The sequence below is a fragment of the Syntrophales bacterium genome (assembly GCA_035363115.1).
Classification (GTDB): Bacteria; Desulfobacterota; Syntrophia; order Syntrophales; family PHBD01; genus PHBD01.
Window position 1 is genome coordinate 1204846 of sequence record DAOSEM010000001.1, and the last position, 57671, is coordinate 1262516.

40 protein-coding genes and 1 tRNA gene (2 of these 41 only partly in view) are annotated in these 57671 nt (G+C 61.3%); 21 read left to right on the forward strand and 20 right to left on the reverse strand.

All coding sequences use genetic code 11. From position 1 onward, the window contains the following. The 9 genes from clpB to PLO63_05185 all read left to right on the forward strand — a co-directional run. On the forward strand, nucleotides 1-2297 hold the 3' portion of the coding sequence (clpB, locus tag PLO63_05145; GenBank protein HOI73517.1) for an ATP-dependent chaperone ClpB. 316 nt of this gene lie to the left of the window's left edge; the window shows 2297 of its 2613 coding nt (coding positions 317-2613); the start codon falls outside the window, past its left edge; its stop codon occupies nucleotides 2295-2297. After that, nucleotides 2294-3142: a zinc metalloprotease HtpX gene (htpX, locus tag PLO63_05150; GenBank protein HOI73518.1), complete on the forward strand. Its 849-nt coding sequence runs from the start codon at nucleotides 2294-2296 to the stop codon at nucleotides 3140-3142. Before clpB ends, htpX begins: the two co-directional genes overlap by 4 nt. Before the next feature lie 79 nt (nucleotides 3143-3221). Further along, complete coding sequence (locus PLO63_05155; GenBank protein HOI73519.1) at nucleotides 3222-3683, forward strand: DUF1844 domain-containing protein; 462 nt, start codon at nucleotides 3222-3224, stop codon at nucleotides 3681-3683. After that, on the forward strand, nucleotides 3680-4519 hold the full coding sequence (gene ispE, locus PLO63_05160; protein ID HOI73520.1) for a 4-(cytidine 5'-diphospho)-2-C-methyl-D-erythritol kinase: 840 nt from the start codon (nucleotides 3680-3682) through the stop codon (nucleotides 4517-4519). The genes PLO63_05155 and ispE overlap by 4 nt, the downstream gene beginning before the upstream one ends. A gap of 75 nt (nucleotides 4520-4594) precedes the next feature. Then, nucleotides 4595-4669, forward strand: a tRNA-Gln gene (locus tag PLO63_05165). A 55-nt stretch (nucleotides 4670-4724) separates the two neighbouring features. Then, entirely contained in the window at nucleotides 4725-5666 is a 942-nt protein-coding gene (locus PLO63_05170; protein HOI73521.1) for a ribose-phosphate pyrophosphokinase, read from the forward strand. A gap of 12 nt (nucleotides 5667-5678) precedes the next feature. After that, nucleotides 5679-6323, forward strand: coding sequence for a 50S ribosomal protein L25 (locus PLO63_05175; GenBank protein ID HOI73522.1), 645 nt, complete (start codon nucleotides 5679-5681; stop codon nucleotides 6321-6323). A gap of 15 nt (nucleotides 6324-6338) precedes the next feature. Continuing rightward, entirely contained in the window at nucleotides 6339-6932 is a 594-nt protein-coding gene (pth, locus tag PLO63_05180; GenBank protein ID HOI73523.1) for an aminoacyl-tRNA hydrolase, read from the forward strand. Between the two features lie 2 nt (nucleotides 6933-6934). Beyond that, nucleotides 6935-9382: a sodium-translocating pyrophosphatase gene (locus PLO63_05185; protein HOI73524.1), complete on the forward strand. Its 2448-nt coding sequence runs from the start codon at nucleotides 6935-6937 to the stop codon at nucleotides 9380-9382. Nucleotides 9383-9688: 306 nt separating this feature from the next. Here PLO63_05185 and PLO63_05190 read toward each other — a convergent pair whose 3' ends face one another. After that, the gene (locus PLO63_05190; protein HOI73525.1) at nucleotides 9689-12556 is read right to left on the reverse strand and encodes a PAS domain S-box protein; all 2868 of its coding nucleotides are present in this window, start codon (nucleotides 12554-12556) and stop codon (nucleotides 9689-9691) included. Between the two features lie 348 nt (nucleotides 12557-12904). On the opposite strand from PLO63_05190, the gene PLO63_05195 reads away from it, so the two are divergent. Then, nucleotides 12905-14791, forward strand: coding sequence for a class I adenylate cyclase (locus PLO63_05195; protein HOI73526.1), 1887 nt, complete (start codon nucleotides 12905-12907; stop codon nucleotides 14789-14791). Nucleotides 14792-14831: 40 nt separating this feature from the next. Here PLO63_05195 and hemW read toward each other — a convergent pair whose 3' ends face one another. The 5 genes from hemW to PLO63_05220 form a co-directional block, all read right to left on the reverse strand. After that, nucleotides 14832-15953: a radical SAM family heme chaperone HemW gene (gene hemW, locus PLO63_05200; protein ID HOI73527.1), complete on the reverse strand. Its 1122-nt coding sequence runs from the start codon at nucleotides 15951-15953 to the stop codon at nucleotides 14832-14834. A gap of 8 nt (nucleotides 15954-15961) precedes the next feature. Continuing rightward, nucleotides 15962-17758: a translation elongation factor 4 gene (gene lepA / locus PLO63_05205; protein HOI73528.1), complete on the reverse strand. Its 1797-nt coding sequence runs from the start codon at nucleotides 17756-17758 to the stop codon at nucleotides 15962-15964. Nucleotides 17759-18083: 325 nt separating this feature from the next. Continuing rightward, the gene (locus PLO63_05210; protein HOI73529.1) at nucleotides 18084-18998 is read right to left on the reverse strand and encodes a hypothetical protein; all 915 of its coding nucleotides are present in this window, start codon (nucleotides 18996-18998) and stop codon (nucleotides 18084-18086) included. A gap of 139 nt (nucleotides 18999-19137) precedes the next feature. Further along, complete coding sequence (locus tag PLO63_05215) at nucleotides 19138-19812, reverse strand: adenylate kinase (protein HOI73530.1); 675 nt, start codon at nucleotides 19810-19812, stop codon at nucleotides 19138-19140. Between the two features lie 177 nt (nucleotides 19813-19989). After that, a complete protein-coding gene (locus tag PLO63_05220; protein HOI73531.1) occupies nucleotides 19990-20181 on the reverse strand; it encodes a zinc ribbon domain-containing protein in 192 nt (63 codons plus the stop codon). Between the two features lie 273 nt (nucleotides 20182-20454). Here PLO63_05220 and PLO63_05225 point away from each other — a divergent pair, with 273 nt between their 5' ends. The 4 genes from PLO63_05225 to PLO63_05240 all read left to right on the forward strand — a co-directional run bounded on the left by PLO63_05225 (nucleotide 20455) and on the right by PLO63_05240 (nucleotide 26428). Beyond that, entirely contained in the window at nucleotides 20455-21636 is a 1182-nt protein-coding gene (locus PLO63_05225; protein ID HOI73532.1) for a pyridoxal phosphate-dependent aminotransferase, read from the forward strand. A gap of 234 nt (nucleotides 21637-21870) precedes the next feature. Continuing rightward, nucleotides 21871-23961, forward strand: a complete 2091-nt coding sequence (locus PLO63_05230; protein ID HOI73533.1) for a ribonucleoside triphosphate reductase — start codon at nucleotides 21871-21873, stop codon at nucleotides 23959-23961. A 31-nt stretch (nucleotides 23962-23992) separates the two neighbouring features. Then, nucleotides 23993-24679, forward strand: a complete 687-nt coding sequence (locus PLO63_05235; GenBank protein ID HOI73534.1) for an anaerobic ribonucleoside-triphosphate reductase activating protein — start codon at nucleotides 23993-23995, stop codon at nucleotides 24677-24679. A gap of 60 nt (nucleotides 24680-24739) precedes the next feature. Continuing rightward, nucleotides 24740-26428 (forward strand): HD domain-containing phosphohydrolase, encoded by a 1689-nt coding sequence (locus PLO63_05240; GenBank protein ID HOI73535.1) that lies wholly within the window; start codon nucleotides 24740-24742, stop codon nucleotides 26426-26428. Here PLO63_05240 and PLO63_05245 read toward each other — a convergent pair. From PLO63_05245 to PLO63_05275, 7 genes are all read right to left on the reverse strand, one after another. Then, complete coding sequence (locus PLO63_05245; protein ID HOI73536.1) at nucleotides 26362-28038, reverse strand: M48 family metalloprotease; 1677 nt, start codon at nucleotides 28036-28038, stop codon at nucleotides 26362-26364. The two genes, PLO63_05240 and PLO63_05245, sit on opposite strands and share 67 nt — an antisense overlap. A gap of 185 nt (nucleotides 28039-28223) precedes the next feature. Beyond that, nucleotides 28224-29279 (reverse strand): [FeFe] hydrogenase H-cluster radical SAM maturase HydE, encoded by a 1056-nt coding sequence (gene hydE, locus PLO63_05250; GenBank protein HOI73537.1) that lies wholly within the window; start codon nucleotides 29277-29279, stop codon nucleotides 28224-28226. Continuing rightward, on the reverse strand, nucleotides 29272-30669 hold the full coding sequence (hydG, locus tag PLO63_05255; GenBank protein ID HOI73538.1) for a [FeFe] hydrogenase H-cluster radical SAM maturase HydG: 1398 nt from the start codon (nucleotides 30667-30669) through the stop codon (nucleotides 29272-29274). Before hydG ends, hydE begins: the two co-directional genes overlap by 8 nt. Nucleotides 30670-30682: 13 nt before the next feature. After that, complete coding sequence (locus PLO63_05260) at nucleotides 30683-30931, reverse strand: iron-only hydrogenase system regulator (protein ID HOI73539.1); 249 nt, start codon at nucleotides 30929-30931, stop codon at nucleotides 30683-30685. 309 nt (nucleotides 30932-31240) lie between these two features. Continuing rightward, nucleotides 31241-33049, reverse strand: coding sequence for a PAS domain S-box protein (locus PLO63_05265; GenBank protein HOI73540.1), 1809 nt, complete (start codon nucleotides 33047-33049; stop codon nucleotides 31241-31243). A 178-nt stretch (nucleotides 33050-33227) separates the two neighbouring features. Further along, nucleotides 33228-34475 (reverse strand): [FeFe] hydrogenase H-cluster maturation GTPase HydF, encoded by a 1248-nt coding sequence (gene hydF / locus PLO63_05270; protein HOI73541.1) that lies wholly within the window; start codon nucleotides 34473-34475, stop codon nucleotides 33228-33230. A gap of 2 nt (nucleotides 34476-34477) precedes the next feature. Beyond that, the gene (locus PLO63_05275; protein HOI73542.1) at nucleotides 34478-35878 is read right to left on the reverse strand and encodes an aspartate ammonia-lyase; all 1401 of its coding nucleotides are present in this window, start codon (nucleotides 35876-35878) and stop codon (nucleotides 34478-34480) included. A 313-nt stretch (nucleotides 35879-36191) separates the two neighbouring features. On the opposite strand from PLO63_05275, the gene PLO63_05280 reads away from it, so the two are divergent. From PLO63_05280 to PLO63_05305, 6 genes are all read left to right on the forward strand, one after another. Then, on the forward strand, nucleotides 36192-37775 hold the full coding sequence (locus PLO63_05280) for a class I SAM-dependent DNA methyltransferase (GenBank protein ID HOI73543.1): 1584 nt from the start codon (nucleotides 36192-36194) through the stop codon (nucleotides 37773-37775). 403 nt (nucleotides 37776-38178) lie between these two features. After that, nucleotides 38179-39411 (forward strand): restriction endonuclease subunit S, encoded by a 1233-nt coding sequence (locus tag PLO63_05285; GenBank protein HOI73544.1) that lies wholly within the window; start codon nucleotides 38179-38181, stop codon nucleotides 39409-39411. An 11-nt stretch (nucleotides 39412-39422) separates the two neighbouring features. Next, nucleotides 39423-40403 carry a DUF4268 domain-containing protein gene (locus PLO63_05290; GenBank protein ID HOI73545.1) on the forward strand — a complete coding sequence of 327 codons (981 nt, stop codon included), beginning with the start codon at nucleotides 39423-39425 and terminating at the stop codon, nucleotides 40401-40403. Nucleotides 40404-40677: 274 nt separating this feature from the next. Beyond that, nucleotides 40678-42753 carry a RecQ family ATP-dependent DNA helicase gene (locus PLO63_05295; GenBank protein HOI73546.1) on the forward strand — a complete coding sequence of 692 codons (2076 nt, stop codon included), beginning with the start codon at nucleotides 40678-40680 and terminating at the stop codon, nucleotides 42751-42753. After that, nucleotides 42750-44060 carry a DNA-processing protein DprA gene (locus PLO63_05300; GenBank protein HOI73547.1) on the forward strand — a complete coding sequence of 437 codons (1311 nt, stop codon included), beginning with the start codon at nucleotides 42750-42752 and terminating at the stop codon, nucleotides 44058-44060. Before PLO63_05295 ends, PLO63_05300 begins: the two co-directional genes overlap by 4 nt. Further along, entirely contained in the window at nucleotides 44057-47200 is a 3144-nt protein-coding gene (locus tag PLO63_05305) for a type I restriction endonuclease subunit R (GenBank protein HOI73548.1), read from the forward strand. The genes PLO63_05300 and PLO63_05305 overlap by 4 nt, the downstream gene beginning before the upstream one ends. A 21-nt stretch (nucleotides 47201-47221) precedes the next feature. On the opposite strand, the gene PLO63_05310 is transcribed toward PLO63_05305, so the two are convergent. The 7 genes from PLO63_05310 to PLO63_05340 all read right to left on the reverse strand — a co-directional run bounded on the left by PLO63_05310 (nucleotide 47222) and on the right by PLO63_05340 (nucleotide 56306). Next, nucleotides 47222-49252 (reverse strand): DUF4387 family protein, encoded by a 2031-nt coding sequence (locus tag PLO63_05310; GenBank protein HOI73549.1) that lies wholly within the window; start codon nucleotides 49250-49252, stop codon nucleotides 47222-47224. 220 nt (nucleotides 49253-49472) lie between these two features. After that, nucleotides 49473-50456, reverse strand: a complete 984-nt coding sequence (galE, locus tag PLO63_05315; protein ID HOI73550.1) for a UDP-glucose 4-epimerase GalE — start codon at nucleotides 50454-50456, stop codon at nucleotides 49473-49475. Continuing rightward, nucleotides 50396-51514, reverse strand: a complete 1119-nt coding sequence (locus PLO63_05320; GenBank protein ID HOI73551.1) for a UDP-glucose--hexose-1-phosphate uridylyltransferase — start codon at nucleotides 51512-51514, stop codon at nucleotides 50396-50398. Before PLO63_05320 ends, galE begins: the two co-directional genes overlap by 61 nt. Next, on the reverse strand, nucleotides 51514-52719 hold the full coding sequence (gene galK / locus PLO63_05325; protein ID HOI73552.1) for a galactokinase: 1206 nt from the start codon (nucleotides 52717-52719) through the stop codon (nucleotides 51514-51516). Before galK ends, PLO63_05320 begins: the two co-directional genes overlap by 1 nt. Beyond that, entirely contained in the window at nucleotides 52716-53735 is a 1020-nt protein-coding gene (araH, locus tag PLO63_05330) for an L-arabinose ABC transporter permease AraH (protein ID HOI73553.1), read from the reverse strand. Before araH ends, galK begins: the two co-directional genes overlap by 4 nt. Nucleotides 53736-53752: 17 nt before the next feature. Continuing rightward, nucleotides 53753-55243, reverse strand: coding sequence for an L-arabinose ABC transporter ATP-binding protein AraG (gene araG, locus PLO63_05335; GenBank protein ID HOI73554.1), 1491 nt, complete (start codon nucleotides 55241-55243; stop codon nucleotides 53753-53755). Between the two features lie 88 nt (nucleotides 55244-55331). Then, nucleotides 55332-56306 carry an arabinose ABC transporter substrate-binding protein gene (locus PLO63_05340; protein ID HOI73555.1) on the reverse strand — a complete coding sequence of 325 codons (975 nt, stop codon included), beginning with the start codon at nucleotides 56304-56306 and terminating at the stop codon, nucleotides 55332-55334. Nucleotides 56307-56919: 613 nt separating this feature from the next. Here PLO63_05340 and coaBC point away from each other — a divergent pair. Continuing rightward, nucleotides 56920-57671 carry the 5' portion of a bifunctional phosphopantothenoylcysteine decarboxylase/phosphopantothenate--cysteine ligase CoaBC gene (gene coaBC / locus PLO63_05345; protein HOI73556.1) on the forward strand. 463 nt of this gene lie beyond the right edge of the window, so only the first 752 of its 1215 coding nucleotides appear in the window; its start codon is at nucleotides 56920-56922; its stop codon lies beyond the right edge, outside the window.

Below are 57671 nucleotides of genomic sequence, written 5' to 3' on the forward strand. Positions count from 1 at the left end.
ACGTGAGCGCGGAGCACATCCTGGTCGCCATGACGGAGGAGAAGGAAGGGCCGGCCCCGGGTATATTGAAGGGGATGGGAATCACGCGCGACAACATTTTGCGCGTCCTGGTCGACATCCGGGGAAACCAGCGCATCACCGACCCCAATCCGGAAGAGAAATACCAGGCCCTGAAGCGCTACGCCAGGGATTTCAATGAGCTGGCGAGAAAGGGATCCTTCGACCCGGTGATCGGACGGGATGACGAGATCCGCCGCATCATGCAGGTCCTGTCGCGCCGGACGAAAAACAACCCGGTCCTGATCGGCGAGCCCGGCGTCGGCAAGACGGCCATCGTCGAGGGCCTGGCACAGCGGATCGTCAACGGCGACGTCCCGGAAAACCTGAAGGACAAACGCGTCATCGGCCTCGATATCGGAGCCCTCGTCGCCGGCGCGAAGTATCGCGGGGAGTTCGAGGAGCGTCTCAAGGCCGTGCTGAAGGAGGTCATCGCGGCGGAAGGAGAGATCATCCTCTTTATCGACGAGATTCACACGGTGGTCGGGGCGGGGGCGGCGGAGGGGTCCGTGGATGCCTCCAACATGCTCAAGCCCGCCCTGGCGCGGGGCGAGCTCCGCTGCGTCGGAGCCACGACCCTCAACGAATACAGGAAGCACATCGAGAAAGATCCGGCCCTGGAGCGCCGCTTCCAGCCCATTCTGGTGAAGGAGCCCACGGTGGAGGACACCATTGCCATCCTCAGGGGTCTGAAAGAGCGATACGAAGTGCATCACGGGGTCCGGATCAAGGACGATGCCCTGATCGCCGCGGCCACCCTTTCGAACCGATACATCAGCGACCGGTTCCTTCCGGACAAGGCGGTGGACTTGGTCGACGAGGCGGCCTCCCGCCTGCGGATCGAGCTGGACAGCATGCCCGCCGAGATCGACGCCATCGACCGCCGGGTGATCCAGCTCGAGATCGAGCGGCAATCGCTGAAGAAAGAGACCGATTCGACGGCGGTGGAACGGCGGGAGAAAATCGACCGGGAACTGGCGGACCTGAAGGAGTCTATGGATCGGATGAAGCTCCACTGGAGCGCCGAGAAGGAGGCGATCAAACAGATCCAGGCGATCAAGAGCCGGATCGAACAGTTCAAGCTGGAAGAAGCGGATGCGCAGCGGTCGGGAGACCTGGCAAAGGCGGCTGAAATCCGCTACGGCCGTCTCGTCGAGCTCAACGCCGAGATGCAGAAGGAGCAGGCACGCCTGGAGGAGGCCCAGAAGGGCGAGCGGATGCTCAAGGAGGAGGTGGATGCGGAGGACGTGGCCGAAGTCGTGGCCAAGTGGACCGGGGTCCCTGTCTCCAAGATGCTTGAAACGGACGTCCATAAGCTGATCCACATGGAGGAGCGGCTTCGGCAGCGGGTCGTGGGGCAGGATGAAGGCATCGCCGCGGTTTCCAGCGCCCTGCGGCGCGCCCGTTCGGGGCTTCAGGACCCGAACCGGCCCATCGGGTCCTTCATCTTTCTGGGGCCCACCGGTGTGGGAAAGACGGAGTTGGCCAGGGCGCTGGCGGAGTTCATGTTCGACAGCGAGCAGGCCATGATCCGGATCGACATGTCGGAATATATGGAAAAGCATTCGGTAGCCCGTCTGATCGGTTCACCCCCGGGATACGTCGGTTATGACGAGGGAGGGCAGCTGACCGAGGCGGTCCGGCGCCGCCCCTATGCGGTTCTGCTGTTCGACGAGATCGAGAAGGCACACCCGGATGTGTTCAACGTGCTGCTCCAGATCCTCGACGACGGGCGCCTGACCGACGGCCACGGCCGGACGGTGGACTTCAAGAACACGGTGGTGATCCTCACGTCCAACGTAGGGAGCCAGTGGATTCAGGATCCGGACATGAGTGCGGAGGATAAGAGGGCACGGGCCATGGAGGCCCTGCGGGCCACGTTCCGTCCGGAGTTCCTCAACCGGGTGGACGACATCATCATGTTCCGGGCCCTGGCGATCGAGGACATCCGCCGGATCATCCTGATCCAGATCGGGCTGATCGTGAAGCGGCTGGAGGAGCGCAAGCTGACCCTCGAATTGACAGACCGGGTGAAAGATACTATAGCCGAGGCCGGATACAGCCCCGTATACGGCGCGAGACCGTTGAAACGAGCGCTTCAGAAACAGCTGCTGGATCCGCTGGCCATGAAGATCCTGGAGGGGACATTCCGGGAGGGCGACACCATCCGCGTGGATGCATCCGAGACCGGCGAGATCACCATGCAGAAACAGGAATCAGAGAAAGGGAGGTCCACATGAACTCGTTCCGAACAGCACTCCTCCTGGGAGCACTGACAGGACTCCTGATGCTCATCGGGGGATATTTCGGAGGGCGGGGCGGGGTCGTCCTGGCCTTCATCTTTGCGATGGTCATGAACTTCGGAAGCTACTGGTTCTCCGACAAGATCGTCCTGAGGATGTACCGCGCTCAGGAGGTCACGGAGGCCGAGGCTCCGGAGCTCTATCACATGGTGAAAACCCTGGCCCTGAAGGCTTCCCTTCCCATGCCGCGGGTCTATATCGTCCCTGGAGATACTCCCAATGCGTTTGCCACGGGCCGCAACGAGCAGCATGCCGTCGTGGCCGTGACGGAAGGGATCCTCCGGATCCTGAACCGCGATGAGCTGGAAGGGGTCATCGCCCACGAGTTGACCCACATCAAAAACAGGGACATCCTTATCGGCTCCATCGCCGCGACCCTGGCCGGAGCCATTGTCATGCTGGCCAACATGGCCCAGTGGGCGGCCATCTTCGGCGGCGCGAGGGGAGACGACGACGAAGGGGGAGGGGGGATTCTCGGCCTGATCGCGATGGCCATCCTGGCCCCCATCGCCGCGACAGTCATCCAGATGGCAGTTTCACGCTCCCGGGAATATATGGCCGACGACGGCGGTGCAAAGATATCAGGCAAGCCCTACGGGCTGGCGGGAGCACTCGAGAAGCTTTCCCGGGCATCCCAGGCCGTCCCGATGGATGCCAATCCGTCGACGGCCCACATGTTCATCGTCAACCCGCTGACGGGACGTTCCCTGATGAGCCTGTTCAGCACTCATCCGCCGATCGAGGAGCGGATTGCCAGGCTGCGCAGCATGAGAATTTCCTGAGAAACCCATCGGACTTCCGGTAATCCGGGCCTGTTTCCGCCTGTTGCCGGAAGTCTCTTTTTTACAGGAGGTATGCGTCATGGCGGAAGAAAAGGAAGGAAAGGGATTTGTTGTCCGGGATCGGCGTCTATTCGACGAGTCGGGGGATCCGAAAGAAGAGCCGGATCCCGCCAAGGCCGCTTCCACCCCCTCGGAGGAGCCGGCCGCCGCTGCCGAAGAGCCCCCTCCCCGGCAGGAGCCGCCCCGTGAAGAGCCCGCTGCGGCCGGTTCTCCGGAAGAAGAAGCCGCGTATCCGGAGGTATCCTTTGCCAGCTTTGTCGTGTCCCTGAGTACCTCGGTTCTCTATCATTTCGGAGACATCCCCGACCCTGTGACCAACCGGACGGAGCGCAACCTCCCGGCGGCCAAGCAGACCATCGATATCCTGGGCATGCTGCAGCGGAAAACGGAGGGCAATCTGGAAGAGGGAGAAAAAGCCCTTCTGGACAGTGCGCTGTTCGAATTGCGGATGAGGTATGTGAAAGAGAGCACCAGGCAATGATTCGGAGGCTTTCACCGGCTAAGGTGAACCTTATCCTCCGGGTCCTGGGGAAACGTGAGGACGGTTATCACGAAATCGCCTCCCTGATGCAGGCGATCAGCCTGTATGACGAACTGATCTTTTATCCAAAAAAAGCGGAGGGGATCACGCTCCGCTGCCCCGAAAGCGGGTTGCCGGAAGACGAGCGGAATCTGGTCTATCGGGCTGCCCAGGCTTTTTTTTCGAGATCCGGCGTCGCCGGGGGAGTCGAGATCGAACTCAGCAAACGGATCCCCATGGCCGCCGGACTGGGCGGCGGGAGTTCCAACGCCGCGGTCACCCTGTCCACCCTTAATGAAATCCACGGCTCCCCGCTTCCGGGGGACGTCCTATCCAGCCTGGCCGCGTCGCTGGGGGCTGATATCCCCTTCTTCCTGTTTGGAAATCGGGCTTGGGCCTTCGGGATCGGCGAGCGGCTCGAACCGGCGGATCCCCTCCCTTCCTTCGACCTGGTCCTTCTTCACCCCCCCCTCGAAGTGCCCACCGGACCTGTCTATCAGGGGCTCAATTTGGGATTGACAAACGGTCCCATAAATTATAGCATCCCGCGATTTTATACGATCTGTGATGTGGCGCAGGGTCTTTGGAACGATCTGGAGAGCGTGACCCTGAAGCGCCATCCGGAGCTTCAGGAACTGAAGAATCTCCTGCTTCGAAAAGGCGCTTTGGGAACCCTGATGTCCGGTAGCGGTCCCACCGTCTTCGGCATTTTCGAAAGGGGAGAAGATGCCCGGAGAGCAGCGGCGGCCCTGACGGGATCGGGGAAATGGGGTGTGTATACGGCCCGTTCATTGTGACTCCCGGTTGCCTTGCTGTCATACGCCGGTTGACGGACCCGGGTTCGGACATGCAGAGTGGTCTGGATGGCATACTGGGGCGTCGTCAAGCGGTAAGACACAAGAATTTGGATCTTGCATACGGAGGTTCGAATCCTCCCGCCCCAGCCACGCCATGAATCGCTAACCAACCGGGACATGGATTCCCGCCCAGAGAGAGTTTATCATGCTGGAAAGAATAAGGATCTTTTCCGGGAATGCCAATCCTGAGCTTTCCCAGAAAATATGCAACCATCTCGGTGTAACACTCGGAAAAGCCCATGTCTCGACGTTCAGCGACGGAGAGACGCGAGTGGAAATCGATGAAAATGTTCGCGGAATGGACGTTTTCATCATCCAGTCGACCTGCCCGCCAGTCAACCTGACCTGCATGGAACTGCTGATTATGATCGATGCCATGAAGCGGGCCTCCGCGGACCGCATCACGGCGGTCATCCCGTATTATGGGTATGCCAGGCAGGACCGGAAGGTAGCTCCCCGGGCACCCATATCGGCAAAGCTCCTGGCCGATCTCATTACCACGGCCGGCGCTAACCGGGTTCTTTCGATGGACCTTCACGCCGGCCAGATTCAGGGCTTCTTCAACATCCCCGTCGACAACCTCTTCGCCACCCCCATCCTCCTCGAGTACTTCAAAGAGCGCTATACGGAAAACACTGTGATCGTGTCGCCCGACACGGGCGGCGTCGAACGGGCGAGGGCCTTTGCGAAGCGCCTCGGGGCAAGCCTGGCGATCATCGACAAACGGCGGGACGGTCCCAATGAAGCGCAGGTAATGAACATCATTGGTAACGTTGAAGGGAAACGGGTCATCATCCTGGATGATATGATCGACACGGCGGGAACGGTCGTCCAGGGCTGCAACGCCCTGAAAGAGGCGGGAGCCCTTGAAGTAGCCGTCTGCTGCACCCACCCGGTCCTTTCCGGGCCGGCTATCGAGCGGATCGAGAGCTCGTCGCTCAAGGAGGTCGTTGTTACCGACACCATCCCGCTTCACGAGGGGGCAAGGGCCTGTAATCGCCTCCAGGTCCTCTCCGTGGCGCGCCTGTTGAGCGAGGCGGTGCGTCGGATTTACTACAACGATTCCATCAGTTCACTATTCATATAGCAGGAGGAAGTCATGGAAGTCATGGAGTTGAGGGCTGAGGCCCGGACAGGATCGGGAAAGGGGCCGGCCCGGCGCCTGCGCAGTCAGGGGAAGATTCCGGCCGTGTTTTACGGCGGCGGGGCCGACTCCGTGCCCATATCTGTCAGTTCCGCCGATCTGCTCATGCTTTTAAAGAGTTCGGAAGAAAATATCTTTGTGAAACTGGTCATCGATGAATCGGGGCAGAAAGCGGAAAAGCTGTCCGTGATCAAGGAACTGCAGATCGATCCGGCCAGCCGGAAACTGTTTCATGCCGACTTCTGCGAAATCAGCATGGACCACAAGATGACGTTTGACGTTTCCCTTCACTTTACGGGGACGCCTGAGGGCGTCAAGGACGGCGGAGAGATGCTCCACCTCAAAAGGGAAGTCCGCCTGAGTTGTCTGCCGGGTCAACTCCCCCAGTTCATCGAGGTGGATGTGACCGGCCTGGGGATCGGAGACTCTCTGAGAGTTGCGGATCTCAAGGTGGCCGAGGGGATCCTTCTGGTCGACGGTGAGGATACGGCCATTGTGACGGTCATGGCCCCGAGGGTTCCTACGGCGGCCGAGCTGGAAGAGGCCGGGGAAGCGACGAAGGAACCGGAGGTTATCAAGCAGAAGGCCCGAGAGGAGTAAGGATCGGGGAATCCGATGAAGCTCATCGTGGGGCTGGGCAATCCGGGGGAACGATACCGGTTCAGCCGGCACAACCTGGGATTTCTGGTGATCGATGAGCTGGCGGAAAGAGAAAACATACCCCTTTCCCAGAAACGGTTCGAGGCCGTTTTCGGCAAGGGGGCCGTCAGCACGACCCCCGCTCTGCTCACCAAGCCTCAAACGTACATGAACCTTAGCGGTCTGGCTGTCCGCAGGCTCTTTGACTTTTTTAAAATCGACCTGGAAGACCTGATCGTGGTCCATGACGATCTCGACCTGCCCTTCGGAGCCCTCCGCCTGAAAAAGGGGGGAGGATCCGGCGGGCACAAGGGTTTAATCTCCGTCATGGAATCTCTCGGGGGGGACAATTTTATCCGCGTTCGCATGGGGATCGGGAAACCGCCCCACAAGGGAATGGTGGAAGATTATGTTCTCCAGATCCTGCCCCGGGAACAGGCGGAGAGGCTTTCCGAGGTCGTTTCCGAAGCGGCGGAAGCCATTGGCTTTCTCATGACATCCGGACTTCCGGCGGCCATGAACCGGTACAATGGCAGAGCCAAGAAAAATTTTGAGGAAGAGGAGGTTTAATGATGCGTAAAGGTAAAAGAAGTATTTTTTCCCTTACCTTGGCCATCGCGCTCTTGCTGTTGTGCATGGCGCCCATGGCCTTTGCCGGTGAGGCGGACATCAAGCTGCCTGACCTGAGCCAGGTTAGCTTCATGGCCGGCTCCCTGAGCGGCATGCTGATCCTGAACCTGGGTCTCATCGTTTGTGTGGTCGGTTTGATCTTCGGCTGGATGCAGTACACCCAGACGAAGAATCTGCCGGCCCACCAGGCCATGCTGGATGTTTCCCAGACGATCTGGGAAACCTGCAAGACGTATGTTCTCCAGCAGGGTAAATTCCTGGCGGCGCTGTGGGTTCTGATCGGTGCCTGTATGATTTACTATTTCGGTGTTCTGTCGCACATGGGCGCAATGGAAGTGGTCATCATCCTTGCGGCCTCCATCCTGGGGATCCTCGGTTCCTACGGCGTCGCCTGGTTCGGAATCCGGATCAACACGGTGGCCAACTCCCGGGCGGCCTTCGCTTCCCTGAGCGGAAACCCCCTGAGCATCGTCAACATCTGCCTCCGGTCCGGCATGAGCGTGGGTCTTCTTCTGGTCAGTATCGAGCTCTTTTTCATGATCATCATCCTGGCCTACATCCCGGGTGAACTGGCCGGTCCCTGCTTCATCGGCTTCGCCATCGGCGAGTCCCTGGGCGCCTCCGCCCTCCGCATCTGCGGCGGTATCTTCACGAAGATCGCCGACATCGGCTCCGACCTCATGAAGATCATCTTCCACCTTCCGGAAGACGACCCGAAGAACCCCGGCGTCATCGCCGACTGCACCGGCGACAACGCGGGCGATAGCGTCGGCCCCACGGCGGACGGTTTCGAGACCTACGGCGTGACGGGCGTGGCCCTCATCGCCTTTCTGGCCTTGGCCCTGGCGGACAATCCTATCATGGGCGGCAAGCTGGTCGTCTGGATCTTCGCCATGCGTATCCTCATGATCCTGACCTCCCTGATCTCCTACTTCGTGAACGATGTTGTCAGCAAGTCCGCCTTCAGCGGCAAGAAAGACTTCAATTTCGAGCACCCCCTGACCAACCTGGTCTGGATCACCTCGATCGTTTCGATTGCCGTCACGTTCGCCGCGAGTTACCTGCTGCTGTCGGAGCTCCCCCCCGTGGGCGACTCCATGGCCCTCTGGCTGGCCCTCTCCATCATCATCAGTTGCGGAACCATCGCCGGTGCGTTGATTCCCGAATTCACCAAGGTCTTTACCAGCACGAGCTCCCGACACTGCGAGGAGTGCGTCAACGCCTCCCGCCAGGGCGGCGCTTCGCTGAACATCCTCTCCGGTCTGGTCGCCGGCAATTTCTCCGCCTTCTGGGAAGGCCTGACGATTCTGCTCCTCATGCTCATCGCCTACCTCGTGTCCCAGACACCCGCGGTGATGATGATCCTGCCGGATGCCTTCAAGTTTGCAGCGCCGGTCTTTGCGTTCGGTCTGGTGGCCTTCGGCTTCCTGGGCATGGGTCCGGTGACGATCGCCGTGGACAGTTTCGGTCCCGTCTCCGATAACGCCCAGTCGATCTACGAGCTGTCGATGATCGAATCCCGTGCCGACGCCAAGGACGTCGTGAAGAAGCATTTCGGCGTCACCCCCGACTTTGAGCAGTCGAAGCACTTCCTCGAATCCGGCGACGGTGCGGGCAACACCTTCAAGGCGACCGCCAAGCCGGTGCTCATCGGAACGGCTGTCGTCGGTGCCACCACCATGGTCTTCGGGATCATCATCCTCCTGGAGAAGATGTTCGGGAACGTCATCGCCAAGCTCAGCCTCGTTCAGCCTGAGATCATCCTCGGCCTTCTCATGGGCGGCTGCGTGATTTACTGGTTCACCGGCTCCTCGATCCAGGCCGTCGTGACGGGCTCCTACCGTGCCGTCGTGTACATCAAGGAAAACATCGACCTCAACAAAGCCGAGGCCTCCATCGAGGACAGCAAGGAAGTTGTCCGGATCTGTACGGTCTACGCCCAGAAGGGGATGATCAATATCTTCATCGTGGTCTTCTTCATGGCCCTGGGCCTGGCCTTCTTCGATCCCTACTTCTTCATCGGCTACCTCATCGGGATCGCTTTCTTCGGCCTGTTCCAGGCTATCTTCATGGCCAATGCCGGCGGTTGCTGGGACAACGCCAAGAAGATCGTCGAAGTCGATCTCAAGATGAAGAACACTCCCCTCCACGAAGCAACCGTGGTCGGCGACACCGTCGGCGATCCCTACAAGGACACTTCGTCGGTATCCATGAACCCGATCATCAAGTTCACGACCCTGTTCGGCCTCCTGGCGACGGAAATCGCCGTCACGATGACCAGCAAGGGAATGAAGCTTGGTCTGGCCACCCTGTTCGTCGTCATCGCCCTGATTTTCGTGTACCGGTCCTTCTACGGAATGCGGATCTCGGCGGAGAAGCTCGGCGAGTAACGTCCTGATCGGTTCTTTGCAAACCTCATCATCGAGGCGCCCCGGATCAAACCGGGGCGCTTTTTTTGTCCTGGTTTCCCATGCCGGCGGCTTCTTCAATGGAGATTCATCGGTATGTCGTGCCGAACGTCCGGGACGGGAGGGGCCGTTTTCCCGGCTTCATGGAGAAAATGGAAATGGGGGGGCGGGCCGGCTCCTGTGCGTCTTCAGAATCGGCCCCGGGAGAGGGAGAGAAGCGGTCATGATGGATTGGGTGAACGGTGCCTGCCTGATTTCTTCTGCAACAGGACGGGATGACCGGCCGCTTCAGGACGGAGCGACCTCACTCGGATGGAGAATGCGCTCGATTTCCAGGTTCAGCCTGTCGAAACTATACGGTTTTTCAATGTATCCGGAGGCCCCGCTCTCAATGCTTGCCGTCAGCGCCGCATCGGGAAGACAGCCGCTGGATATCACGATCTTCGTATCCGGGTTGAGATTCAGGAGCTCCTTCATGCATTTTTCCCCTCCCATTCCGGGCATGATCAGGTCGAGGACAACCAGGCCGATGCAGTCCTGTTGATCCCGGAATATTTCGAGAGCCCTTTCCCCGCTGTCGGCTGTAATCACTTCATATCCGTAGTATTGGAGCATATCCTGGCCGATTTCCCGGAGGTTGTGATCGTCGTCAACGAACAGGATCGTCGTTCTGGAGGACTCCGGTTCGATGGCGGCTCCCCGGTCCTCCTCCAGCATTCTCCCTTCCGTCGCCTCTTCACAGTAGGGGAGGTAGATCTGGAACTCCGTTCCTTTCCCGGGTTCGCTGCTGCACAGGATCGACCCCCCGTGATGCTTCACGATGCCGTACACGACGGAGAGGCCGAGTCCTGTTCCCTTGCCGGCCTCCTTGGTGGTGAAGAACGGCTCGAAGATGTGCTCCTGTGTCGTCCGGTCCATGCCCATGCCGGTATCCTGAATGCTCATCCATGCGTATTTCCCGGGTGCCAGGAATTTCATCTGCGCTTCGTGTGGATCGTCCAGGTGGACCAGGTCCGTCCGGATGTTGATGGTTCCGCCATCCGGCATGGCATCCCGGGCATTGACGATGAGGTTCATGATGACCTGTGAGATCTGGACGGGATCCGCATGAACGGTACAGGGGCTCCCGGAGGGCCTGAAATCGACGGCGATCATCTTCGGGATGGTCCGGTAAAGCAGTTCACAAAGGGATTGAATCTCCTTGTTCAGGTCCATCCGTTCCGGCTTGCTTTCCACGCGGCGGCTGAAGAACAGGAGCTGCCGGATCAGGTCCGCCGCCCGTTCCGTAAGTTCATGTATGCTTTCAAGATGTTTCCAGCCTCCGGCGGTTCCGTGATCCCGCATGAGGATCTGGTTGTAACCGCTCAGGGCGTGGATGATGTTATTGAAGTCGTGGGCGATTCCGCCGGTCAGCGTGCCGATGGCCTCCATCTTCGAGGCGTGGTTCAGCTGCTCTTCCAGACGGCGCTGTTCCGTGATGTCCTTCAGCGATCCGACGATCCCCTTCACGTTGCCGTCGGAGTTGATGTCTGGGGCGACGTTCGCGATGAAGAGGCGTGCCTTCCCGGAGTGATCCAGGATCGTTCCGGTTGCGTCCCGCATGATGAACCGGTCGTCCCGGATTCTTTTGAACTGATCAATGTAGAGCTTGTGATCCTCATGGCTGACAAACTCCAGGAAATACCTCCCCAGAACCTCTTCCGGCCGATGGCCGAGGATCTTTTCCCAGGCGGGATTGACATAGTTGAGCCGCCCGTCCGACTCGAGGGTGAAGATGATGTCCGGTGAGTTCTCACTCAGGTTGCGGAAACGCTCCTCGCTCTCCTTGAGGGACTGGTAAACGCGGCTGAGTCGGATGCTGAACGCGATGGAGGGGGCGATTCCGAGCAGCAGGTTGAGGTCGCTCTGGGTCAGGTTTCGTTTCGTCCGCTTGTTATCCACGGCGAGGATCCCCTCCACCTCTCCCTCGTATGCGATGGGCACGCAGATGAAGGACTGGACTCCCATTTCCTTCGCATATTCGAGGCTCTTGGGTGAGAGATCCCTGCGGATCGAGTCGATGTTGTTGACGAAGAGCGGTTTCTGTTCCCGATAGCAGATCACGAAAGGTCCCTTGGAGGAGGGGCTGGTGGAGAAGAACGAACGCCCCATGAAGAAAAAGCCCCGCTCCTCCGGACTGTATCCGTATCCATCGGCGAAGACCAGCCTGCTCTTGTCTTCATTGGTGAGCAGGATGAGGCCCCGGTCGAAATCGAGCAGTTTTTCCATGCTTTCCATGATCGTCCGCAGAAACTGGCTGGTCTGCAGCGTCTGGGAGTTCGCCGCGCCGATCTCCTGGATCAGGAGCAGGCTCTTGTAGGTCATGTTGATTCGGTCCAGCAGGTCCCCGGCGGTTTCTCCCTGCTTCTGCAGGCGATTCTCGATCTCCCGATTTTCCAGATGTTTGACGAGCAGAGACAACAGGGAGACGGCGGCGATATAGGTGACGGACAGGAACGGCCAGTGCGAGGGGTTCATTGCGGGAACCAGAGCCAGGAGGGCGATGAAACCGATCAGGATGGACCAGTTGCGAACCTGCTTCCAGAAAGTGGCGGGAGGCCTTTTCCACGAGACAATGTAGCAGCAGACGGGATCGCCCCGATGAATGCAGGATACGTGTTCAATGGCGGCGTATTCTCCCGTGAACAGTTTTCCGATCGCCTCCAGGGTGCCCATCCGGTTGGAGCACTGGTACTGTTTTTCATGGATGCCCGGTTTCGGGCGGGCGGTCACCTCGACCCGGTTTCTGTCCAGTTCTTTTGTCGAGACGGTGGATGATCGGGACGCCTGGCCGAAGATTCTGCCCAGCATGCGGTAGGAACGGGAAGGGGTCATGAATCCCAGGGCCAGCTTCTGCACGTCCCCGGCCGCCGCGGAGAGGGCGGTGTATCGCCCGACTTTCCTGGGGAGCTCATGGTCCCCGACCGTGGCAAACAGAGCCTCCTGGAACCGGTCCACCTGCTCCTGGGTGAACCAGTGTCCCCGGTCTTCAATCTGTCCTGCGGTGATCCCGGAATTATCGAGCAGCTCTTCGACATCCACATCCGGATGATGCGCTTTCAGGTACTCGATGTAACCTTTCGTGATCCGGCTGTTGTACAGGGCTTCGTTGCTCATGGGTCCGCGGAATAACCGCTCATCCTATCATGCGGAGTTGATGCGCGAATCTATAGGATTTGTTTTCGTTTTTCAACCTGGATTTTCACACGGGATTTCCATGCATGACACGAATGCTCCGTCACGTCCGGGGAGGGGGACCCGAGTGGGTCGGAAAATAAATAATACGTAACAAATACGAGAAGATAAAAATGCATTCGGTGCTAAAGAAATGAAGGCAATCGTTCGATAGGAAAAGCAGGGAACCCGGTTTGAAACGTAACGCTGCACTCCGCTTTGTTTATGAGACCCGGAAAAGCGGCCGGGATACGGAACAAGAGGATTCTCCTCCTGCGGAATAACGGGGTCATGCTTCCGAAGACATACATTCAGAACAAGAAACGATACCTCGCCTACAACCAGTTCCGGAAAGGGCTCTTTGCCGAACTCGCCCCGAAGGACAGCGAGGCCGTCCTGTACCTGCTTCCTTGGATGCTGAACGAAAACCATCCCCAGGTTCCCGGATATGTCCCTGACCTGGCCCGCCCCATCGGCGTCTACGGCATGGAAGGCGACCCGGAGATCCGGAAGCGGGAGGCGTCATTCAGTTTCCTGTTCCACATCGACAAGGCCAGGCGGAAGGTCAAGTTCAAATCCGATTCGTGGATGATCCAGGGCATCTTTACGATCGGGAGTGTCGGGTCCGTCATGCAGACCGCCTGTTCCGACTGTGACATATGGCTGTGCGTGGACCGGGAGCGGTTCGGCAGGGAGGGCATGTCGCAGCTGCAGCAGAAGGTAAACCTGATCAAGGACTGGCTCGATGCAAACATCCGCATGCCCGTCTATTTCTTTCTCTGCGACGTGGAAGACGTTCGAAAGGGTCATTTCGGCGATGTTTCCGGTGAAAGCAGCGGGAGCACCCAGAAGAATATCCTGAAAGAGGAATTCTACCGGACGGCGGTCCTGATCGCCGGCAAGATTCCCCTCTGGTGGCTGGCCTTCGATCCGGAAGGGGACGTCGACTACCGGAAGCTGGCCGCCGATTATGAACGGGACGTTTTCGGAGACTACGACGCCATCGACTTGGGGAACCTGGAACGGGTCGAGCGGGACGAATACTTCGGCGCCGCCCTCTGGCAGTTCAACAAAGCCCTCACCCACCCCTTGAAGTCCATCACCAAGATGCTGCTCCTCCAGATGTTTCTGGCCTTTCCCTCGGGCCATCTCCTCTGCCACCGCTTCCGGGCGGAGGTCATGAATCCGGTGAAGGACCGATCTTTCGTCGATCCGGGCACCTTCACGATCCGCTCCATCTTTGACTTCAACCGGGATAGGGACCGGGATGACTTCCATTTCATCCAGAAGTGCGTCTATCTGCGCTGCGACGTCAAGATGCATTCCCGGAAGGCGGGGATGCGGGAGGAGCTTCTCCGGGAGACCTTCCAGAAGGATCCCCTCTCCCGGGAGGAGATCCACAGCCTCAACCGGTTCAAGACATGGCATTTCCAGGACCAGGTCCGCATCGGGAACCGGGCGCTGGCCCTGCTCCTGAAAATCTACAAGGACATCACCCGGGTGCACTCGAACGTCGAGCCGAGCCTCGTCAGTCCCGGGGATCTCCGGATCCTCGGCCGGAAACTTTCCTCCTGCCTGGAGAAGAAGTCCAACAAGGTTCCCGTGATCCACAAACCGACGGATTCCCTGAACCAGCCGACCCTGGTTTTCCGCTTCAGCGGGAAGAAGTGGCAGGTCTTTCCGGCCGACGAGCCGGAGACCGTGATCGTCGAGGACGTCCGCATCGTATTCTGCATCGCCTACCTCGTCTGGAACGATCTCTTCCGGCCCGGGGAGCTCCGCATGCTGCCGAATCCCACCTCCATCACCCTCCAGGAGATCCTGAACCTGGGAAACAAGATCCGCGTTCTGTTCGGGACCTACGACATCTCCGCCGTCGATTTCCATAATTTCGGCATCCAGGAGCAGTTGGAAACGATGCTGGTGATCGCCAACTTCGAAGACACCCCGGGGGCAGGAAACGGCGACTCGTACAGTGTTCTCTACGGGAACAACTGGGGCGAACTGTTCCTGGAGCGGGTCGGTTCCACGGAAGCGTTCCGCGGGACCTTCAACGGACGGAGCCGTAAAGAGCGCTCCCTCAGCGTGCATTACCACGTTCAACGAACCAGCCTTCAATATGAGAAGATCATCGAGCGGGCGAAGCGGATGGTGATGGAGACGCTGGAGGAGGGATAGAAAAGACAATGCGGTCGGACGCTGGACGCGGCGGCATGCCTCAGAGCAGAGCCAGCCGGTCCGCCACGGCCATGCCCGCCCGGGTGGGGCGAAGGAATCCCCGGGACATCTCCACGAGTCCTTCCCCGGCCAGTTTCTGAAGCAGAGAACGATACTCCCATTTCAGGTCCGTCCCGAATCTCCGCCTGTATCCTTCCAGGTGGAGCCCCCGGGCGGTCCTCAGGGCCAGGAACCGGGCTTCCAGGGCTGCCTGTTCGCGGGAAAGGATCTCCGAGGCGTCGACGGGCGGACGCCCCGCTTCGACGGACGCCAGGTAATCCGGAAGGGAGCGTACATTCCACCAGCGCCGGTTTTCCCGGAACGAGTGCGCCGACGGGCCGAGGCCGAGATAGGGAACATGGCGCCAGTACTTCGTGTTGTGGTGGCTGGCAGACAAGGGTCCCCGGGAGAAGTTCGAGACCTCGTAATGGAGAAATCCGACTCCCGCCAGGAATCGGGATGTGGCGAGGAAAAAGTCGGCCGCAAGGGATTCTCCCGCCGGCTCCAGCCGGGATTTCCCGAGACGCCGGGCCAGGGGAGTGTCGGGCTCGACGCTCAACTCGTAACAGGACAGGTGAACCACCGGAAGCGCCGCCGCGGCCGCCAGCGTCTCCAGCCAGCCCTCCATCGTCTGGCCGGGGATTCCGTACATCAGGTCGATCCCCAGGTTTTTGAATCCGGCCCGCCCGGCATCCCGGACGGCCCGCAGGGCCTGCTCCGCTGTGTGCCGCCGTCCCAGAAAGGACAGGACCCCGTCGTCCAGGGACTGCACGCCGATGTTCAGGCGATTCACCCCAACGGCCCGGACGGACCGCAGGTCCGCAGCGGTCCAGTCGGCGGGATTCATCTCCGCGGTGATCTCGGCGTCCGGGGCGATGCGGAAAGTATTCCGGAGACCTTCCAGGGTCCGCCCGATCTGCTCCGGCGCGAGGACCGACGGCGTACCCCCCCCGAAATAGACCGTATCGAAAGACCGGAAGGAGCGTCGGTACAGGGCCGCTTCCAGCTGCAGGGCCTTCAGGAACCCGGGGATTTCCCACTCCATCGCCGGAAGGGAATAGAAACCGCAGTAGGCGCACTTGGAGCGGCAGAAGGGGACATGGATGTAAAGGCCCGCGGCCATGATCCCGTTCAGTCCGTGTCGGACTTCAGGACCGCCAGGAAGGCGCTCTGGGGGATGCTGACATTTCCCACCATCTTCATGCGCTTCTTGCCTTTTTTCTGCTTTTCCAGGAGTTTCCGCTTCCGCGTGATGTCGCCTCCGTAGCACTTGGCGGTGACGTCCTTCCGGAAGGGGGAGATGGTGCTCCGGGAGATGATCTCGCCTCCGATGGCCCCCTGGATGGCGATCTTGAACATCTGCCGGGGGATCTCGTCCTTCAGGCGGTCGCAGGCCAGGACGCCTCTTGCCCGGGCCCGGTCGCGGTGGACGATCTGGGAGAGGGCGTCGACCTTCTCCCCGTTCACCAGGATGTCCAGGAGCGCCAGGTTGCTCTCGCGGTAGTCGATCACGTCGTAATCGAAGGAGCCGTACCCCTGGGTGATCGACTTGAAGCGGTCGTAGAAGTCATAGATGACCTCCGCCAGGGGCATCTCGTAGGTCAGCTCGGCCCGTCCCGGGCTCGGGTAGTTCAGAGTCGAGTTGACGGCCCGCTTCTCCATGCAGAGTTTCATGACGGCGCCCAGGTAACGCTCCGGGAGCATCATCATCGCCCGGATGAAGGGCTCCTCGGAGCTTTCGATGGAGATGGGGTCCGGGTAGTGGGACGGATTGTCCACGTCGACGACGGATCCGTCCTTCAGGGTGAATCGATAGCGGACCGAGGGGACCGAGAGGATGATGGAGAGGTCGAATTCCCGCTCCAGGCGCTCCTGGACCACGTCCAGATGGAGGAGCCCCAGGAATCCGCACCGGAACCCCTGGCCCAGGGCGACGGAGGAGTCTTTCTCGTAAATGAACGAGGCGTCGTTGAGCCGGTATTTCTCCAGCGCCACGGCCAGATCCTCGTAGTCGTCCGAGGCGATGGGGTAGATGGAGGCGAAAACGACGGGCTTGACCTCCTTGAATCCGGGAAGGGGGGCGTCGCAGGGCCGGACGTCCAGGGTGATCGTGTCGCCCGTCTGTACGTCAGCGACAGTCTTCACCCCGGCGATGATGTAGCCCACCTCGCCCGCCGAAAGGGCGGGCCGCTTTTCCCGGCTCAGCAGGAAACGTCCCACTTCCTCCACCCGGTAGGTTGTCCCGTTATACATGAAGCGGATCGTGTCCCCGCTCTTCACCGTGCCGTCGAAGACCCGGCAGTGGATGACGGTGCCTCGGAAGGCGTCGTACTGGGCGTCGAAGATCAGGGCCGCCAGGGGGGCCTCCGGGTTTCCCCGGGGCGGCGGGATCCGCTCCACCACGGCCTCCAGGATCGCCTCGATGCCGATGCCCTCCTTGGCGGAACAGCGCAATGCATGGTCGGGATTCAGCCCCAGCTCCGCGTCGATCTGTTCCAGGACGCGCTCCACGTCTGCCGCGGGCAGGTCGATCTTGTTGATGACCGGGATGATCTCCAGGTCGTGCTCCAGAGCCAGGTACAGGTTGGCCAGGGTCTGGGCCTGGACGCCCTGGGCCGCGTCGACGAGGAGCAGGACGCCCTCGCAGGATGCGAGAGAGCGGGAGACTTCGTAGGAGAAGTCCACGTGTCCCGGTGTGTCGATCAGGTTGAGCACGTAGTCCCGGCCGTCTTTCGCCCGGTAGGGCAGGGTGATGGCCTGGCTCTTGATCGTGATGCCCCGTTCCCGTTCAATGTCCATATTGTCGAGGATCTGATCCTGGAAATTCCGGTCGTCGCAGACGCCGGTATGCTGGATCAGCCGGTCCGCCAGGGTGGACTTGCCGTGGTCGATATGGGCGATGATGCTGAAATTGCGGATGGTTTCCATAAGCTCCCTTCGAGGCGCCCTTCCTTACTAAAGCCGCGGGGTTTTGTCAATGCGTCCAGGGGGCCGGATGTCTTTGGTTTGGGTGGGGATAGAGCCGTCCTCTCCCGGGATCGGCACCTGCATGAACAACCATGATATTGTCGATTGCCCGGAGGAAAGGAGATACCGCCGGAGTCGGAAAACGATGCGGTTCCTCACGGGGCAGGAAACGAGCAACTGGAAAACCGACGGATACATTCGCACGGGGCCGGGGCCGGCGGACATGCAGGTCTGTGCAGGAGTGAAAGCAACGTTTCCAGGCGGTTGCGAATCGCCGGTCGGAAGGTCAGGGCGCCTTCTGAAAGCTCACTGTCATGGGATTCTTGAGCTCGAACTTCAGTCCCTCGACCTTCTGGAACAGCGCCTTCATGTCGGCGAAGGACTCGGGCTTCCCGGCGGTCATCTTCTGCATCAGGTCCTTGTTTCCAAGGATCTTCTCGAAATCGAGATCCATGAGGGTGATGTCCCCGCCCTGCCGCCAGGTGGCGTTGGTTTTGACGATGGAACCCTCGATCCGGACGGAGACGCTCATCCGCATGCCCTTGAAGAGGGCCTGCATCATCTCGAGGGTTTTGGGATCCATGGGCTGCTCCGGAGCGGTGGTCTCTTTCCTGGCAGAGTCCTTGGACTCCTTCTCTTTGCTCTGGTCCTTGGACTTCTCCGGCAGGTGGACGGTCAGCAGGGCCGGGGTGCCGGTCGCGGCCCTTGTGAACTCGAAATGAATGGCGTCGTCGGCGCTTTCTTTTTCTTCCGGTTTGCCCTCCGGGGCGGCCGTTCCGCGGTTCTTGTCCTTGCCGATCCGGATCTGGCGAATATCGTCAAAAGCGTATACGGCACGGTAGCCCGCCGCCTCTTCCGTCTTCTCCGGCACGGCCGACACGAAGCGGACGCCGGAACCGAACAGGGCCGATTTCTTCTTGGCGTCCTCCATCATCTTGGCGATCTCATCCGGTTTCTCCGCTTTCTTCTCTTTAGCGGTGTCATTCTTCGGACCGGTGTCCGCTTTCTCCTCGGTGCTCCCCTTCTCTCCCGCATCCGCCATGCTCTCCATGAATTCCCGGACGGTGTTGGAGACGAGAAGCTTCTCCTCGATGGTTCCGGTTCCGTCGGGACGCACGGAAATCCGGATGTCGTCCTGGACGCATCCCTGCAGCAGCATGGGCAGCAGGGCGATGAAGCCGACGGTGATCAAGCGTTTCATGGGACCTCCCGGAACCTTCGATATGATTAGGGACGGAATGAAATTCCTTTCATCATAAAACCATGATGCAGGCAAGAAAAGAAAAGCCCTCCCGGAGACCGGGAGGGCCAGATGTTTCCAAACAGGGAGCGAGAAGCGGTTATGCCAGTTTCTTCAGCAGGTCTTCGGACACTTCCTTGACGCCGGCCGTTCCGTCCACTCCGATGACTTTGGTGCGCTCCTTGAAGTAGTTCACCGCCGCCAGCGAGCCCGTTTTCGTGTCGTAGTAGATGCCGTGACGCTTGTCGATGGCGTCCTCGTCCTGGTCGTCGGCCCGGGCCGTCAGGGTCTCGCAGCCGCAGACCCGGCACACCGGCTTGCCGTCCTTCTCGGCCGGCTTGATGGCGTCGATGAAGATGTTGTTGGGATGGTTGTTGTCGTTGGCGCAGAGCCTCCGTCCCATGATGCGCTGCTTGGCGATCTTCCGGTCCAGGAGGATCTCAATGACGAAGTCGAGCTTCATGCCCGCTGCCTGCAGGGCCTTCCAGAGGGCCTCCGCCTGGGCCAGGTTTCTCGGGAAGCCGTCCAGGAGCCAGCCCTTCTTGCAGTCGTCTTCCTGAAGGCGGCTCAGGATCATGGGAACGGTGATCTCGTCGGGGACCAGTTCTCCCTTGTCGATGAAGGCCTTTGCCTTCATGCCCAGTTCCGTACCGCCCTTGATGTTCTGGCGGAAGATAACTCCTGTCTCGATGTGGGGCACGCCGAACTTCTTCTGGACGATGGCGCCCTGGGTGCCTTTGCCGCTGCCGTTGGGTCCGAAAATAAGAATGTTCATGCGGGAACTCCTTTCGTCTTTATGAGACCCCGGAATACTTCCGGATCCGACTCGCGGCGTCGGACTCTTTTGGTTGGGATTCTCCGGGGGGACTCTGCGGTGCGGGAGCCTTATAACCAATCCGGGTCAAGTTGGCAACGGGAAAATGCGGCGGACCGCCGCATCGGCTCAGTGGCCTCAGCCGGGGCTGCAGGAGGTAGCGGCGCAGGATCCGCAGCCCGATTTTCCTCCGGCGAAGGCCGACATCAGTTTTCGGATCTTCTTCGATCGGCAGGACGGGCAGGAGAGATCCGATTCCCGGTCGCTCGGGCGGACCAGGAGTTCAAAGTGCTCTTTGCATCTCCGGCATTCGTATTCGTAGATGGGCATGGCGGTTTCTTGGTTTCCTTTGGATTTTCCCGAGTCGGAATCGCCCGTGACGACGGCTTCCCGTTCCTGGGAATGGCTGAAATGTATGGTACTGACTGCGAAATGTCAAGAATTCCGGGTTCCGGTGGAGGACGGTCTGGCGATGGGCGGGAGACGGATGCCCGGCTTCGGAACTCCCTGCGTTGACGCCGTCCGGACCCTGTGGTACAAAGCCTGCCGGCGGATCCCGGAGGCGGCAGGCGACCCGGGAAAACACCCGCCAGGAGGCTTTTCATGGCCATCTCCCGGAAGATCCAATCTTTCATTTCCCAGTCTTCCTGGATCCGCAAAATGTTCGAAGAGGGCGTCCGGCTCAGGCAGATCCATGGCGCCGAGAACGTCTACGACTTCAGCCTCGGGAACCCGAACGTGGACCCCCCGGCGGTCTTCAAGGAAGAACTGCGGCGGCTGGCAACACAGGTAACAGAAGGAATGCACGGCTACATGCCCAATGCCGGCTACCCGGATACCCGCCGGGCCGTGGCAGACCATCTCTCCGGGGTTCACGGGATTGCCCTGACGGCGGATCACGTCGTCATGACCTGCGGGGCCGGCGGCGCGCTCAACGTCATCCTGAAATCGCTCCTGGACCCGGGGGACGAGGTTGTAGTCCCGACCCCCTTCTTCGTGGAGTATCGCTTTTATGCGGACAACGCGGGCGGAGTCCTGAAGCTTGTTCCGACGAAACCCGACTTTTCGCTGGACCTGGAAGCCATGGCCGCGGCTGTCAACGACAAGACGAAGGTCGTCCTCATCAACTCGCCCAACAATCCGACCGGCCGCGTTTACGACGAGGCCTCCATCGGCGCCCTCGCAAAGCTGTTGAAGGAAAAAAGCCGGGACCTGGGGAGGCCGGTCTATCTTGTGTCCGACGAGCCCTACCGGGAGCTGGTCTATGACGGCGTCAAGGTCCCCAGCATCCTGGCAGCGTACGGAAACAGCATCGTGGCGACGTCTTACTCGAAGAGCCTTTCCCTTCCGGGGGAGAGGATCGGCTTCATCGCCGTCAGCCCTTCCGCCGAGCCGATGGAAGACCTCCTGGGGGCCCTGGTCCTGTGCAACCGCATCCTCGGCTTCGTCAACGCCCCCGCCCTGATGCAGCGGGTGATCGCCTGCCTCCAGGGAGTCCAGGTGGACGCGGGCATCTACCAGAGAAAACGGGACCTCCTGTACGAGGGGCTCGTCAAGGCTGGCTACGAGGTGACGAAACCGGAGGGGGCCTTCTATCTCTTTCCCAGAAGCCCCATTGAAGACGACGTGGCCTTTGTCCGAGCCCTGCAGGAAAAGCGGATCCTGACCGTGCCCGGAAGTGGCTTCGGCGGTCCCGGGCATTTCCGCATCGCCTACTGCGTCGATGACCGGACCATCTCAGGCGCCATGGACGGATTCGCCGAGGTCCGGCGCGCATATCGCTGAAAAAAAGCCGGGAGCGGTTTCTTCCACTGCTCCCGGCTTCCTTAACCTTCCGGTTTCCTTCCGGAAACGAAAAGATCTCCCTTCCCCGGGGACAGGCTGCTCCTTCCCCACTCTCCTTTTTCCCCTTGATTGCACCAATATGTAGTGGTAAAAGGGAGCCTCTACCCCAATATGTTGGGTGAATCTTCGTTATTCCAATCATCGGTCCATATATAAAAAGCGGAGGGAATTTCCATGCGTGGGAAGATCAGGAAGCGGGACGGGCGGCTCGTCAAGTTCAACGCCGAGAAGATCACGAACGCCATCGCCAGGGCCGGGGAGGCGACGGGGGAATTCGACGAGAAGGCCGCCCGCAAGCTCACCATCCGGGTCCTCAACCTGGCGGAAAAACTCTACAACGGCAACATCATGACCGTGGAGGACGCCCAGGACATCGTCGAGGAGGTGCTTCTCGATTCCCCCTACCGCAAGACCGCCAAGGCCTACATCATCTACCGGGACCAGCATGCCCGGTTGCGGGAAATCACCCAGAAGATGGAAGTGGACCTGGTCGACCAGTACCTGAAGAAAAAGGATTGGAAGATCAATGAGAACAGCAATATGGACTATTCCCTCCAGGGGCTCAACAATTACATCTCCTCGGAGGTGAGCAAGGTTTACTGGCTGAACGAGATCTATTCTCCGGAGATCCGCAAGGCCCACTCGGACGGGGATTTCCATATCCACGACCTCTCCCTCCTGTCGGTCTACTGCGTCGGCTGGGACCTCTACGACCTGCTCCTGGAAGGCTTCCGCGGCGTCTCCGGGAAGGTGGAGAGCCGGCCCGCGAAGCACCTTCGGAGCGCCCTGGGGCAGATCGTCAACTTCTTCTACACCCTCCAGGGCGAGGCTGCGGGCGCACAGGCCTTCTCCAATTTCGACACCCTGCTGGCGCCCTTCATTCGCTATGACGGCCTCCAATACATGGAAATCAAGCAAGCCCTCCAGGAGTTCATCTTCAACATCAACGTCCCCACCCGGGTGGGCTTCCAGACGCCCTTCACGAACGTCACCCTCGACGTGACGGTGCCCCGGTACTACCGGGACCAGTCCGTCATCATCGGCGGCCAGCCCCAGGCGGATGTCTACGGGGAGTTTCAGGCGGAGATGAATCTCTTCAATCGGGCCTTCCTGGAGGTCATGGCGGAAGGGGACGCCAAGGGGCGGGTGTTTACATTTCCTATTCCGACCTACAACGTCACGAAGAATTTCAACTGGGAAGACCCGAACCTCGCCAGCCTCTGGGAGATGACGGCCAAGTACGGCGTTCCCTACTTCTCCAACTTCATCAACTCCGACATGAATCCGGAGGATGCCCGGAGCATGTGCTGCCGGCTCCGCATCGACAACCGGGAGCTGGAGAAGCGGGGCGGCGGGCTTTTCGGCTCCAATCCCCTGACGGGCTCCATCGGCGTCATCACCATCAACATGCCCCGGATCGGTTACCTGTCCAATTCGGAGGACGAGTACCTCCAGCGCCTGGAGCGGCTGATGAGCGTCGCCCGGGAGTGCCTGGAAACAAAGCGCAAGGTCCTGGAGAAGTTCACCGACGGGAACCTGTACCCCTACACGAGGCACTACCTGCGCAAGATCAAAGAGCGCTTCGGCGAGTACTGGAAGAACCACTTCTCCACCATCGGCCTGGTGGGGATGAACGAAGCCTGCCAGAACCTCCTGGGAGAAAACCTCGCCAGTCCCGAAGGCCAGAGATTTACAAAGAAGGTCCTCGACTTCATGCGGGACCGGCTGGTTCACTTCCAGCGCCAGACGGGAAACAACTACAACCTGGAATCGACGCCCGCCGAGGGGACCAGCTACCGGCTGGCCAAGATCGACAAGGAAAAGTATCCCGAGATCCTCTGCGCCAACGAGCGGCGCTACCAGGAAGAGAAGGCGGAGCCCTTCTACACGAACTCGACCCAGCTTCCGGTGAATTATACCGACGACATCTTCGAGGCCCTGGACCTGCAGGACGAGATCCAGTCCAAGTACACGGGAGGAACCGTCTTTCATACGTTTGCCGGGGAGCGCGTCGACGATCCGGAGGCGGTCAAGAGCCTCGTCCGAAAAGTCTGCACTCGCTATCACCTTCCGTACCTGACCTTTACACCCACCTTCAGCGTCTGCCCGTCCCACGGGTACCTGAAGGGGGAGCAGGAGGAATGTCCGGAGTGCCAGTCGCCCTGCGAGATCTATTCCCGTGTGGTGGGATACCTGCGGCCGGTCCAGCAGTGGAATAAAGGGAAGCAGGCGGAGTTCCAGCTGAGAAGGGAATACGGGTTCTGAGCGGGCGGATGCGGGGAGTATCGCTCACGACATGAAAATCGGCGGATTTCAGAAAGTTTCCCTGATCGATTATCCCGGACGGATCGGTGCCGTCGTCTTCACGCAGGGATGCAATTTCCGCTGTCCCTTCTGCCATAACCCGGAGCTGGTCGATCCGGAGCGGTTCGAGCCCGTCCTGGACGAGGCGGAAATCCTCGGTTTCCTGGAGAAGCGGAGGGGCAAGCTGGACGGGGTGTCCATCACCGGCGGCGAGCCGACGCTCCAGCCGGACCTGGCGGCGTTCGCCGCCCGCCTGAAAGAGATGGAATTCCTGGTGAAGATCGACACCAACGGCTCGCGTCCGGAAGTCCTGAAGGATCTGGTCGAAGGGCGGCTGGTCGATTTCCTGGCCATGGACGTCAAGGGACCCCTGAGAAAGTACGATGTCCTGACGGGCGTCAGGAACAGCGGCAGGGACATCCGGGAGAGCATCGCCCTCATCATGGCCTCCGGTCTCCCCTGCGAATTCCGCACCACCGTTGTGCCTTCCCTCCTTGTCGAACGGGATTTCCGGGAAATCGGGAAACTCGTGGAGAAAGCCTCCCGTTTTGTGCTACAGAGGTACGCGCGAACGAAACAGCTCGATCCCGCCGTTCCTCCACCCGGCGCCGAACCGCCGGACCTGGAGAAATGCGCGGAGATCCTGATGCAGCATGTATCTCTGGTCCGGATCCGCTGAGTTCCGGTTTCTTCTCCCGAGTCGGCCGGTGGCGCCGGCAATCGCCCGTGAGGTATTTCCATGAACGAGACACGTGAGCGGAAGACCGACATCCAGTTTACCGCCTATCCCCAGGTGAACCGTCTGTTGAATCATCTCGTTGCCGAGGTCCAGGAATTCACCGAGGAACAGCTCGGCCTGATCCGCCGGCTCACCCGGATCGGCTCGGCCCTCTCGGCGGAGCGGAACCTGGGGAAGCTCCTGGAGATGATTATCGACGAGGCCCGGGAGTTCACCACCGCCGACGGCGGGACGCTCTACATCATGTCCGACGACGAGACGGAGCTCCAGTTCGCCATCGCCCAGACCGAGTCGTTGGGCGTTCGCATGGGCGGAACGGGGGACAAGATCACCTGGCCCGCCGTGCAGCTTCGCTGCCCCGACGGAACGGAGAACTTCTCAAACGTGTCCGCCTTCGTGGCCCTCAAGGGCCAGGCGGTCAACATCCCCGACGTCTACCATGCCGAGGGATTCAACTTCGAGGGAACGAAGAAATTCGACGAACGGACGGGATACCGGTCCAAGTCCATGCTGGTTCTTCCCATGAGGAACCATGAGAACGACATCATCGGTGTCCTTCAGCTCCTCAATCCCCGGGATCCCGAGACGGGTGAGACGATCCCCTTCAGCAAGGAGAGCCAGGAAATGACCGAGTCCCTGGCCTCCCAGGCCGCCGTGGCGATCACCAACAACCGGCTGATCGGAGACCTGGAAGAACTCCTCGAATCTTTCATCCGGACCATCGGCAGCGCCATCGACGAAAAATCGCCTTATACCGGAGGCCACATCCGGCGCGTGGCCGAATTGACGATGGACATCGCCGATCGAATCAACAAAACAAAGGAACAGCCGTACGGCGATTACCACCTCACCGCCGACGAGATGAGGGAACTCCGGCTCGCGGCATGGCTCCATGACGTCGGCAAGATCACAACACCGGAGCACGTCGTGGACAAGGCCACGAAGCTGCAGACGATCTGCGACCGGATCGACCTCCTGAAAGCCCGGGTCGAGATCATCAAGAAGAACCACATCATCGATGTTCTCAGAGAGCGGCTGGACAGTGCCGGAAAGGACGTCCCCGATGCGGACTATGAGGACGAATTCACCAGGACCATCGACGATGACCTGACATTCCTGGAGATCACGAACCAGGGTGGTGAATTCCTGCCGGACGACAAGGTGAAGAGGCTGCAGGCCCTGACGGAAACGACGTATTGCCTCCACGGCGAGGATCTGCCGGTCCTGACACAGGACGAATGCGCGAACCTCAGCATCCGCAGGGGTACCCTGAACGACGAGGAGAGGGAGATCATCAACAACCACACGGTGGTGACGTTCAAGATGCTCTCCCAGCTGCCGTTCCCGAAGAAGCTCAAGCACGTGCCGGAATATGCCGCGGCTCACCACGAGCGTCTGGACGGCACCGGCTACCCGCGCGGCCTCAAGGACAGCGAAATACCCATCCAGGCCCGCATCCTGGCCCTGGCAGACGTCTTCGAGGCCCTTACGGCGCGGGACCGGCCCTACACAAAGGGGAAGACCCTGGCGGAAGCCCTCAAGATCGTCGGCTTCATGGTGAAGGACCGGCACATCGACGGGGATATCTTCAACCTGTTCGTGCGGGAGAAACTGTATACGGATTATATCCGCCGGGAGGCTCCCCACCTCTTGGCGGAGTTGGAGGGCGGCGAGTCGGGGGCATCCTGACCCTTCTTGAGGGAATCGATTTCCTTCTGAATCCGCCGGGACTTCTCCAGGTCCCGCCTGAGGAGTTTCCGGGCCTCTTCGAGATGGTAGAGGGCATTGTCCTTCCGTTTGTTTATCTTCAGGAACAGGCCGTAGAAATAGTGGTAATCCCCGGTCCGGCCCGTTTTTCCGTACGCCATGGCCATGCTGTACAGGATATCCGCCTCCCGGGGTGGATCGTTCTCCAGCCGCCGGTATTGGTCCACGGCGGCTTCATAATTTCCCATTGTCCCATAGGCCCTTCCCAGGTAGAGCAGGGCCTCCATGTCGTCCCGGTCCAGCTGCAAGGCCTTCCGCAGGGGACCGACAGCCTCCTGCGTCCGTCCGGTCTTTACATAGACGATTCCGGTTTCCCTCAGGATGTCCACGTCGTTCGGGGCTTCCTTCAGGATCTGGTGAAAGATCTCCAGGGACTCGGACACGCGGCCGGTTCTTTCCAGGGAGACCGCCAGGCCGAGCCGGTCGTCCAGGGAAGCCGGATTCTTCTTAACCCGGTCCCGGAAATAGGCGTAGTTGGCCTGTGCGTCCGGTCTGGTCAGGGCCATCTCGATCCTGATCCTGTCAAACCGTTTCGTGAGGTTGTCTTTCCCCTGCTGCCTCCTGTAAACCGTCTGGAGCATGCCGTCCAGGTAGCGGATCCGGTCGTCCGTTCCCGGGTGGGTTTTGAAATACGAGGGGACGGTGCTCGAGTAGAATTCATACCGCCGCATCAGGCGCAGCATCTCGACCGAACTCCGGCCATCATATCCCGTTGAAATAAGGTAGGATAAACCAAGGCGATCCGCCTCTTCCTCGTTTTCCCGGCTGTATTGCAGGTTGAGGGTCGTTGCCGCGGCCAGGGAAAAGGCCATGGCTCCGACGGCCAGGTCGCTGCCCCCGCCCAGGAACGCCCCGGCAAGAATGGCCGCCAGGGCGGCCACGTTCACCTTCGTTGATTTCTCGATAATCCTGGCGATGTGGCGTGCATTCACGTGGGCGATTTCGTGGGCGATGACACTGGCCAGCTGGGCCTCGTCGTCGGCCATGGCGATGAGGCCCCGGCTGACATAGACGTATCCCCCGGGAGTGGCAAAGGCATTGATGGCGGAATCCTTGTAGACGGAGAAACGAAAGTCGAAGGGCGCCTTGTTGCTGTGGGAAAGGATGCTGTTGCCCAGCTCCGCGATGTAGGACTGGACGCGCTTTTCCTTGTACAGAGCGTTGCTCTTCTCCATCTTCTCGTAGAATTCCCGTCCCACTTTCCGCTCGTCTTCCAGGGTGAAGGCGGCCCGGGCAATACCGGCCGTCGCAATCGCAAAGCAGGCGATCAGAACGATCATGGGAATGATGAGCCTGGAACAGCGTTTCATGACGGTTTCCTCATGGCTGTTTCTATTTCGGGGAACGATCTTCCCTTTGCCGGTGTATTCCGGGCCGTTTCTGTTTTCCCGGGAAATGATGCCCATCCAGACGGGGAACATCTCCGCCCGGGGCTCCGGCCTGGCGTTGCCGATCCATGCCGGTGGGAGACGGTCCCTGGCGGCGGCAGTGATCGTCCGAGCGTTTTCATTCCCGTGCGTATAGAAAACCATCGGCGAACTCAAGGTTTTCTGTTGCCTGGGAAAAACCACCGGAGGATGGATATATCGGCGGACGTAACGGAAAGTTTTTCTATATAGCCGAACGTTATACCCTTCCAGGGGGGAGCGTCAACGGATTTGTAGCCACGTGATCTGTCGCTTCGATGCGGTTCGGGGCCTCCGGGGAACCGGTCGATTCATTCCCGTCGGAGTCGTCCGCCCGGTCCCGCGCCGATCGGTCGCCCCAGCGGAATCAGGTCTTCTTTGAGTCGGGCCAGAAGGATGTCTCCGTCCGGCACGGCTGACTTTCCCGGATAGATGTCGTACCGTACGCGCAGGGATTCGGGAGTGAAGTCGGGCATGACGACGTTGGCCCCCGCCCGGAGCGCCCGGATTCGGCCTTCCGGGTGCAGGGTTCCCAGGGCCGTGGTGGCGGGGATGTTGGTATTCCGGGTCAGGAGGCGCGCCAGGGCGAGGACCCGGAGCGTCCTTGCCAGGTCGCCGCCCGGCGAGCCGGCGAGGGGAGTTCCCGGGTGGGGAATGAAGGGGCCGATTCCCAGCATGTCCGCATCGAGGGAGCGGATCAGGAGCAGGTCGTCCGCCAGGATCTCCGGCGTCTGTCCGGGCAGCCCCACCATGTTCCCCGTTCCAACCTCGTAACCCAGGTCCCGGAGTTCCTTCAGGCAGCGGAGGCGGTTCTCCAGTGCACACTCCGGCCGGAGCCGCCGGTAGAGGTCCGGCGAGGCCGTTTCATGCTTGAGGAGATACCGGTCCGCGCCGGCCTCGCGAAAGGCCCGGTATTCGTCGCGGGACCGTTCTCCCACTGACAGCGTTACGGCCAGGCCGGTCTCGTCCTTGATCCGGCCGATGATACGGCAGAGGTCGCTACGGGTGTATGAGGGGTCCTCGCCGGACTGCAGGACTACCGTTCCGATGTCCCTGTCCCGGATCCGGTGGACGGCGGCGAGGACGGCATCCTCCTCCATCCGATAGCGCGCAATGTCCCGGTTGTCCCGGCGGAGGCCGCAGTAGAGGCAGTTCTGCCGGCAGAAATTGGAGAATTCGACGATGCCGCGAAGATAGACCGCATCGCCGACGGCTTCCCGGCGTACGGCGTCGGCCGCCGCGCCGAGTGACTCCAGGGACCCGGCGTCTTCCAGGCCGAGAAGGAGGGTCAGGTCTTCCCGGGAGAGGTCCTCCCCCCGGCAGGCGGCCCCGATCAGCCCGCCGATTCGGTCCGGCGTCTCAGACATAGAGATCCCGCTGGCCTTCCTCGATCTTCCGCAGGCGCTTTTCCAGATTCTCCCGCTGGCGGGTGTTTTTCGTCTCCGCAATCAGGCGCCCGATCAGGGCGTCGCCCACGGCCTTAGTCTCCGGCGAGGCGTAGTCCTCCAGGTATTCCTTGTAGGTGAGGACGGCGTTTGTGCGGCAGAACTTCCGGATCAGCCCCGGTTTCGCCAGGTCCATGAAATCCGCCCCCGTCCGGCCCAGCCGGTAGCAGGCGGTGCAGAAGCTGGGGATGTGCCCGTGGGTGCTGATGTCGAGGATCACCTCGTCGAGGGTCCGTGTGTCCCCCAGGTTGAACTGGGCCGCCCGGAAGCCCTCGCTGGAATCCTCCCGATAGCCTCCGGGGTTCGTCCGCGAGCCCGCGCTGATCTGGGAAATTCCCAGGTCGAAAACCTCGCTCCGGAGGGCTGCCGTTTCCCGGGTGGAGAGGATCATGCCCGTGTAGGGGACGGCCATGCGGATCACTGCCACGAGCTTCTTGAACTCCTCGTCGGAGACCGGGTGGGGCGGCTGGATGGCCGCCGGCGCGTTGAGGGCCGGCTCCAGCCGGGGAATCGAGATGGTGTGAGGACCGACGCCGCAGTCCTTTTCCAACTGCAGGGCGTGGAAGAGGAGCCCCAGGACCTCGAACTTGTAGTCGTAGAGGCCGAAGAGAGCGCCGATGCCCACGTCGTCGATGCCGCCCTCCTGGGCCCGATGCATGGCAGTCAACCGCCGGACATAGTCCTTCTTGGGGCCGGTGGGGTGCATCCGGCGATACGTCCCGTGATGGTAGGTCTCCTGGAACAGGACGTAGGTCCCGATCTTCGCCGCCTTGAGCCGCCGGAACTCCTCGACCTCCAGCGGCGCGATCTCCACGTTGATCCGGCGGATCTCCCCGCCCTTCTCCGTCTTTACGGAATAGGCCGTCTCGATGGCCTCGATGAAGTAATCCAGGCTGGACCGGCCGGGGTGCTCGCCGCAGAGCATCAGGAGCCGTTTGTGCCCCTCCCGCTCCAGGACGGCCACTTCGCTTGCGATCTGCTCAAGGGAGAGGGCCACACGCTGGAGGTCCTTGTTGTCCCTGCGGAAGCCGCAGTAGAGGCAGTTGTTGCTGCAGAAATTGGCGATGTAGAGGGGGGCGAAGAGGACCAGGCGGTTTCCGTAGATGTCCCGCTTGATCTGCCGGGCCGTCCGTCCGATCTCGCCCAGGAGTTCCGGGTCCTCCGTCTGGAGGAGAAGGGCCGTCTCCTCCGGGGTCAGGCCCTTGAGCTTTTTCGCTTTTTCAATCAGTTCTTCAACCCGCCGACGGGACGGGTTCTTCGATTCGGTGAGCAGTCGCTCGATCTTTCCGTCGTCGATGAAATCTGCGATCATTTTGTTTCCCCTTCTATGCCTTGGTCAGGGCCGACTTCACCTGCACCCCCTGCAGGGCGCCCAGCTTTCCCGTGAGGGAGCCGATTTCGTCGGTGGTGGCGTGAACGATGAGCGAGATGATGTGGAGGCCTTTGGGCGGGTAGGGCAGCCCCATCCTGCCGATGACGGCCTCGCCATGCTCGCTCAGGATGGCGTTGACCCGGTTGGCCTGGTCGGCCCGGTTCGTGACGATGATGGTGACGGTTCCGATGCGGCGGTTCATGCCATCTCCTTTCCGTATAAAAAAAGAGGCCCGCCCCGAAGGGAGCGGACCTCTGATGATGACCCGTTGCGCTCCCCTCGAGGTCAGACGGCGTCCTTCCCCTCAGGACCGGCCGGATCAACCGGCCGCCGGCTACTCATCACACATCGGTGGAAATGTCAACGATTATGTTGAAAAAGACATACATCGGAACCTCGGGATTTTGTGATTGCAGGGGCCGGTCGCTGCGGTATCGATGGGGCATGAGGCCTGGTCGGCGAAGGGGACGAGAACATGAGGACGGGCATCGCCACGTCCGCCGGGGAAAGCCTATCCGAGCCGATATCCGCCCTCTCGAAACAGCCGGAGGCAGACGTCGACGACCTCGGGATCGTAGCAGGTATTTCTTTTCACGGTGATTTCTTCCAGAGCGGGATCGATGCCCAGGGTCGGGCGGTAGGGGCGGTGGGTGGCGATGGCCTCCACGACGTCGGCTACGGCCAGGATTCTCGCCTCCATCAGGATTTCCGAACCCCGGAGACCCTGGGGATACCCGGAACCGTCCATCCGTTCATGGTGCTGGTGCACGATCGCCGCGAGATCCCAGGGGAAGTCGATTCCCTTGAGAATCTCGAACCCAACCTGCGGATGGGTTTTCATGAGCAGAAATTCCGCTTCCGACAGCCTTCCGGGCTTGCTGAGAATCTCCGAGGGGATGGCGATTTTGCCGATGTCGTGGATGGAGCCCGCCAGGCGGATGGCCTCGATTTCTTCAGGGCTCCGGTTCATCCCCCCGGCAATGGCCACGGCGAGTTCCGAAACACGGCGCTGGTGGCCCGCCGTGTAGGGGTCTCTCATTTCCACAACGTTGACCATGACCTGGACGATGCCCCCGATGGCGGTCCTGAGCCTGTCGAGGCTGGCCCGGATCTGTTCCTCCGCCCGTTTCCGGTCTTCGACGTCCCGGGCGAAAACAAGGGCGCCCCGTTTTTCCCGGAAGACAATGGGAACGGCGGAAATTTCCACTGTTATGGGGGATCCGTCCAGCCCGAGGCAGACCTCCTCGATCCTCGGTACCGGTTCCTGCTCGACATAAAGTTTGTGGACCCGCCGCCTCACGCTGTCGTGGTAGTCCGGGTGGAACCGTTCGATGACGGGCCGTCCCAGGATCTGTTCCGCCGAGGCCGCGCCGAAGAGCTTCACGGCGGCGCGGTTCAGATAGGCGAACCGCTGCTCTGTCGATACGAAAATGACGTCGGGTGCGTTGTCCACCAGGAGCCGGAAGCGGGTTTCGCTTTCCAGGAGCGAGGCTTCCGCGCGCTTACGTTCCCGGATGTCCCGGGTGCTGCCCTGGAGTCCGATCACCTCTCCGTTCCGGTCCGGAAGCCAGGAGGAGCTGACCTCGATATCGATGATGCTCCCGTCCTTTGCGTACTGCCGGAGCTCCAGGGTCCGGACACGGGCCCGCTCGGAGGGTGGCTTGGCCAGTTCCGTCGCAATCTGTGCCATGACAGCATCGTAATCTTCCGGGACGACGTATTCAGCGAAGGGGATCGCCATGGCCTCCTCGGGTGTGAATCCGGCCAGCTCCCGGACCGACGGGCTGATGTAGGTAAACCGCCCGTTCAGGTCCATGGTCCAGATGACATCGGTGGAATTCTCCGTCAGGAGCCGGTATTTCCGCTCCTGTTCCTGCAGGAGCCTCTCCATCCGTTTCCGTTCGGTGATGTCCCTCGATACGCCGTGCAGTCCGACGGGCTTTCCGTCGGCATTCCAGATGCCGCTGACCAGGTTTTCCATCCACACGGTGGAGCCGTCCTTGTTGATGTACTCCACCTCCACTGCCATGGTGCGGTTACGGTCGGCTTCGCCTCTCTGCTCCCGCTCGATCTCGGCGGCCAGGAGTTCCATGGCCCGGGCATAGGACTCGGGGGTCATCTGATCCCTCACGTCCTGTCGGATCCTCTCCTCCGGCGTGTATCCGTGGACCTGAAGCACCGAGGGACTGACATAGGTGGTCTGCAGGTTGAGATCGACCGTCCAGACAACGTCGGTCATCCGCTCCGTCAGAAAGCGGAACAGGGATTCGTCCACGAAGGGTGGTTTGCTCTTTTTTTCTCTTGAATTCTGGTGATCCATAAAGAACTCCTGGATCGGAACCGCCCGAAAAGAGTCAATGAGCGGCATGCAGGATCGCGATGATTGGGAATGAGCCGCGTATGTATTGGGCAATAAAGGGGTAATGCCCTGCTGTCAAGAATTTATCGCCTCGGGCGGGGAACGGCGCAGTGGAGGGCTTCTTCGCTGCAGCCCGGCTTCAGAGGGCCGCCGCGGCCCGCTCGTAGGCCAGGAGTGCCGAGGGAAACGGCGTGAGGACCCGGCGGATGACGCCCTGGGTGTAGGAGATGGCCAGGCCGTAGTTCGTGGCGGGAACACCGGCCTCGCGGGCCTTGTGGAGGCGGCTCAGCATCTCCCGGCGGTTCAGCATGCAGGCGCCGCAGTGGATGACGAGCCGGTATCTGGAAAGATCCTGCGGATAGTCCCGTCCCGCCGAGACGTCCACCGCCAGCTCGCCGCCGACGTACTGCCGGAGCCACCGGGGGATCTTCACCCGGCCGATGTCGTCCTGCAGGGGATGGTGTGAGCAGGCCTCGGCGATGAGGACCGGGTCCCCCGGACGGAGGCGTTCGATGGCGGCCACCCCCGCGGCGGCCGTGGCCAGGTCGCCTTTCTGCCGCGCCAGCAGGATGGAGAAGGTCGTCAGCGGTACACTCGGCGGCGTGTCGCCGGAGACCTTGAGGATCGCCTGGGAGTCCGTCACCACCAGGTCCGGGGGCCGAGCCAGGCGGGCCAGCATGGCCGCCAGCTCCCGCTCCTTCACCATCAGGGCCGCGGCGTCGCTGTCCAGGGCGTCGCGGATGGTCTGGACCTGGGGCAGGATTAGGCGTCCCTTGGGGGCCTGGAGGTCGATGGGCACCACCAGCACCGCCAGGCCGCCCGGGGGCAGGAGGTCCCCCACCAGGGGCGGCGGCTCCAGGAAGTGATCCGGCGCGGTCTCCAGGAGGTGCCTCTTCACCGCCTCCAGGGCCGCCTCCCGTCCCGTCCCGTCGGTACTGGAGACGGCCAGAACCCGTCCGGCCTTCTCCCGGAGAGAGGTAAGGAACGCCTCCGACGGAGTCCGGAGGTCCGTCTTGTTCACGATCGGGATCACGGGGATCTTGCGGGCTTTTGCCTCCCCGAGCAGGTTCTCCTCGAATTCCGTCCAGTCTTCCGCCTCCGTGACGAGGAGGATCGCGTCGGCCCGGTCGAGGATCCGCCGGGTCTTCTCCAGGCGTTTCGCCGCCAGCTCCGTGGCGTCGTCCAGGCCCGCCGTATCCAGGAACAGGACGGGTCCCAGGGGCAGGAGCTCCGCCGCCTTCTCCACGACGTCCGTCGTCGTCCCCGCCACGGGGGAGGTGATGGCCACCTCCTGGCCCAGGAGGTAGTTGAGCAGGCTCGATTTGCCCACGTTCGTGCGGCCGAAAAGGGCCACATGGAGGCGGTTTCCCTTGGGGGTGGCGTCCATGGTCACTTCTCTTTCCGGTATCCCAGGGCGGTGAGCGACCAGGGCGACAGAATCCGGTCGATCCTTTCTTTTCCCAGCTTTTCCTCCAGGAAGGTCCGCATTGTCCGGCCCGCAAGGAGTCCCTGTGTCTCCAGGTCGCGGTATTCCCGGATCAGTCCGGTCGCCCGCACATAGCCCAAATGGGGGACAAGGGCCGTCACCAGCATGGGGCTCCGGTCGAAGGTCCTCCGGCAGGCCTCTTCATCCGCTGCAATGCCCAGGACGTGCTCCGCCAGGAGCGCATCAACCCTGGCCAGGAGGTCCAGCGAGCCCAGGAAGGCATCCGCCGCCAGCGGGAGGAATTCGCTGATCTGGCCGGTGCCCCGGCTCAGCGCGTCCGAGACGATCGCGTCGTTGGCGAAGACCCTGAGGCCCGCCTGGATCACCGCCTCCGGCAGGACGGGATTCACCTTGCCCGGCATGATGGACGAACCCGCCTGGAGGTCCGGCAGGCGGATCTCCCCGAGGAGATTCAACAGGCGCAGGTCTCCGGCGATCTTGACGAGGTTGGCCGCATGGGCCTTGAGAACGCCCGAGACTTCCACGAGGGGATCGGCGAAGGCCGTCTCGCCCGCCAGGTTCTCTCCCCGGGAGAGGCCCTGCCCCGTTGCCTCCCGGAGCTTTTCGATGACCAGGAAGATATAGTCCCGCGGGGCCGCGAGTCCTGTTCCCACGGCGGTCCCGCCCAGGTTGACCACCCGGAGCCGCTCCTCCCCCTTGAAGGTCCGCCAGCGGTCCCGGGAGATCGCCTCGGCGAAGGCGGCGAACTCCGCCCCGAGGGTCATGGGCACGGCGTCCTGCAGCTCCGTCCGTCCTACCTTGACGATGGCGCCGAATTCCTTTTCCTTTTCCTGGAAGGCTCCCTGGAGGTCCGCCGCGGCTCGGCTCAGGCTCCGCAGTCCGAAAATCCCGGCGACCTTGACGGCCGTGGGGTAGGTGTCATTGGTGGACTGGTGGAGATTGACATGCTCCAGGGGGTGGACGAGGGCGTAGTCGCCTCTCCGGCCCTCCAGGATCTCGATGGCCCGGTTGGCCAGGACCTCGTTCAGGTTCATGTTCGTGGATGTCCCCGCCCCGCCCTGGAGGGCGTCCACGGGGAACTGACCGGCAAGCCCGCCCCCCGCGACTTCGTCGCAGGCCTGCTCGACGGCCCGGGCCCTCTCCGCATCCAGGTGACCCGTTTCGGCATTGGCCAGGCAGCAGGCCTTCTTGACCAGGGCATAGGCCCGGATCAGCCCGGCGTTGACGGTCCTCCCGGAGAGGGGAAAGTTGCGGACCGCCCGGAGGGTGTGGATCCCCCAGTACGCATCCGCCGGGATCTCCAGCTCGCCCAGAAAGTCCTTTTCGATGCGCGTCGAATTCATCCGATGTCTCGCTGCATGCCTTCGTTGGTGCACGTATCGCATCTGTGCGCCGGCAGCCGTTATAAGGGACCTCGAACGGTCCGGTGCAGTCCGCCTCGTAATCATGGGTGCCCGTCGTTTATATACGACCGTCCCGCCGCTGTCGAGGGGGGAATAAGGCCCGGACAGTCGTCGAAACCGCGTCTCTGCTATGGACATCATCCTGGGAAATTTCCGCCCGCTTTCTTGACACTGCCCCCCGCTTTCTGTATCGTCCCGGTATCCTCAATCGCTCCACGGTATTGATTTCCCTTTCGCCCTGATGAGGTATCCCGTGCCCAGACCCAGGAAAAACTCCGGCTCCAAAACAAGCAACGGCGCCACCGTCGGCTATGAAGCGCAGCTCTGGCAGATGGCCGACGCCCTGCGGGGCAGCATGGACGCCGCTGAATACAAGCATGTCGTCCTCGGCCTCATCTTCCTGAAGTACATCTCCGACGCCTTCGAGGAGAAGCACACCGGCCTCGTCGTCGAAAAGGCCCAGGGCGCCGACCCCGAAGACCCGGACGAATACCGGGCCGTCAACGTCTTCTGGGTGCCCCCGGAGGCGCGCTGGCCGACGCTGAAGGCGCGGGCGAAGCAGTCTACCATCGGCCGCCTCGTGGACGACGCCATGGCGGGCATCGAGCGGGACAACCCGGCGTTAAAAGGCGTGCTGCCCAAGGACTACGCCCGGCCGGCCCTCGACAAGGAGCGCCTCGGCCAGCTCATCGATCTTGTCAGCAACATCAAAATCGGTGACGAGGAGAGCCGGTCGAAGGACGTCCTCGGCCGGATCTACGAATACTTCCTGTCCCAGTTCGCCAGCGCCGAGGGGAAGAAAGGCGGCGAGTTCTACACGCCCCGATGCGTGGTCAAGCTCCTGGTTGAGATGATCGAGCCCTACCGCGGCCGGGTGTACGATCCCTGCTGCGGATCCTCGGGCATGTTCGTGCAGTCCGTGGAGTTCATCCGCGCCCACGCCGGGGGAAATGGAAACGGCGGCAAGGCCAAAGCCGACATCTCGATCTACGGTCAGGAGTCGAACTACACTACCTGGCGGCTGGCGAAGATGAACCTCGCCATCCGCGGCATCGAGGGCCAGATCGCCCACGGCGACACCTTCCACAGCGACTGTCACCCGGACCTGAAAGCCGACTTCATCCTCGCCAATCCCCCCTTCAACATCTCCGACTGGGGCGGGGAGCGCCTGCGGGAGGACAAGCGCTGGGAATACGGTGTGCCGCCGGCGGGCAACGCCAACTACGCCTGGGTGCAGCACATCGTCCATCACCTGGCACCCGCGGGTGTAGCCGGATTCGTCCTTGCCAACGGCTCCATGTCCTCCAATCAGTCCGGTGAGGGGGAGATCCGCCGGAAGCTGGTCGAGGCCGATCTTGTGGACTGCATGGTGGCGCTGCCGGGCCAGCTCTTCTATTCGACACAGATTCCCGCGTGCCTCTGGTTCCTTGCCCGGGACCGGAAAAACGGCAGGTTCCGGGACCGGCGGGGGCAGGTGCTCTTCATCGACGCCCGCAAACTCGGGAGCATGGTGGACCGGACCCACCGGGAGCTGACCGACGGGGACATCGCCCGCATCGCCGGAACCTACCACGCCTGGCGCGGCGAGAAGGAAGCCGGGGAATATGCGGATGTTCCCGGCTTCTGCAAGAGCGCCGCCCTGGAAGAAGTCCGCAGGCACGGCCACGTCCTCACCCCCGGCCGCTATGTCGGCGCCGAGACCCGGGAGGACGACGGCGAGCCCTTCGAGGAGAAGATGAAGCGCCTTACCGCCCAATGGCGGGAACAGCAGGCCGAGGCGGCGAAACTGGACAGGCTCATCAAGGCCAACCTGGAGGAGCTCGGCTATGGCGTTTGATCATGAAAATCTATTTCAATACGGGACTCCATGATCTCCTCTCTCATTGACATGTCGATGCCGGCGACACGTTTTCCGAACGTGTCCAAAAAAATGGATTTTATGGACACGTTTTTCGAAAGTGTCCATGCCGTGGACATGTTCGGACGGACCCGACCCGTCGCGAGGCTGGATGGCGATGCCGCTGCTGACCGGAAGGAGATTGGGTATGGCGGGTGAGATGCAGGGGCATCGTATGCATAATATCTCTGGTAGTGGCAAGTCTCACTCAGATACGTGTCGATATTCATCCCATTTATCGACACGTTTTCTGAATATGTCGATGACGTCGATATGAGGGAGCATGCACGTACCACCAAGTAGTTATGTGGGGATAGACACAACAATTCAAAGGAAGTTGGTTATGGCTAGTGATTGGATCGATACAACAATCGGTGAGCAAGTCACGCTCCAACGAGGTATAGACATCACGAAAGCTGAACAACGCTTTGGAGCAATTCCTGTGGTCTCTTCGGGTGGATTTTCTAGTTGTCACGATACTGCTGCATCGACTGGTCCAGGGGTGATCCTCGGAAGGAAAGGTGTTGTAGGTAGCGTTTACTACGTCCCGTCAGACTATTGGCCGCATGACACCACTCTATGGGTGAGAGATTTTCACGGAAATGATCGGCGCTTTGTTTACTACTTTTTCAAATGGTTAGCACCACGACTTTCTACCATGGATGTCGGTTCGGCGAATCCGACGCTGAATCGGAACCATGTGCATCCAATTGAAATACGATGGCCGGCTAAAGTAGATGAACAACGTGCCATTGCCCACATCCTCGGTTCTCTGGACGACAAGATCGAACTGAACAGGAGGATGAACGAGACGCTGGAGGCGATGGCACGGGCGCTCTTCAAGTCCTGGTTCGTGGACTTCGATCCCGTCCGTGCCAAGTCTGAAAGCCGTGATCCCGGCCTCCCAAAGCATCTTGCCGATCTCTTCCCGGACGCCTTCGTGGACTCGGCGTTGGGGGAGATTCCGAAGGGGTGGGTGGTGAAACCATTTACGGATATGGTTGAAATTATTGGAGGTGGAACACCAAAAACCGCAGTGCCCGAATACTGGAATGGCGATATCCCATGGTTTTCAGTTGTCGACGCACCAAGAAAAGCAGATGTCTGGGTCATTGATACCGAGAGAAAGATAACAGAGCAGGGGATTGATTATTCCTCGGCTTGTGTCCTCCCGGTAGGAACGACAATCATTACCGCTCGTGGAACGGTTGGCCAGATTGCTCTTGTAGGAGTGCCAATGGCCATGAACCAGTCCTGCTATGGTTTATACGACAGAACAGGAAACCAGGGGTTGTTTAACTATTTCAGAATCTTTGAATTGGTCGTAATTCTAAAACAGAGGACGCATGGATCTGTGTTCGACACGATCACTCGCGACACTCTTGCCAGCGTCCAGGTTGTCTGTCCGACTACCAAACTGATCGATGTTTTCGAAATACAGATTGGACCTGCTTTAGAAAGAATTCGTGCTAATCTTTTCGAATCCCGAACCCTTGCCGCCCTCCGCGACACGCTGTTGCCCAAACTCATTTCGGGCGAGCTGCGGATCAGGGACGCCGAACGCTTTGTAAATTGATGGAGGGAGAAATGAGCGCAAATCCCCTTGGTCGTTTGCAGAAGGTACCCCTGCGAGAGGTCTGGTCGTCCGAGTCAAGCGAATTCACACCCTGGCTGGCAAAAGAGGAAAACCTGAATCTTCTGGGCGAGACCATAGGCATCATCCTCGAACTGGAAGCACAGGAAAAGGACGTTGGGCCGTTCAGGGCCGACATCCTGTGCAAGGACACCGCCACGGGTGAATGGGTGCTGATCGAGAATCAGCTTGAGCGCACCGATCATACACATCTCGGGCAATTGCTCACCTATGCTGCGGGGCTGAATGCCGTCACCATTGTCTGGATTGCAGGACGTTTTACCGACGAGCACCGGGCCACCCTGGACTGGCTGAACGAACGCACCGATGAAAAGATAAATTTGTTCGGCCTTGAGATTGAACTGTGGCGGATCGACGATTCGCCAATTGCGCCGAAGTTCAATGTGATCAGCCAGCCGAACGACTGGTCGCGAACGGTGCAAAGAGCGGCCTCCAGTGGAGAGATTTCAACGCACAAGCAACTACAGGTTAGATTCTGGACGGCATATAAGCAATACTTGGAAGATAAAGGCAGCTCTCTTCGTAGTCAGAAACCGTCACCGCAAAATTGGACCTACCATTCAATCGGGAAATCGGGCACTTGTCTTGCGTCCGTCATATCGCTCTGGAGCTCCGAGACGGGGATCAAAGATCCGGAGATCAGGGCAGAATTGTATCTGGATGGACAAAATGCAGTACGGGAATTTGCTCTCCTGGAGAAGCAAAAGGAACGCATCGAAACAGAACTCGATTTTCCAATGATTTGGTTCAATCCGGAGAAAAAAGCTACACGGAGGCTATATACGAGAATTAGTGCGGATTTCACAAATGAAGCGTTGTGGCCGGAACAATTTGAATGGTTGCGACAACGATTGGAGAAAATGCAAAAGGTGTTTGTACCCATTGTGAAATCCATGAAGGTGAATCCGGAGTAATGATCATAGGGGCGTTGTTACGGATGTCAATCATCAAGAATACAGTTTGGGGTACCTGATGATGAGAGGTTATATGGCAGCCAGCATTTGTAGGCTGTAGAAGTGATAAACGATGACCAAAATATAACCAGCGGCGTGATGAAGGAGAGAGATTGAAGGCACAGATCGTGGGAGACTTCGCTGGATTCCAGCTACTTGAAACCATCCGCCGTATCGTCGTCATAGGGCGCCGGTTGGCAGGTGCTGACCGTCGTCACCAGATGGAGTTACCCTCATGACCTACCGGCCTGAACGGGCGCTGGAACTCCTCCGGATCGGCACGGGTCTGGCCGGCGCCGTGTTCCGCCAGGGCCAGGAAGAGGCGATCCGCCATATCGTGGAAGGTCGCGGGCGGCTGCTGGTGGTTCAGAAGACCGGGTGGGGCAAGAGTTTCGTCTACTTCATCGCCGCCCGGCTGCTGCGCGAGCAGGGCCAGGGGCCGGCGCTCTTGATCTCGCCCCTCCTTTCCCTGATGCGCAACCAGATCCTGGCGGCGGAGCGCATGGGCGTCCGGTCGGCCACAATCAATTCCGACAACGAGGATCGATGGGCGGAAGTCGAAGCGGCCATGCAGCGCAACGAGCTGGATATCCTGCTCATTTCACCCGAGCGCCTGGCCAATGAGCGATTCCGCACGGAGGTGCTGGCGGGCGTGGCGGCGCGCGTCAGCCTGCTGGTGATCGACGAGGCGCACTGCATCTCGGATTGGGGGCACGATTTCCGGCCGCACTACCGTCTTATCGAGCGCATTATCCGCAATCTCCCGCCCAACCTGCGGCTGTTGGCGACCACGGCGACGGCCAACAACAGGGTGATGGATGATCTACTGACGGTGCTTGGGCCGGAGCTGGCCGTTTCCCGTGGCGACCTGAACCGTCCTTCTCTCGCCTTGCAGACCATCCGTCTCCCGGGCCAGGCCGAGCGGCTGGCCTGGCTTGCCGGCCAAGTCCCGACGCTTCCGGGGCACGGGATCATCTATACGCTGACCGTGCGGGACGCGGAGTTGGTTGCCGAATGGCTCAGATTGTGCGGGATCGACGTGGAGGCATACACCGGCCGGTCGGGCGAGCGGCGTCCGGAACTGGAGCAGGCCCTCCTCGGCAATCGGGTGAAGGCGCTGGTGGCGACGACGGCGCTGGGCATGGGCTTCGACAAGCCGGACCTGGCGTTTGTGATCCATTACCAGACGCCGGGGTCCGTGGTCGCCTATTACCAGCAGGTGGGACGGGCGGGACGGGCGCTGGAGGCCGCCTACGGCATTCTGCTCAGCGGCGAGGAAGAAACGGACATCACCGATTATTTCATCGCCGGGGCGTTCCCGACCCGGGAGGAGGTACGACAGGTACTGGAGGTCCTGGAAAGCAGCGCTGAAGGCCTTTCTCTGCCGCAGTTGCTGGGCCGGGTCAATATCAGCAATGCACGCATCGAGAAGACAATCGCCCTGCTCTCCCTGGAGTCCCCCGCGCCCATCGTCAAGGAGGGAACGCGCTGGCAGCTCGTCGCGACCACGCTGAGCGAGGAATTCTGGCGGCGGGCGGAGCGCCTGACGGAGCTCAGGCGTTCGGAACAGCGGCAGATGCAGGAGTATGTGAGCCTGGCATCGGGGCACATGGCCTTCCTGATTTCTGCGCTGGACGGGGATCCGTCTTCCGTGGATCCTCCCGTCCTGCCGCCCCTGTCTGTCGTTCCGGACGAAAAAAAGGTCCGCGATGCGGAGGCGTTTCTCCGCCGGACGAGCCTGCCCGTTGAACCACGCAAGAAATGGCCGGCGGGCGGTATGCCGAGCTATGGACTAAAAGGGTTCATTGCCCCGGAGCATCAGGCCAGCCCGGGAAAAGCGCTGTGCGTCTGGGGCGACTCCGGATGGGGCGGGCTGGTGCGCCGCGGCAAGTACTCGGAACGGCGCTTTGCCGACGACCTGGTGGAGGCGACAGTGCAGCTTGTCCATGAATGGAATCCGCAACCCTCTCCGGCCTGGGTAACCTGTGTGCCGTCGCTGCGTCATCCGGATCTGGTGCCGGACTTCGCCCGGCGGGTGGCGGCAGGGCTTGGACTGCCGTTTCACGCCATTCTGGTGAAGACGAGTGACCGCCCCGAACAGAAGACCATGGCCAACAGCGTACAACAGGCAAGGAATATTGATGGATCTTTGGGCATCGATGGGCAGGAGCTTCCTCCGGGACCCGTTTTCCTGGTGGACGATATGGTGGATTCGCGCTGGACGCTGACCGTCGGGGCCTGGCTGCTCAGGAAGCACGGCAGCGGCGAGGTTTTGCCTCTGGCGCTCTCCCTGACGGGGTTTGGAAAATGACAGCTCAACTTTCATCCAATACGCAGGCCGTTCTCCTGCTGACGGCACCGCTGATGACGGGGCGCGCCCTGCCCTCGCCGGATGTTCTGTCGCCGGGGGAATACAAGCGCCTGGCAAGGTTCCTCATGGAAAGGCAAAAGGAACCGGCGGACCTGCTCGGTGTTGATTCGGGAACGCTCCTGAAGGAATGCACTTTCTTGGACGGCACCCGGCTCGCCCGCCTGCTGGAGCGGGGTTTCCAACTGAGCCAGGCGGTGGAGCGCTGGCAAAGCCGTGCGATCATGGTCATGAGTCGCGCCGATGCGCCGTATCCGAAACGACTGAAGGATCGGCTCCGGGAAGATGCGCCGCCCGTCCTGTATGGGTGCGGCGACATTTCGATCCTGGAGACAGGCGGGCTGGCGGTGGTCGGTTCCCGCCAGGTGGACGCTGCGCTCATTGAATACACGGAGGCGGTCGGGAGGCTGGCGGCGGCGGCCAGACGCACCATCGTTTCCGGGGGAGCGCGTGGCGTCGATCAGGCGGCCATGAGCGGCGCCCTGGAATCGGGCGGCAGGGTGGCCGGGGTCATGGCGGACAGTTTAGGACGGGCGGCCCTGGTCCGGGAGCACCGGAATCTCCTCATGGAAGGCCAACTGGTCCTGATCTCTCCGTATGACCCGGCGGCCGGATTCAACGTCGGCCACGCCATGCAGAGGAACAAGCTGATCTACGCCTTGGCAGACGCGGCCTTGGTCGTAAACGCCGACTACAACAAGGGCGGCACCTGGGCCGGAGCGGCGGAACAACTGGATAAGCTCCGCTTTGTCCCGCTTTATGTCCGGAGCGACGGTGAAACGGGAAAGGGGCTGGAGGCGCTGAGACGGAAAGGCGCACTTCCTTGGCCGAACCCCGTAACGCCGGATGAGCTCGTGCAGACGCTGGACGCGCCGGCGGATCGGTTTGAGGAATTCCGGGAACAGGTTCCGTTGAGCTTCTCCGGGACCGGCGAAGCGATGCCCGCTTACCGGGGCGAAAGGAAGGAGCCGCCGCCATCCGCATCCCGGGAAGAAACCATGGCGCCATCGATTTCTTATCCCGCGGAGTTTCTTTTCGCGGCGGTGAAATCACTGGCTGAACAGATGCAGGCTGCGAAAACCGAGGCGGAGATCGCCAGAGAGTGGAACGTTTCGAAGGCTCAGGTAAAGGCCTGGTTAAAGCGCCTCATCGAGGAAGGCGTGATCGAAAAGAGCGGCCGGCCCGTTCGTTACCGAGCCGTTTCGTCGAAGGCAAAGCAGGTCTCCCTCTTCGATAAGGGGATCGAATGACGACTTTTACCGAATCCGTCGTTGAAGAGGCCGCCCTTGCCTGGCTGGAGGGAGTCGGCTGGACCGTCCGGCATGGCGTCGGGATCGCACCGGGGGAGCCCGGGGCGGAGCGGAGCGATTACGGGCAGGTGGTCCTAGAGGGACGGCTCCGCGACGCGCTGGCGCGACTGAATCCGGAGTTGCCAACCGAGACCCTGGAGGACGCCTTCCGGAGGCTGACCCGTCCGGAGGGCGCCGATTTGGTGGCGAGGAACCGGCATATGCACCGCCTCCTCGTGGACGGGGTGACGGTGGAGTACCGCACCGCCGCCGGGGAGATCCGCGGCGCCCAAGCGCGGGTGATCGATTTCGACCGGGCGGAGGCCAACGACTGGCTCGCGGTCAACCAGTTCAGCGTCGTGGAGAACAAGCGCAACCGCCGGCCCGACGTCGTGTTCTTTCTGAACGGCCTGCCGCTGGCGGTCATGGAGCTGAAGAACCCGGCCGATGAGGAAGCCACCGTCCGGACGGCCTACAGGCAAATTCAGACATACAAAACCGAGATTCCGTCGCTGTTTGCCGCGAATGCGCTCCTGGTCGTCTCCGACGGCGTGGAAGCGCGCGTCGGGACGCTGACCGCCGGGAGCGAGTGGTTCAAGCCCTGGCGCACCGTGACGGGGGAAGGCCTGGCGAATCCGGCCCTCCCGGAGCTGCAGGTCATGATCGAGGGTGTCTTCCTGCCGCGGCGCTTTCTCGATCTCGTGCGCGATTTCATCGTCTTCGAGGATCCGGGCGACGGGGTGGTGGTGAAGAAGATGGCGGGCTATCACCAGTTCCACGCCGTGAAGGCGGCGGTGGACGAGACGTTGCGGGCCGCGGAAATGCGCCGCATCGCGGAAAACGGAGTCGCGGAGACCGGCCGCTACGAAGCCGGCCGCCGGCCCGGGGGCAAACCGGGCGACCGACGCATCGGCGTCGTCTGGCACACCCAGGGGTCGGGCAAGAGCCTCACCATGGCCTTCTACGCGGGACGCATCGTCCGCGAGCCGGCGATGGAGAACCCGACCATTGTGGTCATCACCGACCGCAACGACCTCGACGACCAGCTCTTCGGCACGTTCGCCCGCTGCCGGGAACTCCTGCGCCAGCCGCCGGTGCAGGCCGGGAGCCGGGAGCACCTGCGGGAACTGCTCTCGGTGGAGGCGGGCGGCGTCATTTTCACGACCATCCAGAAGTTCTTCCCGGAGGAAAAGGGCGACCGGCATCCGGCCCTTTCCAACCGTCGAAACATCGTGGTCATCGCCGACGAGGCCCACCGCAGCCAGTATGATTTCATCGACGGGTTTGCGCGGCACATGCGGGACGCGCTGCCCCGGGCCTCCTTCATCGGCTTCACCGGAACGCCCATCGAGCTGCATGACGCCAACACACGGGCCGTCTTCGGCGACTACATCAGCGTGTACGACATCCAGCGGGCCGTTCAGGACGGGGCGACCGTGGCGATCTACTACGAGAGCCGGCTGGCGAAGCTGGCTCTGGACGAGGCGGAGCGGCCGAAGATCGACCCGGACTTCGAGGAGGCCACGGAAGGGGAGGAAGTCGAGCGCAAGGAGAAGCTGAAGACGAAGTGGGCGCAGCTGGAGGCCGTGGTCGGGGCGGAGAAGCGCCTGAAACTCGTCGCCCGGGACATCGTCGATCATTTTGAAAGGCGGCTTGAAGCCATGGACGGCAAGGCCATGGTGGTCTGCATGAGCCGGCGCATCTGCGTGGAGCTGTACCGCGAGCTGGTGCGGCTCCGCCCCGACTGGCATCATGAGGACGACGCAGAGGGAGCGATCAAGGTCGTCATGACCGGTTCGGCCTCCGATCCGGTTGACTGGCTGGGGCACATCCGTAACAAGTCGAGGCGCGAATCGCTGGCGAAGCGCTTCCGGAGCGACACCGATCCGTTCCGGATCGTCCTGGTTCGCGACATGTGGCTCACCGGCTTCGACGCGCCGAGCCTGCACACCATGTACTTGGACAAGCCGATGCGCGGCCACGGGCTCATGCAGGCGATTGCGCGGGTGAACCGGGTTTTCCGGGACAAGCCGGGCGGGCTCGTGGTTGACTACCTCGGCCTGGCCCAGGAGTTGAAGGCGGCGCTGGCGACGTACACGGAAAGCGGCGGCACGGGGCGCACCGCCATTGACCAGGATGAGGCGGTCGCCCTGATGCAGGAAAAGTACGAGATCTGCCGCGGTCTGTTCCATCCTTTCGACCGGTCGAAGTGGACGACCGGGACGCCGGTTGAGCGGCTGGCCCTCCTGCCGGCTGCCCAGGAACACATCCTGAAGCAGGAAAACGGAAAGGACCGTTGCCTCCGCTCCGTGCGCGAGCTGTCGCAGGCCTTCGCGCTGGCGGTGCCGCATCCCGAGGCGCTCGGCATCCGCGACGACCTGGCGTTCTTCCAGGCGGTCCAGGCGGTCCTGGCCAAACGGGCGCCCGGGGATGAACGAAAAGAAGAAGAGATCGAACATGCCGTCCGGCAGATCATCGCCCGCGCCGTTGCGCCGGCAGGGGTCATGGATATCTTCGCCGCGGCGGGCCTGGCCAGGCCCGACATCTCGATCCTCTCGGAGGAATTCCTGGCGGAGGTGCGCGGGATGCCGCAGCGCAACCTGGCGGTGGAGCTCCTGGAGAAGCTCCTCAAAGGGGAACTCCGTACCCGCCGGCGGAAAAACGTCGTGCAGGCGCGCTCCTTCGCGGAGATGCTGGAGCGGACGATCCGCCGCTACCAGAACCGGGCCATCGAGGCAGCCCAGGTGATCGAGGAATTGATCCAGCTTGCCAGGGAGATGCGCGAGGCGAACGCCCGCGGTGAGGCGCTCGGACTTTCGGAGGAGGAACTGGCCTTCTATGATGCGCTGGAGACGAACGACAGCGCGGTGAAGGTGCTGGGCGACGAGACGCTGCGCACGATCGCGCGGGAGATCGTCAGCACCGTGCGGGCCAACGTGACCATCGACTGGACCCTGCGGGAGAACGTCCGCGCTCAGATGCGGGTGCTTGTCCGGCGGATCCTGCGGAAATACGGGTATCCGCCGGACAAGCAGGAAAAGGCGACGCAGACGGTGCTCGAACAGGCGGAACTGCTGTCGGGTGAATGGGCATCTACCTGAAAGACCATAACAATCCCCACCCTACCGGTAGATCGGCACGCTCATCCGCTCGATCTTCATCTGCTGCTGGGCGCCGAAGACGTCCGGGCTGCCGGGCGTGCCGGAGATCCGGTCCCGGTAGCGGGAGATCTTGACGGCGAAGCACGGGTCGGCGCGGAAGGTTCCCATGATGCGGTCTTCCGGCACGCCGAGCGTTTTCGCGATCGCCCCCTTCGTGAAGGCATTCGACCGGAGGGCCTGCCGGTATTCCTCCTCCGATTTGAAAAAGACGTCGTAGGTGATCGTGTTGATCCCCGCGTCCTTGGAGCGCAGCACCTGGATCATGTCGAGGAGCGGCCGGGATTCGACGGGCTCTCCCGAATGCGCCACCGGTTCGATGGCGTCCACGACGCGGTCGTCCAGGCTCCCGGGATAGTCCGTGAGGCCGATCGGCGCGTATGCGGGCCGCATCTCCCGGATCGGGCGCCAGTCCCGGCCGTTCGCCTCGAACAGCCGGATCGGAAACAGGTGCTCCCGGATCGCCTCCTCATTGTTCCAGAGGTGAAAGACGCTCCAGGCGTAGCTGTCGGCTCCTTCCAGACGGAGGAAGGACGGACGGCCCGGGTCACGGTACGCCTCCGCCTGCTTCAGGTCCTCTTCGTGACGCCTTGCGGCCTCCTCGGCGGTCTCCTCCACTGTCTCAAGAAACAGCAGCGGCTTCTCCGGGCCGGCGATGATGAAATCGACGGTGCACCCCGCGTAGATGGCCGGGTACTCCTCTTTGGCGAGGGCCAGGATCTTCCGGAAAATGTCTTCCCTCTGCTCGATGAAGCGCGGCTCCCTCGTCCCCGCCAGGACGAGAGCGGTATGGGTGCCGTCCGCTTCCCGGAAGACGACCTCGCTGGGCGACATGGGAAACGCCAGGTTTCCCGCTGTCGTGATGCGGCCGGGATACCCGAAGTGCAGCATGAAGCCCTTCAGGACCGTAGAGAGCGCCTCGACGCCGTCCCTGTCGGGTCCGCTGACCTTGAGCAGGATGCCGATCTCCTGTTCTCCCGGGAGGAGGCGGCTTCGCTCCACGGCGTTCAGGCCATAGACGAGGTGCCGGTCGAGGAAGGGATCGCGGGAGAGGGCGGCTTCCCCTTTCAGGGGCAGGAAAGAGACCAGCCTTTTGCCGATCTTCCGGCTGCCCTCGATCTTGACGGTAAGCGGGCTGTGCACGAAGGCGGCGTTCCGAATTCCGGCGGTCCGGTCGCTGTCCTGGAAATACTCCGTCCGCTGCATGACCAGGACGCCCTCGGGGTAATACTGCAGGCAGGGGTGGCTTTCTTCGTAGAGCGCGTGGGCGGCGACGGAATAGACCGTGGCCTTCCGCTCGGGGTTCGGGGGGATGAAGACGACGCTTCCGTCGTCCCGGAACTCTGCAATCAGGTAGTCGCTGGCCGAGCCGGGATCGCAGGCGATGGCGCCGCATTCCAGGATGTGGGCCGCCTGGAAGGCCAGGCCCGGGTCGATCCCGCGCCGGACCGGGTCCGCGGCGAAGATGGACACGTCGCAGGAGCGGCCGCAGAGAACGATCTGCGCCCCCGCATCGAGGGCGGTGATGTACGGGGCGATGCCCATCTGGGCGACCAGACGGCTGTTCCGTACATCGTCCTCGGTCAGCGCCGGTATGGACCCCAGGGGACGCAGCTCGTCGATGCGGCCGATCAGCAGCCTGTTATCCACGTGCCCGTCCACGACAGCCACCCGGAGGCCCCTCGCGTTCTCCTCCTCGAAGATTTCCCGGATGAGCTCCAGCATGAAGGCCAGGTGGGGCTCGTCGCCGGCGAGGCCGAGGCTGCCGATGAGGAGCGGGCAGTTCATCCGGAGGGCGGCCCGGAGGAGCAGGGTGAAGTCGCGTTTCAGGGACGCCGGCTTCATGTAGGATTTCCCCGTTCCCAGGTAATAGGGGCCCGGGTCCATGGAGCCCGCGTCGGCCCCTATGAGGTCGATCTTCATCTTCATGGCTTCTTCCCAGGAGGATTCGGGACAGCTGTAGCCCAGCTTGGATGCCAGGATGCGGTAGCTCATGATGTCTCCTTTCGTTTCACGATGGCTCGGGTGGATTCGCCGTATTATCCTTCCGAAGGTCCGGCCGGCGGTTGAAAACGGGTCACCGCCCTTTTCGAAACGTGGCATGAAGGTCAGGGATCACGATATAGGACCGTTTGGCGAATTGCGCAACGGGTTTGCTTTTGGGCGTCTCGATCTGCGAGCGGTGTGACGGAGGCGATCGCCGTCCCTGAAGACATCAGGCATCCCCGTAGCCCATCGGATGGGCCTGCCGCCAGAGCCAGGCGCTCTCGATGATGTCATCGAGGCCGGAGTGCTTCGGTTCCCAGCCCAGTTCCCTGCGGATGCATTCGCTCCCTGCCACGAGGATTGCGGGGTCGCCGGGACGGCGGGGTTCCTCCGCAACGGGGACGGGGTGGCCCGTCACCCGGCGGGCGGCCTCGATGACCTGCCGGACGGAATATCCCTGGCCGTTACCCAGGTTGTAGCGCAGGGAACGGTTGCTTCCCAGGGCCTCCAGGGTCAGGAGGTGCGCATCGGCCAGGTCCTCGACATGAATGTAGTCCCGGATGCAGGTTCCGTCCGGGGTCGGATAGTCCGTCCCGAAAACCTTGATGTGGGGACGCTTTTCCAGGGCCGCGTCCAGCACCAGAGGGATCAGGTGGGTCTCGGGGCGGTGGTCTTCCCCAAGGCGGTCGGAGCAGCCGGCGGCGTTGAAGTAGCGGAGGACGGCGAAGCGCAGGTCCCGCTGCCGGTCCAGCCAGTCCAAAGCCTGCTCCACCATGAGCTTGGCCTGGCCGTAGGCGTTGGTGGGCTTCTGGGGGTGGGACTCGTCGATCGGCGTGTAGCGGGGTTCGCCATACGTGGCGGCGGTGGAGCTGAAGACGAATGTCCCGATTCCCGCCCGGAGCATCGCCTCCAGGAGGATCATGGTCCGGGCGGTGTTGTTTACAAAAAATCGTTCCGGGAAGGCCATGGATTCGCCGGCCTCGATATAGGCCGCGAAATGCATGACCGCGTCTACGTGCCCCTCGCCGAAGATCCGTGACAGAAGATCCATGTCGCCGCAGTCTCCACGGACGAAGGCCGCTTCGGGGCGGACCGCCAGTCGGTGGCCCTTCTCCAGCGTGTCCAGCACGGTGACCCGGTGGCCTTCCCGGATCAGCAGGTCGACGACATGGCTCCCGATGAATCCGGCTCCACCGGTGACGAGAACGTGCATTCGGAACTCCCGGAGTAATCCTGCCGCTGTTTATAGTGAATCTCGGAGCATTCCCGAAGCCTTGCAGCAGCCTGCTCCGCCGTCATATCGCGCCCGGGCATGCCGAGCATTTCAAAGCCCACCATGAATTTCCGAACCGTGGCGCTCCTGAGGAGTGGCGGATAGAAATGAAGATGGAGCACCCATTCGGGGTGTTCCTCTTCGTCGAAAGGCGCTTGGTGGAAGCCCATGCTGTAGGGAAAACTGATTTCGAACAGGTTGTCGTAGCGGGTGGTCACACGCTTGAGGAGATCCGCCAGGGCCAGCCGCTCCACCGCCTCCAGTTCCTGCAGGCGGGACACGGGACGGCGCGGGATAAGCAGCGTCTCGAAGGGCCAGAGCGCCCAGAAGGGAACCATGGCCGTCCAGTGCTCGTTTTCCGCCACGATGCGAACTCCGGCGGTCCTCTCCTGGATCAGCACGTCCAGCAGCAGGGGACGGCCGTGGGTCTGAAAATACTGCCGCTGGCAAAGAAACTCCTTGGCGGGCTCCGTGGGGATATGCTCCGTGGCCCAGATCTGGCTGTGGGGGTGGGGATTCGAACAGCCCATGATTTCGCCTTTGTTCTCGAAGATCTGGACGTAACGGATGGAATCCCGGGCGCCCAGGATGGCGGATTCGTCAGTCCAGGCGGCGAGAACGGCCTCGATCTCCTCGATGCCGAGTTCCGGCAGGCTGAGATCGTGGCGCGGGGAAAAGCACACGACCCGGCAGACTCCCCCTTCCGCCTCCGCCGACAGCAGGCCGTATTCGTATCGCTCGGGCCGTCGGTGCAGCCTGGGCTGGAGTGCCGCAAAATCGTTGTCGAAGGCGAATGTCCCTTCATACGTCGGATTCATGCGGCCTCCCGCCCGGGCGTTGCCGGGGCAGAGATAGCAATTCGGATCGTAGGCCGGGCGGCCGACCTCGGGGATTTTTTCCCGGAGTCCCTGCCAGGGACGCTGATCGCGATTGGGACTCACCAGGATGGATTCGCCGGTCAGGACATTGAGCCGGCGATGGGAGCGGTCTGAGAACATCAGGTTTCCTCCGTTGTACCGTTGTCGATGCGGCAGATGTGGATGACGGGAGATTTCTTCAGGCGGTCGCGGAAAACGGCCGCCATGGCCTCCCGGAAGCGGCCCAGGGCGGTTTCCTCCACCAGGTTGATCGTGCAGCCGCCGAACCCCCCGCCCATCATGCGGCTCCCCAGGACGCCCGGCACCGCCATGGCCGCCTCCGCCAGGATGTCGATCTCCGCGCAGGAAACCTCGTATTCGTCGCGCAGGCCCCTGTGGGTTGCGTTCATGAGGGTACCGACGGCCTGCAGATCGTTCCGTTCCAGGGCCTCGCAGACCTCCAGTACACGCCGGTTTTCCTCCATGATATAGCGGCATCGCCTGTATACCCGGGGATCCAGGCGATGCCGGACCGCCTCCAGCATGTCCGGAGTGGCATCCCGGAGACTCCAGACTTCCGGGAAAGCCTCCGCCAGCACGGTTACGCCCGCCTCGCACTGGGCCCGTCGCAAATTGTATTCGCTGTTCCGGAGAGTTCGCCGGACCTGCGAGTCGCACAACACAACGCGTACGTCGCTCCGCTTGAAGGGCACATATCTGTGGCTGTAGCTCCTGCAGTCCAGATGAATCAGGGAATCCTTCCTCCCAAGCATGGATGCGAACGGATCCATGATTCCACAGGCCACGCCCACAAAGCGGTTCTCTGCCCGCTGGCAGAGACGGGCCAGGGCCACGGGATCCATGACCAGGCCGTAAAGCGCGTTGAGGGCGAAGGCGAGGCTGCATTCCAGGGCGGCGGAAGAGGACATGCCGCTTGCGATGGGTACGTTTCCCCCGAATGCACAGTCCACTCCCTGGACCTTCCGGCCGTCCGCAGCCAGCTCAGCATAGATTCCCAGGAGATAATTGGCCCAGTGAGACTCGGAATGGGAGAGTTTGTCCAGGTTCAATACCAGGGTATCGTTCAGGTCCACGCTGTAGAAACGGCAGAAGCGGTCCCGGCGGGGACTTGCAGCAAGCCAGATGGCCCGGTCCACGGCGCCTGGCAGGGCGAAGCCCAGATTGTAGTCCGTGTGCTCGCCGATGAGGTTCACGCGGCCGGGGCTGCGAACCACAATGGCAGGCTCTCCGAAGTGGCGGCGGAAGGCCTCGCGAATTCGCCCGGCTTGATCCCCGGCGGCCATGGACGGATGATTTCCGGGAGAGAGGGCCTGAAGCTCCATCATCGCATCACCGCCGACTGGTTGTGCTGCTTGAACTGATCCAGGAGGATGGCGATGATCAGAATGGAGCCCCGGACTACGTACTGATAGAAGGTTTCGACGTTCAGCAGGTTGAGTACGTTCTGGACCGTTCCCATGATGAGGACGCCCGCGAGCAGCCCTTCGATCGTGGCGATGCCGCCCAGCAGGGAGACGCCGCCGAGAACACACGCCGCGATCACATCCAGCTCCAGCCCCAGGGCGACGTTTGGCTGCCCGCTCGTCATGCGGGACGACAGGATGACTCCGGCGATTCCGCAGACGAACCCCTGCAGGGTGAACGCTGCGTTCTTCATCCGGGAGACATTTATTCCCGCCAGGCGGGACGCTTCCTTGTTGCCGCCGATGGCCAGGATGTTTTTCCCGTAGGATGTGCAGTTCAGCAGGATTCCGAACACGATGAAAATCAGGATGGTGATCCAGATTGGGTTGGGAATCCCGAGAACCGACTCGTTGCCCAGGGCAAAGAACTCCGGGACGGTGATACCGATGGCGATGCCGTCGGAAACGATCATGGCTCCGCCCCGGACGATCTGCATGGTCGCCAGGGTGCAGATCAGGGGGTTCAGGTTGAAGACGGCGATCAAAGTGCCGTTCAGCAGCCCCACGGCCCCCCCGCCGATCACTCCCGCCAGGGCCCCGATATAGACATCGCCGGTCTGGTTGATGACCGTGGCGGCGATGATGCCGGAAAACGCGACAATGGAGCCAACGGAGAGATCCAGGTCTCCGGCGGCGAGGATGAACATCATGGTGCAGGCGATCATGCCGATCGTCGTGATGGACAAGGCCAGTCCGATCATGTTCCGCAGGGTGAAGAAGTAGGGCACGAAGACCGAGCATGCGATGAACATGACGACATAGACCACCACCATTCCGGAGTTCGCCCAGATGTTCTTAAAAAACCCGTTGATCCGCGTCTTCTTCAAATCCCATACGGCCGCTGCCGATTCCGCCTGTTGTTCAATGATTCTGTTCATAAAGCGAATAACCTCGATTATCCTTTGGGTAATGCCATCGAAAGAAGGGTCTCCTCGCTGACATCTTTCCGGTCCACTTCACCGACGATGGTGCCGCCGCACATGACCACGACCCGGTCGGCGACGCCCATCACTTCCGGCAGGCTGCTGGAAGCAAAAATGACCGTTTTCCCTTCTTCCGCCAGTCCGTACATGATCTGGTAGATTTCGTACTTCGATCCGACGTCGATGCCGCGGGTAGGCTCGTCCAGCAGGAAGACGTCGACTTTTTCGCTGAGCCATCGCGCCAGGATGGCTTTCTGCTGGTTTCCGCCGGAGAGGTTGCCGATGAACTGGTCTCTCGACGTAGTCCGGATGTGGAGCTTTTCGATGTAGCTGTCCGCCCGCTCCTGCTCGCGCCGCTTGTTGAGGAAAAGGCCGAGATTCAGGAAGTGCCGTCGGGAACTGATGTTGATGTTTTCGCTCAGGGAGCGGACGGCGATGATTCCCTCGTATTTTCTGTCTTCCGGGCAGAGGCACAGGCCCTGATTAATGGCTGAAAAGGGATTGTTGACGGCGATGGGTTTGCCGTTGACTTGAATTTCGCCGCATCGCTTCTCGATGGCGCCGAAGATGTTCTTCATCAGCTCCGTCCGGCCCGAACCGCTCAGGCCGAAGAAGCCGACGATTTCACCACGCGCCGCGGAAAAGGAAGACTTTTCCCTGATCCCGGGGCCTTGAAGACCGGTTACCGCAAACAGCGTGGCACCTTTCTTCCGGGGACGGTAACCGTACATGTCCTTTATCTCGCGGCCGACCATGCGCTGGATCAGGGTATTGTCCGTCACGTCCTCCATCGACTCGAAGGTCTGGATCCGCCGGCCGTCCCGGAAGACGGTGACGGCGTCGCACAGTGTGAAAATCTCTTCGAGCCTGTGCGACACGTAGAGAATGGTTTTCCCCTGTGCCCGGAGATTTCGGATGATGCGGAAAAGCTGTTCCGTTTCCTTCCTGGAGAGGGAGCTGGTCGGCTCATCGAACGCGATGACCTCGGCATTGTGGAGGAGGGCCTTGCCGATCTCGACCATCTGTCTCTGCCCGATGGGCAGAAGCTTCAGCCTGGTGTCCGGATCGATATCCTCCAGAAGCTCCGTGATCTGAGTCCGGGACCGCTCCAGCAGCTTCTTCCGGTCCAGGAAGAGACCGCGCTGCGGCCATTGCCCGAGAAGCAGGTTTTCCGCCACGGTCATCTCCGGGACCAGGTTCAGTTCCTGGTAGATGATTGCAACCCCGGCGTCGATTGCATCGCGGGTTCTGGTGAAAACCTTCGGCTTCTGATGGATGACGATTTTCCCGTCCGTGGGAGTGTATGCACCGCTCAATATTTTCAGCAGCGTGGATTTGCCGGCGCCGTTCTCTCCGACGAGACCGTGCACCGTTCCTTTCGTTACACCGAACGAAACGTTGTCGAGGGCCTTGACTCCGGGAAAGGTCTTGGTGATGCCTTGAAACTCCAGAAACGAACTCATGATTCCATCGCCCTGCAGGTTGAGAGCGGGCGGAACCGCGGCGGTGCCGTCGTTCCGCCCTGTTCCTGTTTCCTTACGGCCCCGGTTCCTACTTGAGACCCATCAGGTTTTTGTAGTTCTTGCGCGTCATGACAGTGCCCGCCGTCCAGGTGATTTTCGGGGGCTCCTTCCCGTCCCTGATCCAGAAATACATGCTTTTTGCCGTGTCGTAGCCGTGCTGCCTGGCGTTCAGCAGGATGGACGCCGTGAAGGCCGTTTTGTTCTTCTTCTGAAACTCCGCGACCGCCTCGGTTCCGTTGATCCCGACTCCGATCGCTTTGTCAGCGCCGAACCCATGTCCTTCCAGGGCCCGAATCGCTCCCAGGACGGAATTGTCGTTTCCGCCGGCGACGATCCAGAGGCTGATGTTCGGATGCTTGGTGATGGTAATGCTGGCCGCGTTGAAGCTTCCTTCCGTGTCGAGGGTCTTCATCGGGGTATCGAAGATTCGTGCTTTTGGAATGCCGGCGGCGACGAGCGCGGCAGTGGCACCTTCCGTTCGCTCTTTGATGGTGGGCAGAGAATCGAAGCTCATCCGGAGGAAGCCAACGTTCTTCAGGTTCCAGCCTCGCGCCTTCGCCTCGCTGATGATGGTCTGGCCGGCCAGCGAACCGATGTTGTAGGCTGAGATTCCGACATGATGGACGTCTTCCATGACGGCCCCCTTCGGGCCGATGAAACGGTCATCGACGCTCATCATCTTCAGGCGGTTTGCCCGGGCCCTGGCCACAATGGCCGGACCCAGTTTCACGTCGGGGGTGCAGATAATGAATCCCTTCGCGCCCTGGGTCGCCAGATTGTCGATTCCGTTCAGGACTTTTTCGCCGTCGGTACCGCCGATCTTGATAACGTCAAAACCGAACTGCCGGCCTGCCTGGTCGGCATATTTCCATTCGTCCTGGAACCAGGATTCGTCGGGCTGCTTGACGATGAAGCCGATTTTGATGCGCTCGGCGGCGGAGGCTGAAAATGCAAAGGACAACACGAACAACCATACGACCAAAGAAATCAGCACGTTCTTCATGAGATCTTTTCCCTTTCTTTTATTTCGAGGAGATGACGAATTCATCATCGCGGTTGCAGGCGCAGACGTTTGAGTCGCCTTTCGGTTCATCCGGCCTGCGAAAGCGTTGTGTTTTGCCGGGGAAGGGGCTGTTTCCGGTTTGCCCATGCAGGCTGGAGATTCATGTCGGGACCAGACACATAGCACCCGTTCCATGAATTGCAACACCTGATAATCATTTAAGAAATGCTAATAATTGGTAGGTGATGAGTCTGATATTCGAGGTTCTGTCCACCCGCTTCTGCAGCAGGGCCAGGTTGGCAGGGAATGGATATATAAGAACAAATTGGATATTGACCGCCCCCGGCCTGAGGTGCCTATCCTTCTCATGGATACGGTATGGTCCGGGGAGGCGCATCAGGATGCAGGATGAATCGGACCCCCTGGAGACGATCCCGTGGAACCACCGTTCAGGGAGCAGCCGGCAAGATCCTCCTTGGGGAAAACCCGGCGCACGTGAGCCCCGCAGGCCGCATCCGGACAGGAATCCCTTGATCTTCCCCGCCGCAGTTGCTATAAAATTGAACCGATATGGCTTCTCTCCGGGATCGGGGAGTGGGGGAGGAATCCGAAGATGCTCAAGGGGCGGCGCTTGGTTCTGGGGGTGACGGGTGGAATTGCGGCGTACAAGTGCGCCGAGCTGACCCGGGAGCTGGTCCGCCGGGGGGCCGAGGTGAAGGTCGTCATGACCGCAGGTGCCCGGGAGTTCGTGACCCCGCTGACCCTCCAGACCGTGTCGGGAAACCCCGTGTACACGGAGCTGTTCACACTCATCCGGGAGCAGGACATCGCCCACATCGCCCTGGCGGAATTCGCGGAGCTGATGATCGTCGCCCCGGCCACGGCCAACGTCATCGGAAAGGCAGCCGCCGGCATCGCCGACGACCTGCTCACGGCGGTTTTCATGGCCATGAAGGCGCCGGTTCTCTTCTGTCCGGCTATGAACACCCAGATGTATGAGAGCCCGGCCCTCCAGGAGAACCTGGGAAAGCTCCGGGCCTGGGGATACCATGTTCTCCCGCCGGCGTCGGGCCCCCTGGCCTGCAAGTCCGAGGGACAGGGCCGCCTCCCGGAAGTTTCCGAGATCGTCGAGGAGGCCGTTTCCATCCTGACTCCGAAGGATCTGGAGGGGGAGCATGTCCTCGTCACGGCCGGCCCGACCCGGGAGCCCTTCGACCCGGTCCGTTTCATCACCAACTACTCCTCCGGGAAGATGGGTTATGCCGTCGCCCTCCAGGCAAGGCGCCGCGGGGCCCGGGTTACCCTCGTGAGCGGCCCGACATCCCTTCCGCAGCCCGCCGGCGTGGAGGTCGTGAATGTCGGGAG

Bases quoted from the DNA above. Each gene is read 5' to 3' on its own strand.
- PLO63_05295 (HOI73546.1), top strand. From the start codon at position 40,678: ATGACCTACCGGCCTGAACGGGCGCTGGAACTCCTCCGGATCGGCACG.
- PLO63_05210 (HOI73529.1), bottom strand. From the start codon at position 18,998: ATGAAACGCTTGATCACCGTCGGCTTCATCGCCCTGCTGCCCATGCTG.
- PLO63_05285 (HOI73544.1), top strand. From the start codon at position 38,179: ATGGCTAGTGATTGGATCGATACAACAATCGGTGAGCAAGTCACGCTC.
- PLO63_05170 (HOI73521.1), top strand. From the start codon at position 4,725: ATGCTGGAAAGAATAAGGATCTTTTCCGGGAATGCCAATCCTGAGCTT.
- hemW (HOI73527.1), bottom strand. From the start codon at position 15,953: ATGGCCGCGGGCCTTTACATCCATGTCCCCTTCTGCCGCTCCAAGTGC.
- hydE (HOI73537.1), bottom strand. From the start codon at position 29,279: ATGTCTGAGACGCCGGACCGAATCGGCGGGCTGATCGGGGCCGCCTGC.
- lepA (HOI73528.1), bottom strand. From the start codon at position 17,758: ATGGAAACCATCCGCAATTTCAGCATCATCGCCCATATCGACCACGGC.
- hydG (HOI73538.1), bottom strand. From the start codon at position 30,669: ATGATCGCAGATTTCATCGACGACGGAAAGATCGAGCGACTGCTCACC.
- PLO63_05300 (HOI73547.1), top strand. From the start codon at position 42,750: ATGACAGCTCAACTTTCATCCAATACGCAGGCCGTTCTCCTGCTGACG.
- PLO63_05215 (HOI73530.1), bottom strand. From the start codon at position 19,812: ATGAACATTCTTATTTTCGGACCCAACGGCAGCGGCAAAGGCACCCAG.
- PLO63_05340 (HOI73555.1), bottom strand. From the start codon at position 56,306: ATGAAGAACGTGCTGATTTCTTTGGTCGTATGGTTGTTCGTGTTGTCC.
- PLO63_05310 (HOI73549.1), bottom strand. From the start codon at position 49,252: ATGAGCTACCGCATCCTGGCATCCAAGCTGGGCTACAGCTGTCCCGAA.
- PLO63_05185 (HOI73524.1), top strand. From the start codon at position 6,935: ATGCGTAAAGGTAAAAGAAGTATTTTTTCCCTTACCTTGGCCATCGCG.
- PLO63_05265 (HOI73540.1), bottom strand. From the start codon at position 33,049: ATGGATCACCAGAATTCAAGAGAAAAAAAGAGCAAACCACCCTTCGTG.
- PLO63_05220 (HOI73531.1), bottom strand. From the start codon at position 20,181: ATGCCCATCTACGAATACGAATGCCGGAGATGCAAAGAGCACTTTGAA.
- araG (HOI73554.1), bottom strand. From the start codon at position 55,243: ATGAGTTCGTTTCTGGAGTTTCAAGGCATCACCAAGACCTTTCCCGGA.
- hydF (HOI73541.1), bottom strand. From the start codon at position 34,475: ATGGACGCCACCCCCAAGGGAAACCGCCTCCATGTGGCCCTTTTCGGC.
- galE (HOI73550.1), bottom strand. From the start codon at position 50,456: ATGCACGTTCTCGTCACCGGTGGAGCCGGATTCATCGGGAGCCATGTC.
- PLO63_05195 (HOI73526.1), top strand. From the start codon at position 12,905: ATGCTTCCGAAGACATACATTCAGAACAAGAAACGATACCTCGCCTAC.
- galK (HOI73552.1), bottom strand. From the start codon at position 52,719: ATGATGGAGCTTCAGGCCCTCTCTCCCGGAAATCATCCGTCCATGGCC.
- PLO63_05155 (HOI73519.1), top strand. From the start codon at position 3,222: ATGGCGGAAGAAAAGGAAGGAAAGGGATTTGTTGTCCGGGATCGGCGT.
- PLO63_05305 (HOI73548.1), top strand. From the start codon at position 44,057: ATGACGACTTTTACCGAATCCGTCGTTGAAGAGGCCGCCCTTGCCTGG.
- pth (HOI73523.1), top strand. From the start codon at position 6,339: ATGAAGCTCATCGTGGGGCTGGGCAATCCGGGGGAACGATACCGGTTC.
- htpX (HOI73518.1), top strand. From the start codon at position 2,294: ATGAACTCGTTCCGAACAGCACTCCTCCTGGGAGCACTGACAGGACTC.
- PLO63_05275 (HOI73542.1), bottom strand. From the start codon at position 35,878: ATGAATTCGACGCGCATCGAAAAGGACTTTCTGGGCGAGCTGGAGATC.
- PLO63_05175 (HOI73522.1), top strand. From the start codon at position 5,679: ATGGAAGTCATGGAGTTGAGGGCTGAGGCCCGGACAGGATCGGGAAAG.
- ispE (HOI73520.1), top strand. From the start codon at position 3,680: ATGATTCGGAGGCTTTCACCGGCTAAGGTGAACCTTATCCTCCGGGTC.
- PLO63_05235 (HOI73534.1), top strand. From the start codon at position 23,993: ATGAAAATCGGCGGATTTCAGAAAGTTTCCCTGATCGATTATCCCGGA.
- araH (HOI73553.1), bottom strand. From the start codon at position 53,735: ATGAACAGAATCATTGAACAACAGGCGGAATCGGCAGCGGCCGTATGG.
- PLO63_05320 (HOI73551.1), bottom strand. From the start codon at position 51,514: ATGTTCTCAGACCGCTCCCATCGCCGGCTCAATGTCCTGACCGGCGAA.
- PLO63_05290 (HOI73545.1), top strand. From the start codon at position 39,423: ATGAGCGCAAATCCCCTTGGTCGTTTGCAGAAGGTACCCCTGCGAGAG.
- PLO63_05190 (HOI73525.1), bottom strand. From the start codon at position 12,556: ATGAGCAACGAAGCCCTGTACAACAGCCGGATCACGAAAGGTTACATC.
- PLO63_05230 (HOI73533.1), top strand. From the start codon at position 21,871: ATGCGTGGGAAGATCAGGAAGCGGGACGGGCGGCTCGTCAAGTTCAAC.
- PLO63_05260 (HOI73539.1), bottom strand. From the start codon at position 30,931: ATGAACCGCCGCATCGGAACCGTCACCATCATCGTCACGAACCGGGCC.
- PLO63_05245 (HOI73536.1), bottom strand. From the start codon at position 28,038: ATGGTTTTCTATACGCACGGGAATGAAAACGCTCGGACGATCACTGCC.
- PLO63_05225 (HOI73532.1), top strand. From the start codon at position 20,455: ATGGCCATCTCCCGGAAGATCCAATCTTTCATTTCCCAGTCTTCCTGG.
- PLO63_05240 (HOI73535.1), top strand. From the start codon at position 24,740: ATGAACGAGACACGTGAGCGGAAGACCGACATCCAGTTTACCGCCTAT.